This is a genomic window from Microbacterium sp. VKM Ac-2923 (assembly GCF_022815605.1).
Taxonomy (GTDB): domain Bacteria; phylum Actinomycetota; class Actinomycetes; order Actinomycetales; family Microbacteriaceae; genus Microbacterium.
Window position 1 is genome coordinate 486,726 of the sequence record NZ_JALGRP010000002.1, and the last position, 54,836, is coordinate 541,561.

61 protein-coding genes, 1 tRNA gene and 2 pseudogenes (2 of these 64 cut by a window edge) are annotated in these 54,836 nt (G+C 65.1%); 25 read left to right on the plus strand and 39 right to left on the minus strand.

Features of this window, described 5'->3' with window-relative positions; all coding sequences use genetic code 11:
• On the plus strand, nucleotides 1-1,090 hold the 3' portion of the coding sequence (locus tag MT347_RS05445; RefSeq protein ID WP_308194208.1) for an amino acid permease. It extends 401 nt beyond the left edge of the window; the window shows 1,090 of its 1,491 coding nt (coding positions 402-1,491); its start codon lies off the left edge, out of view; the stop codon is at nucleotides 1,088-1,090.
• A 71-nt stretch (nucleotides 1,091-1,161) separates the two neighbouring features.
• Here the strand turns inward: MT347_RS05445 and MT347_RS05450 are convergent, their stop codons facing one another.
• The gene (locus MT347_RS05450) at nucleotides 1,162-1,389 is read right to left on the minus strand and encodes a hypothetical protein (protein WP_243499079.1); all 228 of its coding nucleotides are present in this window, start codon (nucleotides 1,387-1,389) and stop codon (nucleotides 1,162-1,164) included.
• Between the two features lie 56 nt (nucleotides 1,390-1,445).
• Here MT347_RS05450 and MT347_RS05455 point away from each other — a divergent pair.
• Nucleotides 1,446-2,190: pseudogene (locus tag MT347_RS05455) on the plus strand (ABC transporter ATP-binding protein).
• Nucleotides 2,172-3,758, plus strand: coding sequence for a hypothetical protein (locus MT347_RS05460; protein WP_243498832.1), 1,587 nt, complete (start codon nucleotides 2,172-2,174; stop codon nucleotides 3,756-3,758). Before MT347_RS05455 ends, MT347_RS05460 begins: the two are co-directional and overlap by 19 nt.
• Nucleotides 3,759-3,923: 165 nt before the next feature.
• Here MT347_RS05460 and MT347_RS05465 read toward each other — a convergent pair whose 3' ends face one another.
• The 3 genes from MT347_RS05465 to MT347_RS05475 form a co-directional block, all read right to left on the minus strand.
• On the minus strand, nucleotides 3,924-4,643 hold the full coding sequence (locus MT347_RS05465) for a helix-turn-helix domain-containing protein (RefSeq protein ID WP_243498834.1): 720 nt from the start codon (nucleotides 4,641-4,643) through the stop codon (nucleotides 3,924-3,926).
• The gene (locus MT347_RS05470; RefSeq protein WP_243498836.1) at nucleotides 4,643-5,083 is read right to left on the minus strand and encodes a VOC family protein; all 441 of its coding nucleotides are present in this window, start codon (nucleotides 5,081-5,083) and stop codon (nucleotides 4,643-4,645) included. The genes MT347_RS05465 and MT347_RS05470 overlap by 1 nt, the downstream gene beginning before the upstream one ends.
• A 206-nt stretch (nucleotides 5,084-5,289) precedes the next feature.
• Nucleotides 5,290-5,847 (minus strand): hypothetical protein, encoded by a 558-nt coding sequence (locus tag MT347_RS05475; RefSeq protein WP_243498838.1) that lies wholly within the window; start codon nucleotides 5,845-5,847, stop codon nucleotides 5,290-5,292.
• 335 nt (nucleotides 5,848-6,182) lie between these two features.
• On the opposite strand from MT347_RS05475, the gene MT347_RS05480 reads away from it, so the two are divergent.
• Entirely contained in the window at nucleotides 6,183-6,479 is a 297-nt protein-coding gene (locus MT347_RS05480) for a helix-turn-helix domain-containing protein (protein WP_243498840.1), read from the plus strand.
• Between the two features lie 224 nt (nucleotides 6,480-6,703).
• Here MT347_RS05480 and MT347_RS05485 read toward each other — a convergent pair whose 3' ends face one another.
• The 4 genes from MT347_RS05485 to MT347_RS05500 all read right to left on the minus strand — a co-directional run bounded on the left by MT347_RS05485 (nucleotide 6,704) and on the right by MT347_RS05500 (nucleotide 11,374).
• A complete protein-coding gene (locus tag MT347_RS05485; protein WP_243498842.1) occupies nucleotides 6,704-7,576 on the minus strand; it encodes a hypothetical protein in 873 nt (290 codons plus the stop codon).
• A complete protein-coding gene (locus MT347_RS05490) occupies nucleotides 7,573-8,484 on the minus strand; it encodes an S-4TM family putative pore-forming effector (protein ID WP_243498844.1) in 912 nt (303 codons plus the stop codon). Before MT347_RS05490 ends, MT347_RS05485 begins: the two co-directional genes overlap by 4 nt.
• Nucleotides 8,485-8,490: 6 nt before the next feature.
• On the minus strand, nucleotides 8,491-9,078 hold the full coding sequence (locus tag MT347_RS05495) for a hypothetical protein (protein WP_243498846.1): 588 nt from the start codon (nucleotides 9,076-9,078) through the stop codon (nucleotides 8,491-8,493).
• 550 nt (nucleotides 9,079-9,628) lie between these two features.
• The gene (locus MT347_RS05500; RefSeq protein ID WP_243498849.1) at nucleotides 9,629-11,374 is read right to left on the minus strand and encodes a hypothetical protein; all 1,746 of its coding nucleotides are present in this window, start codon (nucleotides 11,372-11,374) and stop codon (nucleotides 9,629-9,631) included.
• Nucleotides 11,375-12,373: 999 nt separating this feature from the next.
• On the opposite strand from MT347_RS05500, the gene MT347_RS18535 reads away from it, so the two are divergent.
• Together MT347_RS18535 and MT347_RS05510 are read left to right on the plus strand one after the other, a co-directional pair.
• Nucleotides 12,374-12,745 carry an N-acetyltransferase family protein gene (locus MT347_RS18535; RefSeq protein WP_374206504.1) on the plus strand — a complete coding sequence of 124 codons (372 nt, stop codon included), beginning with the start codon at nucleotides 12,374-12,376 and terminating at the stop codon, nucleotides 12,743-12,745.
• Between the two features lie 44 nt (nucleotides 12,746-12,789).
• The gene (locus MT347_RS05510; RefSeq protein WP_243498853.1) at nucleotides 12,790-13,755 is read left to right on the plus strand and encodes a hypothetical protein; all 966 of its coding nucleotides are present in this window, start codon (nucleotides 12,790-12,792) and stop codon (nucleotides 13,753-13,755) included.
• 237 nt (nucleotides 13,756-13,992) lie between these two features.
• On the opposite strand, the gene MT347_RS05515 is transcribed toward MT347_RS05510, so the two are convergent.
• From MT347_RS05515 to MT347_RS05585, 15 genes are all read right to left on the minus strand, one after another.
• Nucleotides 13,993-14,334 (minus strand): hypothetical protein, encoded by a 342-nt coding sequence (locus tag MT347_RS05515; RefSeq protein ID WP_243498855.1) that lies wholly within the window; start codon nucleotides 14,332-14,334, stop codon nucleotides 13,993-13,995.
• 213 nt (nucleotides 14,335-14,547) lie between these two features.
• On the minus strand, nucleotides 14,548-14,802 hold the full coding sequence (locus tag MT347_RS05520) for a hypothetical protein (RefSeq protein ID WP_243498857.1): 255 nt from the start codon (nucleotides 14,800-14,802) through the stop codon (nucleotides 14,548-14,550).
• A 127-nt stretch (nucleotides 14,803-14,929) separates the two neighbouring features.
• On the minus strand, nucleotides 14,930-16,270 hold the full coding sequence (locus tag MT347_RS05525; protein ID WP_243498859.1) for a hypothetical protein: 1,341 nt from the start codon (nucleotides 16,268-16,270) through the stop codon (nucleotides 14,930-14,932).
• Between the two features lie 155 nt (nucleotides 16,271-16,425).
• On the minus strand, nucleotides 16,426-17,073 hold the full coding sequence (locus tag MT347_RS05530) for an ATP-binding cassette domain-containing protein (RefSeq protein ID WP_243498861.1): 648 nt from the start codon (nucleotides 17,071-17,073) through the stop codon (nucleotides 16,426-16,428).
• Between the two features lie 30 nt (nucleotides 17,074-17,103).
• Nucleotides 17,104-17,724: a CypD family RiPP peptide-cysteine decarboxylase gene (locus MT347_RS05535; RefSeq protein WP_308194209.1), complete on the minus strand. Its 621-nt coding sequence runs from the start codon at nucleotides 17,722-17,724 to the stop codon at nucleotides 17,104-17,106.
• Entirely contained in the window at nucleotides 17,682-18,245 is a 564-nt protein-coding gene (locus MT347_RS05540) for a DUF5819 family protein (RefSeq protein WP_243498865.1), read from the minus strand. The genes MT347_RS05535 and MT347_RS05540 overlap by 43 nt, the downstream gene beginning before the upstream one ends.
• Before the next feature lies 1 nt (nucleotide 18,246).
• On the minus strand, nucleotides 18,247-19,626 hold the full coding sequence (locus MT347_RS05545) for a hypothetical protein (RefSeq protein WP_243498867.1): 1,380 nt from the start codon (nucleotides 19,624-19,626) through the stop codon (nucleotides 18,247-18,249).
• Between the two features lie 474 nt (nucleotides 19,627-20,100).
• Entirely contained in the window at nucleotides 20,101-20,265 is a 165-nt protein-coding gene (locus tag MT347_RS05550; protein ID WP_243498869.1) for a cypemycin family RiPP, read from the minus strand.
• A 302-nt stretch (nucleotides 20,266-20,567) separates the two neighbouring features.
• Nucleotides 20,568-20,960 (minus strand): DUF393 domain-containing protein, encoded by a 393-nt coding sequence (locus MT347_RS05555; RefSeq protein WP_308194210.1) that lies wholly within the window; start codon nucleotides 20,958-20,960, stop codon nucleotides 20,568-20,570.
• Between the two features lie 225 nt (nucleotides 20,961-21,185).
• A complete protein-coding gene (locus tag MT347_RS05560; protein WP_243498873.1) occupies nucleotides 21,186-21,530 on the minus strand; it encodes an Lsr2 family protein in 345 nt (114 codons plus the stop codon).
• 65 nt (nucleotides 21,531-21,595) lie between these two features.
• Nucleotides 21,596-22,744 carry a hypothetical protein gene (locus tag MT347_RS05565; RefSeq protein WP_243498875.1) on the minus strand — a complete coding sequence of 383 codons (1,149 nt, stop codon included), beginning with the start codon at nucleotides 22,742-22,744 and terminating at the stop codon, nucleotides 21,596-21,598.
• A gap of 262 nt (nucleotides 22,745-23,006) precedes the next feature.
• On the minus strand, nucleotides 23,007-23,618 hold the full coding sequence (locus MT347_RS05570; protein WP_243498877.1) for a hypothetical protein: 612 nt from the start codon (nucleotides 23,616-23,618) through the stop codon (nucleotides 23,007-23,009).
• On the minus strand, nucleotides 23,619-23,789 hold the full coding sequence (locus tag MT347_RS05575; protein WP_243498879.1) for a hypothetical protein: 171 nt from the start codon (nucleotides 23,787-23,789) through the stop codon (nucleotides 23,619-23,621).
• 41 nt (nucleotides 23,790-23,830) lie between these two features.
• Entirely contained in the window at nucleotides 23,831-24,139 is a 309-nt protein-coding gene (locus tag MT347_RS05580) for a hypothetical protein (RefSeq protein WP_243498881.1), read from the minus strand.
• A 47-nt stretch (nucleotides 24,140-24,186) separates the two neighbouring features.
• Nucleotides 24,187-24,612: a hypothetical protein gene (locus tag MT347_RS05585; protein ID WP_243498883.1), complete on the minus strand. Its 426-nt coding sequence runs from the start codon at nucleotides 24,610-24,612 to the stop codon at nucleotides 24,187-24,189.
• 259 nt (nucleotides 24,613-24,871) lie between these two features.
• On the opposite strand from MT347_RS05585, the gene MT347_RS05590 reads away from it, so the two are divergent.
• From MT347_RS05590 to MT347_RS05600, 3 genes are all read left to right on the plus strand, one after another.
• Nucleotides 24,872-25,222, plus strand: a complete 351-nt coding sequence (locus tag MT347_RS05590; RefSeq protein ID WP_243498885.1) for a hypothetical protein — start codon at nucleotides 24,872-24,874, stop codon at nucleotides 25,220-25,222.
• Between the two features lie 62 nt (nucleotides 25,223-25,284).
• Nucleotides 25,285-25,512, plus strand: a complete 228-nt coding sequence (locus MT347_RS05595; RefSeq protein WP_243498887.1) for a helix-turn-helix domain-containing protein — start codon at nucleotides 25,285-25,287, stop codon at nucleotides 25,510-25,512.
• Nucleotides 25,513-25,963: 451 nt separating this feature from the next.
• Nucleotides 25,964-27,754 (plus strand): hypothetical protein, encoded by a 1,791-nt coding sequence (locus MT347_RS05600; RefSeq protein ID WP_374206499.1) that lies wholly within the window; start codon nucleotides 25,964-25,966, stop codon nucleotides 27,752-27,754.
• Between the two features lie 540 nt (nucleotides 27,755-28,294).
• Here the strand turns inward: MT347_RS05600 and MT347_RS05605 are convergent.
• Nucleotides 28,295-28,456, minus strand: a complete 162-nt coding sequence (locus MT347_RS05605) for a hypothetical protein (protein ID WP_243498889.1) — start codon at nucleotides 28,454-28,456, stop codon at nucleotides 28,295-28,297.
• 292 nt (nucleotides 28,457-28,748) lie between these two features.
• Nucleotides 28,749-29,534: a hypothetical protein gene (locus MT347_RS05610; protein ID WP_243498891.1), complete on the minus strand. Its 786-nt coding sequence runs from the start codon at nucleotides 29,532-29,534 to the stop codon at nucleotides 28,749-28,751.
• 106 nt (nucleotides 29,535-29,640) lie between these two features.
• On the opposite strand from MT347_RS05610, the gene MT347_RS05615 reads away from it, so the two are divergent.
• From MT347_RS05615 to MT347_RS18540, 10 genes and pseudogenes are all read left to right on the plus strand, one after another.
• On the plus strand, nucleotides 29,641-29,952 hold the full coding sequence (locus MT347_RS05615; protein ID WP_243498893.1) for a hypothetical protein: 312 nt from the start codon (nucleotides 29,641-29,643) through the stop codon (nucleotides 29,950-29,952).
• Between the two features lies 1 nt (nucleotide 29,953).
• On the plus strand, nucleotides 29,954-30,229 hold the full coding sequence (locus MT347_RS05620) for a hypothetical protein (RefSeq protein ID WP_243498895.1): 276 nt from the start codon (nucleotides 29,954-29,956) through the stop codon (nucleotides 30,227-30,229).
• Between the two features lie 271 nt (nucleotides 30,230-30,500).
• Nucleotides 30,501-31,124: an MT-A70 family methyltransferase gene (locus tag MT347_RS05625; RefSeq protein WP_243498897.1), complete on the plus strand. Its 624-nt coding sequence runs from the start codon at nucleotides 30,501-30,503 to the stop codon at nucleotides 31,122-31,124.
• 38 nt (nucleotides 31,125-31,162) lie between these two features.
• Nucleotides 31,163-31,357, plus strand: a complete 195-nt coding sequence (locus MT347_RS05630) for a hypothetical protein (RefSeq protein ID WP_243498899.1) — start codon at nucleotides 31,163-31,165, stop codon at nucleotides 31,355-31,357.
• Nucleotides 31,358-31,382: 25 nt separating this feature from the next.
• Complete coding sequence (locus MT347_RS05635) at nucleotides 31,383-31,637, plus strand: hypothetical protein (RefSeq protein ID WP_243498902.1); 255 nt, start codon at nucleotides 31,383-31,385, stop codon at nucleotides 31,635-31,637.
• Nucleotides 31,634-33,871, plus strand: a complete 2,238-nt coding sequence (locus tag MT347_RS05640; RefSeq protein WP_243498904.1) for a type IV secretory system conjugative DNA transfer family protein — start codon at nucleotides 31,634-31,636, stop codon at nucleotides 33,869-33,871. The genes MT347_RS05635 and MT347_RS05640 overlap by 4 nt, the downstream gene beginning before the upstream one ends.
• Nucleotides 33,872-34,115: 244 nt before the next feature.
• Nucleotides 34,116-34,967 (plus strand): replication-relaxation family protein, encoded by an 852-nt coding sequence (locus tag MT347_RS05645; protein WP_243498906.1) that lies wholly within the window; start codon nucleotides 34,116-34,118, stop codon nucleotides 34,965-34,967.
• Nucleotides 34,964-35,410: a hypothetical protein gene (locus MT347_RS05650; RefSeq protein ID WP_243498908.1), complete on the plus strand. Its 447-nt coding sequence runs from the start codon at nucleotides 34,964-34,966 to the stop codon at nucleotides 35,408-35,410. Before MT347_RS05645 ends, MT347_RS05650 begins: the two co-directional genes overlap by 4 nt.
• Before the next feature lie 148 nt (nucleotides 35,411-35,558).
• Nucleotides 35,559-35,942, plus strand: a complete 384-nt coding sequence (locus MT347_RS05655; protein WP_243498910.1) for a recombinase family protein — start codon at nucleotides 35,559-35,561, stop codon at nucleotides 35,940-35,942.
• A 232-nt stretch (nucleotides 35,943-36,174) separates the two neighbouring features.
• Nucleotides 36,175-37,245: pseudogene (locus MT347_RS18540) on the plus strand (recombinase family protein); the annotation flags it as partial.
• Between the two features lie 96 nt (nucleotides 37,246-37,341).
• On the opposite strand, the gene MT347_RS05665 reads toward MT347_RS18540, so the two are convergent.
• The 5 genes from MT347_RS05665 to galU all read right to left on the minus strand — a co-directional run bounded on the left by MT347_RS05665 (nucleotide 37,342) and on the right by galU (nucleotide 40,724).
• Nucleotides 37,342-37,758, minus strand: coding sequence for a hypothetical protein (locus tag MT347_RS05665; RefSeq protein WP_243498914.1), 417 nt, complete (start codon nucleotides 37,756-37,758; stop codon nucleotides 37,342-37,344).
• 43 nt (nucleotides 37,759-37,801) lie between these two features.
• Nucleotides 37,802-37,877 (minus strand) — tRNA-Ala (locus MT347_RS05670).
• A 144-nt stretch (nucleotides 37,878-38,021) separates the two neighbouring features.
• Complete coding sequence (locus MT347_RS05675; RefSeq protein WP_243498916.1) at nucleotides 38,022-39,107, minus strand: large exoprotein; 1,086 nt, start codon at nucleotides 39,105-39,107, stop codon at nucleotides 38,022-38,024.
• 87 nt (nucleotides 39,108-39,194) lie between these two features.
• Nucleotides 39,195-39,818 (minus strand): GNAT family N-acetyltransferase, encoded by a 624-nt coding sequence (locus tag MT347_RS05680; RefSeq protein ID WP_243498917.1) that lies wholly within the window; start codon nucleotides 39,816-39,818, stop codon nucleotides 39,195-39,197.
• A gap of 15 nt (nucleotides 39,819-39,833) precedes the next feature.
• Entirely contained in the window at nucleotides 39,834-40,724 is an 891-nt protein-coding gene (galU, locus tag MT347_RS05685) for a UTP--glucose-1-phosphate uridylyltransferase GalU (protein ID WP_243498919.1), read from the minus strand.
• Nucleotides 40,725-40,786: 62 nt separating this feature from the next.
• On the opposite strand from galU, the gene MT347_RS05690 reads away from it, so the two are divergent.
• From MT347_RS05690 to mscL, 3 genes are read left to right on the plus strand one after another with little or no spacing between them, the layout of a single operon-like run.
• Nucleotides 40,787-41,383 carry a 5-formyltetrahydrofolate cyclo-ligase gene (locus MT347_RS05690; protein ID WP_243498921.1) on the plus strand — a complete coding sequence of 199 codons (597 nt, stop codon included), beginning with the start codon at nucleotides 40,787-40,789 and terminating at the stop codon, nucleotides 41,381-41,383.
• Nucleotides 41,384-41,400: 17 nt separating this feature from the next.
• Nucleotides 41,401-41,682, plus strand: coding sequence for an FmdB family zinc ribbon protein (locus MT347_RS05695; RefSeq protein ID WP_243498923.1), 282 nt, complete (start codon nucleotides 41,401-41,403; stop codon nucleotides 41,680-41,682).
• 34 nt (nucleotides 41,683-41,716) lie between these two features.
• On the plus strand, nucleotides 41,717-42,136 hold the full coding sequence (mscL, locus tag MT347_RS05700) for a large conductance mechanosensitive channel protein MscL (RefSeq protein WP_243498925.1): 420 nt from the start codon (nucleotides 41,717-41,719) through the stop codon (nucleotides 42,134-42,136).
• 59 nt (nucleotides 42,137-42,195) lie between these two features.
• Here the strand turns inward: mscL and MT347_RS05705 are convergent, their stop codons facing one another.
• Both MT347_RS05705 and MT347_RS05710 read right to left on the minus strand, forming a co-directional pair.
• Nucleotides 42,196-42,591 (minus strand): hypothetical protein, encoded by a 396-nt coding sequence (locus tag MT347_RS05705; protein WP_243498927.1) that lies wholly within the window; start codon nucleotides 42,589-42,591, stop codon nucleotides 42,196-42,198.
• A 7-nt stretch (nucleotides 42,592-42,598) separates the two neighbouring features.
• Nucleotides 42,599-46,303 carry an AAA family ATPase gene (locus MT347_RS05710; protein ID WP_243498930.1) on the minus strand — a complete coding sequence of 1,235 codons (3,705 nt, stop codon included), beginning with the start codon at nucleotides 46,301-46,303 and terminating at the stop codon, nucleotides 42,599-42,601.
• A 200-nt stretch (nucleotides 46,304-46,503) separates the two neighbouring features.
• Here MT347_RS05710 and MT347_RS05715 point away from each other — a divergent pair, with 200 nt between their 5' ends.
• On the plus strand, nucleotides 46,504-47,037 hold the full coding sequence (locus MT347_RS05715; RefSeq protein WP_243498932.1) for a methylated-DNA--[protein]-cysteine S-methyltransferase: 534 nt from the start codon (nucleotides 46,504-46,506) through the stop codon (nucleotides 47,035-47,037).
• Nucleotides 47,038-47,200: 163 nt separating this feature from the next.
• Here MT347_RS05715 and MT347_RS05720 read toward each other — a convergent pair whose 3' ends face one another.
• Both MT347_RS05720 and MT347_RS05725 read right to left on the minus strand, forming a co-directional pair.
• Nucleotides 47,201-48,817, minus strand: a complete 1,617-nt coding sequence (locus tag MT347_RS05720; protein WP_243498933.1) for a cation acetate symporter — start codon at nucleotides 48,815-48,817, stop codon at nucleotides 47,201-47,203.
• Entirely contained in the window at nucleotides 48,814-49,167 is a 354-nt protein-coding gene (locus MT347_RS05725) for a DUF485 domain-containing protein (RefSeq protein WP_243498935.1), read from the minus strand. The genes MT347_RS05720 and MT347_RS05725 overlap by 4 nt, the downstream gene beginning before the upstream one ends.
• A 138-nt stretch (nucleotides 49,168-49,305) precedes the next feature.
• Here MT347_RS05725 and MT347_RS05730 point away from each other — a divergent pair, with 138 nt between their 5' ends.
• Together MT347_RS05730 and MT347_RS05735 are read left to right on the plus strand one after the other, a co-directional pair.
• Nucleotides 49,306-50,157 carry a response regulator transcription factor gene (locus MT347_RS05730; protein WP_374206500.1) on the plus strand — a complete coding sequence of 284 codons (852 nt, stop codon included), beginning with the start codon at nucleotides 49,306-49,308 and terminating at the stop codon, nucleotides 50,155-50,157.
• A gap of 112 nt (nucleotides 50,158-50,269) precedes the next feature.
• Nucleotides 50,270-50,554 (plus strand): Fe-S cluster assembly protein HesB, encoded by a 285-nt coding sequence (locus tag MT347_RS05735; protein WP_243498939.1) that lies wholly within the window; start codon nucleotides 50,270-50,272, stop codon nucleotides 50,552-50,554.
• 93 nt (nucleotides 50,555-50,647) lie between these two features.
• On the opposite strand, the gene MT347_RS05740 is transcribed toward MT347_RS05735, so the two are convergent.
• From MT347_RS05740 to paaC, 5 genes are all read right to left on the minus strand, one after another.
• Complete coding sequence (locus MT347_RS05740) at nucleotides 50,648-51,388, minus strand: hypothetical protein (protein WP_243498942.1); 741 nt, start codon at nucleotides 51,386-51,388, stop codon at nucleotides 50,648-50,650.
• Between the two features lie 228 nt (nucleotides 51,389-51,616).
• A complete protein-coding gene (locus MT347_RS05745) occupies nucleotides 51,617-52,387 on the minus strand; it encodes an enoyl-CoA hydratase/isomerase family protein (protein ID WP_243498944.1) in 771 nt (256 codons plus the stop codon).
• A gap of 8 nt (nucleotides 52,388-52,395) precedes the next feature.
• Entirely contained in the window at nucleotides 52,396-53,535 is a 1,140-nt protein-coding gene (paaE, locus tag MT347_RS05750; protein WP_243498946.1) for a 1,2-phenylacetyl-CoA epoxidase subunit PaaE, read from the minus strand.
• Nucleotides 53,535-54,020: a 1,2-phenylacetyl-CoA epoxidase subunit PaaD gene (paaD, locus tag MT347_RS05755; protein ID WP_243498948.1), complete on the minus strand. Its 486-nt coding sequence runs from the start codon at nucleotides 54,018-54,020 to the stop codon at nucleotides 53,535-53,537. Before paaD ends, paaE begins: the two co-directional genes overlap by 1 nt.
• A protein-coding gene (gene paaC, locus MT347_RS05760; protein WP_243498950.1) for a 1,2-phenylacetyl-CoA epoxidase subunit PaaC crosses the window boundary here: on the minus strand, nucleotides 54,014-54,836 show its 3' portion. 29 nt of this gene lie beyond the right edge of the window; the window shows 823 of its 852 coding nt (coding positions 30-852); the start codon falls outside the window, past its right edge; it ends in the stop codon at nucleotides 54,014-54,016. The genes paaD and paaC overlap by 7 nt, the downstream gene beginning before the upstream one ends.

Sequence of the window (54,836 nt, forward strand, 5' to 3'; positions counted from 1 at the left end):
CCTGCAGCAGCTCGGCATCGTGCTCCCGGAGGCGATCTCCTACGGCGGCGTCGTCGACCTGCCCGCGATCCTGCTGGTTCTCGTGCTCGGTGCCCTGATGACCCTGGGCATCAAGGAGTCGCTGCGGGTGAACCTCGTGCTCGTGGCGGTGAAGCTGTTCATCGTCCTGTTCGTCATCGTCGCCGGCATCCTGTTCATCAACCCGGCCAACTACAGCCCGTTCGTGCCGGAGTCCGTGCCCACCGAGTCGGCGTCCGGACTCACCCAGCCGCTGCTGCAGTTCCTCTCGGGCCTGGAGCCCGCCACCTTCGGCGTCGGCGGCATCCTCGCGGGTGCGGCGCTGGTGTTCTTCGCCTACATCGGCTTCGATGTCGTGGCGACCACCGCCGAAGAGACGAAGAACCCACAGCGCGACCTGCCGATCGGCATCATCGCCTCGCTCGTGATCTGCACGATCCTCTACTGCGCCGTTGCCATCGTCGTCACCGGCATGGTGCCCTACAGCGAGCTGAACCCCTCGGCCGCCCTCGCCAACGCCTTCGCCTTCCACGGGCAGACGTGGATGGCCACGGTGATCGCCGCCGGCGCCGTCGCGGGCCTCACGACGGTCGTGCTCACCCTCATGATCGGCGCGACCCGCATCATCTTCGCGATGTCGCGCGACCGGCTCCTGCCGGGCTCGCTCGCCAAGGTGCACCCGCGCTTCCGCACCCCGTGGGTCATCTCGATCGTCGTCACCGCGATCGTGGCGATCGTCGCCGGCTTCACGCCCATCGGCGTCCTCGAAGAGATGGTCAACATCGGCACCCTGTCGGCCTTCGTGCTGGTCTCGGTGGGCGTGCTCGTGCTGCGGCGCAAGCGGCCCGACCTCAAGCGCGGCTTCCGCGTGCCGTGGAGCCCCGTGCTGCCAATCCTCTCCGCCCTGATCTGCACCTACCTCATGCTCAACCTGTCGGTCGAGACATGGCTGCGTTTCCTCATCTGGCTGGCCCTCGGCTTCGCCATCTACTTCGCCTACTCGCGCCGCCACTCGCGCGTCGGCACGGGCGAGTTCATCGCCCCGCGCGTGGTCGCTCCCCCGAAGGAGTAACAACGGACACCGGATGCCACGACCCCACCGCCACTTCCGGCCGGGGCCGTGGCATCCGTCGTTCCGCGCTCTCACCGCCCGCTCCCCGCCGCGGCGCGCCGGGTCTTCTTCGCCGTGACGATGGAGAGGGTCGTCGCCACGGTCGTGGCGGGCGGGGTGATCCGCTCCTGACGTCCCCGCCCGGCCATCAGATCGTGGAGGTCGCGGAGCCACCGGCCCGTAGACGACACCGCCACTGCGGTGACGACCCTCCCGCCGATAGGTTCGAGGGGTGACCGATACCCCGCGCGACGTGCCACCGCCCGCCCTCCCTGATGCGGTGATCCCGCCCGCGGCATCCGACACGCAGCCCGCGATGCAGGTGAGCGGACTGGCGAAGACGTTCGGGGGGGAAGATCGCCGTCGCCGGTCTCGACCTGACGGTTCCGACGGGGTCCTTCTACGGCCTGGTGGGCCCCAACGGCGCGGGCAAGACCACGACGCTGTCGATGGCCACGGGTCTGCTGAGGCCCGATGCCGGCACCGCGCGTATCCACGGGGTCGACGTGTGGGCGCGTCCCGTCGAGGCCAAGCGCCTCATCGGCAACCTCGCTGACGGCGTGCGCCTGTTCGATCGGCTCACCGGCGAGCAACTCGTGACGTACACCGGCCAGATGTTCGGGCTCGCGCGCGATGAGATCGCCTCCAGGACGGCGGACTTGCTGCGCATCATGGACCTCGGCGAGTCCGCCGGCATCCCCGTCGTCGACTATTCCGCCGGCATGACCAAGAAGATCGCCCTCGCCTGCGCGCTCGTGCACGCGCCCCGCCTGCTCGTGCTCGACGAGCCGTTCGAGTCGGTCGACCCGGTGTCCGCCGCCAACATCGAGGACATCCTGCGCCAGTACACGGCATCCGGAGGCACCATCATCGTCTCCAGTCACTCGATGGACCTCGTCCAGCGCATGTGCGATCACGTCGCCGTGATCGCGCAGGGCCGACTGCTGGCATCCGGCACCGTTGCCGAGGTCCGCGGCGCACAGACTCTGCAGGACCGCTTCATCGATCTCGTCGGCGGTCGCCACCACGCGGAGGGACCGCAGTGGTTGCGACAGTCCTGAGGATCCGCTTCCGGACGCTCGGCAACACCCTGGCGCGCAGCCCCGGGCAACTGGTCGGCTTCATCTTCGGCATCATCGGCGCGTTGTGGGCGCTCGGCACGATTGGCGTCCTGCTGTTCTTCGCGGGGACACTCGGATTCGACGTCGCCCGCACGGCGGTCGTCGCCGTGGGCGCCCTGGTGACGCTCGGATGGGTCGTCGGGCCGATCTTCGCCGCCGGGATCGACACCACCCTGGATCCGGCGAGACTCGCACCGTTCCCGCTCACGACGAACCAGATGATGATCGCCATCACCGCCGGGGGTCTCACGGGCGTCCCGGGGATTGCCACGACGCTGGGGGCGCTCGTGACCTTCGTCGTGTGGGGGCGCGAGCCGCTCGCCGCCGTCGCCGCAATCGTGTGCGTTCCGCTCGGTGTGCTCATCTGCGTGGTCGCATCGCGCACCGTGGCGACGCGGGCCGCGGGGGCCGGCGGAGGTCGCCGCGGGCGCGAGATCGTCGGTCTCATCGGGTTCACCGTGCTGATCTTCGCCAGTCCCCTCTTCATCGGCCTCACCAGTGCACTCGAGGCGAGCGCCGATCTGGGCGGTCAGCTGCGGCGCATCGTGGCGGCGGTCTCGTGGACGCCGATCGGAGCGGTATGGGCCGTGCCCGGGGACATCGCGACGGACGCCTGGCTTCCCGCCATCCTCAAGCTCGCGATCGCCGCGGCCACCCTCGCCGTCCTGTGGCTCCTGTGGAACCGGAGTCTGTCGGCATCCGTGGTCGCCTCCCCCGCTCGATCCTCCGCGCGCCGTCGGACCGGGTCGCTGGGCTTGTTCGGCGTCGTGCCCTCCACCCCGGTCGGTGCGACGTGGGCGCGCTCGCTCACGTCGTGGACCCGCGACTTCCGGTACCTGCGCCAGCTCATCATCGTGCCGTTCGCGCCGATCCTCGTGGTCGTCTCCTCGCGGGGCGAGTTCGACGGACCGTTCTTCGCCGCCTCGGGCCTTCTCGCCGGCTTCTTCGCCGGAGTGCTCGCCTACGCCGACATCTCGTATGACGGAACGGCCTTCGCCACCGTGATGCAGACCGGCATCCGCGGCCGCGACGACCGCCTCGGGCGGATGCTGGGAGCCGCGAGCGTCAGCGTGCCCCTGGTGCTGATGATCGACATCGCCACCCTGGCCCTCGCGCAGCGGTGGGACCTGCTCCCCGCGGTCGTGGGTGGGTCGCTCGGACTCCTCCTCGTCGGGTACGGCGTCTGCGCCGTCACGTCGGCCATCCTCGTCATCCCCACCCCCGCACCAGGCGACTCGCCCTTCAAGCGCGTACCGGGCTCGACGTTCGTGATGACGCTGGCGTTCTTCCTCTGCTGGCTCGTCGCCACGGTCGGCGCACTGCCCGCCGTCATTCCCGCCCTCATCGCGGTGTTCGGCGGATCGTCAACCGCGGGGTGGATCGCCCTGGTCGTCGGTGTGGTCTGGGGCGCGGCGGTCTTCGCGCTTGGCGTCGTGGTCGGCGGACGTCTCTTCGACCGCGGAGCGCCCGCTCTGCTCGCCCAGCTCAAGACCTTCCAGGGGATGTGAGACGGGCCGCGCCGTCGCCCCCTCGCCAAGCTGGTCTGAGGCGCCCCTTACGCCGAACTGACTGACCCATCGGGCAGTGCATGGAGTCGGACATGGCCGCCCCAGAAGGCTGGGCCCGGGGCGGCTGAGTCGACGCGGCCGGCGGTGGAGTGCAACGCCGACCGGTCAGGCGGGCACCGCGGGGGTGTCGATCTCCGGTGAAGCGGTGATCTCGATGTGGAACGTGCGTGCGAAGAGGTCGAGGAGCGAAGCCTCACCGGCGAGCACGCGGATCACCCCGGACTCCACGGCGGCGGCGGGCGTGAGCGACCCCGCGATCACCTCACGGATGCCGGGGCCTGCAGCGAAGACGAGGTCGGGCTCGCCGTCGGGCAGGTCGCCGCCGACCGGTGGCAGGGCGGGCGCAAGAGGCACCACGTCGAGTCGTCCCTCCGCCACACGGACCCTCAGGGCTACGTCCGCGACGTGGACCTCGTAGTCCATCGGTGGAAGGCGCGCCGCGGCATCCGGTTGGAAGGCTGTTCGAAGCGCCATCGTGAGCGAGTCCGGCGTGATGACGTCGCCCTCGTCGGGCTCTCGCATCGCCGCGAAGCCCCACCGACCGAGGGCCAGCACGACGGGTTCGAGCGCGCGCCCGTAGGGGGTCAGCTCGTAGATCGGGCCGCGCCCCGTGAACGGGGCCCGACGAACGATCCCCGAGTCCTGCATCTCTTTGAGTCGCGCCGCGAGGATGTTGGTCGGAATCCGGGGCAGGCCTCGCTTCAGGTCTGTGTAGCGCCGAGCACCGACGAGGAGGTCGCGGACGATCAGGAGCGCCCAGCGTTCCCCGATCAGCTCGACGGCCGTCGTGACGCCGCAGTACTGCCCGTAGTTGCGGGCCGCCACTACGCCTGTGCTCGCTCCGACGGCGATGCCGACGGGCCCTCTGCCGCCGCGACCGGGTCCATGTAGAGGAAGCCGAGCGAGTTTCCGTCCGGGTCGTCGAGGTCACGGGAGTACATGAAGCCGTAGTCCTGCGCCTCGCGCGGCTCGGTGCCCCCGGCGGCGAGACCGAGCTCCAAGATCGCGTCGACGGCCTGCCGGGAATCGCGACTGAACGAGAGCGACACCTGCAGCGTCTCGCGGGGGTCGGCGATCGGCTTGTCGGTGAACGTCGCGAGGAACTCGCGGGTGAGCACCATGAAGTAAATGGTGTCACTCCACACGATGCACGCCGCATTGTCGTCGGTGAAGTTCGGATTGATGTCGCAGCCCAGCGCCGTGTAGAAAGCCTTGGCGCGTTCGAGGTCGGTCGTGGGGATGTTGACGAAGATGCTGGCGTCCATGGGGTGATGCTTGCAAAAGACAAGTTACTCGTCAAGAGCAACAATGAGCTGTCGCAGGCGGATCTGCCGGCAGAAGGTGGAACTCGCTCGTGACGGAGCCCGCCGCCGCGGGGATCCCTGTGACGGTGACGGTCGGGCGCTCACGCTCTCTCGCCAGCGTCAGCGGGCACTCCTGAGCAACGCGCACTTCGAGAAGGAGGGCCTGCTTATCCGGCACTCTCACCGTGCATCATCTGTTCCTGGCCCCAATCCGAGGTCAACCGAATGGATTGAGGTTGCATCGCACGTGAGGTCGACCAAATCTGGATCAGATACGTCTCAGCGGCGGCTGTTTCGTCAAACGATCTCTCGTCCTCCACACGGTTCTTGCCGGACACTCGAACCGTGTGAAGACCCGCGTTCGGCAGATGAAGCTCGAGAGCTTGTCCGAGCCCACCAATCGATGCGGCATACAAACGATTCGTTGAGAGAACGAGCGTTGCCAAGGAAACATCATCCCAGTCGTCTGCGGAGACGGCCGCTGGATCCTCAAGGTGCTCCAGGATGATGCGAACGTAACCTGTGTGGGCGGCGGTGTCCACGAGGTAACCGCTCCCGTTCCCGCCCAGTGTGAGCATGCCAGCCTGCAGGGAGGCTCGCTCATCGTATTCCCAGTCCTCGTCACCGATCCAGAACGAGTGGAAACAACTACCGAGAATCCCAGACACGTTCACCTGTTTCTCCTCACTGAGTCCGGACATCGAACTGGTCGCCAGAATATGCATCGACGGACGCGCTGCGACTCACCTTCCATCCAGCCTTCTCCACATGCATCCTCATCGCGCGCGGTGGAGGCATCGAAGGGCAGCTCGCGGAACCGTTCGCCACGATCATCACGATAGCGAAAACCCACAACGGCGCCTCTCCCGGAGGAGAGACGCCGCATACAGATGGCTTTTAGAAGGTCACTTGTTCTACAGAGACCGATGTGGTGGCCCCAAGCGAAGCGCTCGCGAGTAATTCGCAACCCCTATTGGCCCTGCGAGACGCACTTCGTCGAGGTGTGATTGCTCGCACGCTGCAGCAGCCAGCTCGGCCGACTGCGCCGGGAACGACGCGCATGAAGCAAGTCACTCCCCTAGTTCGAGACCAACTCGTTGCCGACTACCGCGCTGGGCTCGGCATCTATGAGCTGGCACGAAAGCATGGGTTGCACCGCTACACCGTCTCCCAGCACCTGACTGCAGCTGGTGTCGTGATGAGACGGACCATCACGGATGACGAGAAGACGAAAGCGCATGAGCTGTACCTAGCCGGCGCGACGTATGCTGCGATCGCCAGGCAACTGAAACGTGATCCGACGACAGTCAAGAAGATGATCCAGACCCATGATCACCATCTTTCCCTTCGCGTATGAGTTGGGACAGCTCAGAGAAGGCGCGGGCCAACTTGTCGTAGTCCGGCTCAGGGCGCGCGATTGGCGCGACACGGATGACGTAGCCAGTCTTGCGTCTTGAAGATTGCGGCACGATACCAACGGAGACCTGACCCATGACCCGAGCTCGGACGGCTACTCGATGGACGCCACTCCAATCCGAAGGACCGTCAGCGTTCACTTGCGTTTCAGGTACGAGCATGGTGCTACGAGATCGGGAAGGTGTCCCCCAAAATGATCCTCCACAGCCTTTTAGCCTCGGCGTGATCGCCGCGACCTTCGGCTTCGTTAGCCTTCTTCGCGCGATCCGCAGCCGTGTTGAGCGCCTGAATGAGATTCTGGCGACTCATCCAAGAGAGATAGGTGCTGAGGTCGCCGCCCTGGCCACCCGGGTCACTTACGTTCAAGTAGCGTGGTGCCCACTCAAAAAACTTCTGCAAAGCGTCTCGGTAGTTACTCCCGAGGGAGCTGAAGGTCGTGGCCGCAACCGTCTCGAGGTGAAAGGAACGGAAGTGCTTGGAATGGGCACGGTTCCAGGTTTTGATGAGACGAACCACAGGGCCGAGATGGTAACCGAGCGCCTTGTTCTTCTCAGAAAACCAGGCGTTCGCGACTGTCGGCGCCGTGAGCAACCAGCCGCCCGTACCATTCGGAAGATGATAGACATCATTGCCACGATAGAAAACCGGCGCGACGTCGACGTGCCCACCGGTCTTGTAGAATACACGTACAGCTTGTCCCCGAGTGCCCACCTGTTGGATCTTTGTGCCCGCATAAGCTTCGCGAATTCGATAGATGAAGCTCTTCGAGTCATAGGCATACTTGCTCCAAGCGCCGTTCTTGTTCGAGAACACTGCGAGAACGTCGATGTCGTCAAGGGGACGAATGATGGTGCCCTTCGAAGCAGACCCCATAAGAATACCCTCAAAATAGGGCATATCTGATGTGGAGGGGAATGCTTTTCCCATGTCTTCGTCGACGGACGCTTTGCGGTTTGGTATGAAAGTTGACTTCTGGTTGTCGGTCGCAGTGATGTCCTCGAGGAACTTACTGAACGCTTGGGTGGTTGTGAGCGTCACTTCTTCTTGCTCCTCAGTCGGGCGGCGGCGGCATGCATTGCGGTCTCGTTCGTATTGCGCCTGAGCTTATAAAGCCAGTCTGGAACTTGGGGGGTCGTGCGGCGCAGGTCGTACATCTGAACCTGCCAGGCGATCAACTCTTGCCCTGAGATCGGTTGGTCATCTTCGATACGGCTCTGGATAGTCTTCGCGAGATCTCCGCGGTCCTGCGCCGCGCGCCAGGTGCTCCGCAAGTACTCGGCAACATCGAGCACGGCAGGAAGAACAGGGAACATTACACCGAGCAGGATGAGTCCGAAAGCGAGACCGCTCAGTGCGCTCCAAACGATGAGGCCAGTGAGCCAGATTGCCGTAACAGCTGCCCACACGCGCACTGCGCTTCGGATGAGACTGTCTGTGTAGGACGCGTTGGCTCGTTGGGCGATTGCGACGGTTTCTGCAGCAGGGTGCGATGGGTCGACGTCATACCAGTTGATCAGCTCCTCTCGAATCGCCGCCTCGCGCAGGCTGACGTCGCTACGAACGAGTAGCTCGATTTCTTCGAGCGTTGGCAACGAGGTGCGCTCGATTGTCTTCGGCATGTCGAAGATGTAGAGATCGAGTTCCTCTTGAATCGCCGCAGCACGCGTCATCGTGCGCGCCTCGGCTGATGCGAGCCACGTTCGCCCGACGAAGAGCCACAGCCCTGTCACTGCACCAACAGCTACCGCCAACAAAGGCAAAAGTATAGAGATGAACGGCGCAGCGACGCCGAGAACAATTAAGCCAATCCATCGCACGCCCTGCCAACGCTTCGCCTTCGTATAGAGGCGACGCTGCGCGAGCAGTAATCGTAGTGCCTCATCATCATTCTGTCGCTTGGCGATGGAAGCGCTTGTCGGTGGGGTGTACTCATTTAGGTCTGCCATGTGTACCTACCGGTCGAAGAGCAGCTTCAACTGCTCGATTGCGTTGTCGTCATCATTAGCCAGGTAGTAGTCCTTCGCTTTCCGGGCACGGGACACGGCCGCACCCAGTTTCGACAGGGCGTCCTGCTTCTTGGAATCCGAGGAGCAGGAACCAAAGCGAGATCCGAGCCCGGTTGGGTCGTTCATTGCCGCAAGCTGCACAGTCTGTAGGTGACTCAATATGTAGTACAGATCTAGGATTGGGAAGTATGCGTCGTCGTCGCTGAGATACTTCGCGGCTCGCATCTCCAAGTAGCACGACGACACAGGGACGCCCCGCTTGTACTTCCAGATCTTGAGGTGACGAGCAAGCATCTTCGCGCCACCGTTGTGCTTGGTGTTTACCTCGTTGACGTACTTGTTGTGATCTTCGGGATAACTCTTCATCCATCCGCCGGCCGGGTTAGCAATCATGTAGCCACCGCCAGTCGCGATGTAGCCCGGCACCACCTCGACGACACCATCGGAAAATTGACAGACGACTGCCGGCTGACGGATAGTGATCGTCGTCGAGGTGAAGCGCGCTTGAAGCGCCTCCTTAACCTTCGTGAGCATCGTCCACGGCGACTCAGGTGGATGCCCTTAAGCGATACGAGATAGTCCGCATCGCTGTACAGCCAGACGCCGGTTCCATGGCGCAATGAGCCGATCTCGAACATTCGATAGACACCGAGGACCGCGTCGAGTCGACTCTCGATCGCATTCTTGTGGCTCCTCGCACCGTCGAACTGCGTCGCCGACGGAGTGAAATAGCTGGTCAGTTATGCCAGCCAGGAGCTTGCGGTCGTCATGCCTATCGTCCTCTCCGTGAGACGTGGACACTCAGAATAGTCGCCAGGTGCTGGCGCTCCGCGATCCCACAGCGTGATCGACCGACGTTATCCATGTCGCCTAGTATACCACCCAAATCGAACATTTATTCGATCTTCACGGCAGTGTCGTTGCGAGTCCTGGTGCGGAAGATGCGCAACAGCCCGAAGCGACACCATCATCTGGCGCAAGCCATCCAGCGCAACTTCCCGCAGATTGGGGCAGAACAGGGCACCTCGGTGCCCAGATCACGATGACTATTTGGCAACTACCGAACGGCGATTCCCGGTTCCAGTCATTTGGCCGGAGCGGCATAGTCAGCGGGGCCGAAGTCATGGCCGCGGAACGTTGCCGCGCGCTCCAGCCATCTCAATAGCTCGGCCTCGGTCTCCGCCTCAGTTTCAGTCAGGATGTGGGCTCGAAACACATCGCCCAACGAAGAGTCCTGAAGGTCGAGCGTGGCGGACACTTCATGAGCCAGCATCATCGCGACCCTCGACAGCGCATTGGCGCGAGCAGTTAGCTCCGCAGTCTCCTGCGGCGCGTCTAGTTGTATGAGAGTCAGGAGGGCTCGCGACCCGGCGTGACGCGAACGCTCCATCATGTGTGCAAACTCTCCGAGCGACCGACCAAAGGGGGCGAGCCTCCCCAACCCGGCGGCGTCCAACCATCGATGGGGCGTCGTGGCCCTTCCCCGAGCAAAGAGTTTGACGGCCCGTGTCGGCTTCATCCGGAACGTTCGTGCACGCGCCACGCATTCGAGCACCGCACGAACGCAGGTCAACGACTCATCGACATCTTGTAGCCACAGTATCCACGCCGACTCCATGGCGGCTGCGGCGGTGCGTAAGGAAGCAGAATGTCCATCGTGCTCGAGCTGATCCGCGAGGAGGTCCGCCATTTCCGTGACCGCTTGGAACCATATGAGTCGGGTCTCGAGGACCTCGGGAGCGAAGTCGTCGCGTAAAAGCTGAGCCTCATCGTCGAACGCCAACTGAGCTTGTTCGACGGCTCGCACCCAACGTTCTTCAATAGGCATCCAGGATTGGTGCGGCGCCAAGCGGAATTTTTTGCCCAGACCTCTTCTGACGAGAGTGCGATACGTCTCGCCCCACGAAAGAAGGGTCTTTGCACCCGCGGAGCTCACGAAGTCGTGGCTCAAAGGCTCGTGGAAAATAGAGAGGAATGCCTCGGGGTCGAGATCGGGTGGCGGCGGCACGATCGGAAAGACCGTGTTCGCGGCTAGAAGTATTGCTGGAGCTATACAGGGGTCAATCTCTTCGGCTTGAGCCACGAGGCTAGTGGATGCTCGAATTTGGAGCAGAGGGGCCTCGCAAACTTCAGCAAGGTAGGCATGGAGCACCTCCCGGTGGTTCTGGGCCAGCGTGAGTTGCAAACTGATTTGCTCACCTTGGATGTTCGCTACCCGTCCATGGAGAAGCTCCGAAAGCGCCGCCCAATCTTCCCCAGTTGATCGGCCTTCGAGCCTCGCCTCGTACTGGGACCAGACCCGGTCGATGAAATCTTGATCGTCCTCACCCGCATCTTGGCTCAGGTCCCAAGAGAAGGCGACGTTGTACGTCCATCGTTCCAGGAATTGGCGAGTTAGCGCGACAGCAGCGGTGCTGTGCCCAAACCGCATGCACCAGGCGATACGGGCGTAACTGTCCAGCCCCTCACGTAGTTGCCACGCCCAGAGCTCGTTTTCGCGGTCCCCGACCTCGAAAATACGCCACGGTGTGCTGAGCTGCTCAAGAACATGATCGGCAGCAGCAACCGCATAGCTGGCCTGCCACACCCGTGTGGGCATGAAATGTGCGCTGGTCGACTGGATACTCCGTCGCGCGAGTGATCGCGTGTGAAGCGCCGGCAGGATCAGATCGTCAGCTACCGCGGTAATCCTTGAGACGTCGGTGAGGTCGGTCGGCACTGGGAAGCCGAACCGTTCGAAATCCGGGCCGTGGGTTTTGGCGTCCGCGAACTCCTCGTGACGAGCACCGGTTTGTCGACGCCGTTGCCTAGCCCGCTTCCCCGAGACCATCCTGCCATATTACGTGTCAACCAATGTCGCAGGCTGGCATGTCAATGAATACACCTCCATGCGGACCACCGCCGTAAGTCTTCGTGCGAGTTTGGAGTGGTGCGGATCGGGTGCTGGCACTGGACGGTGTCAGGCTTCGCCCGTGGCCCAGGTTAGCTTTCACCGGTAGTTGATCGTGGCGAACTCAAGTTGGTCATGGGAGTTCAAGTACATTGATTCTCCTCGCCGGCTGCGGCGAGTGATACGGGGTGGCACATCCAGATATATTGCGGCCTCACCGACCTCATCGAATGTCCCCGGTTCGAGTCCCAATTTCGGAGGCTACTCGTACTCTGTGGATAACGGGTCCGCAGCGGTTCGCCGTAGACCGGTGTTTCGTCATCTTGGAGGTGTCAGAGTGTTTCGTGTCCAGTGTCTAATGTGTCACAGGCTCGCGTCCGCAACCGCAACGGGCGTCATCTGTGCGCATGATGGTCCGTCTGGCACCCGTTGTGGCGGTACCGGGTATCGAACCGACGAATCGCAGCCCGAATCATCGTCCAGGGTGTCTTCGATGCCGGGTGTCGCGCTGGATGACACTCGGCGCCGAACAACTTCCGCGCCCAGCGAGAGGGCGCTTGAGGCGGATGCCACTCGGCGTGAGGTACTTCGGGCTGACGCCCGCGCCCGGCTCCGAGATGACCTGTCAACCAGATACAAGCTGCCGTCAGAGGCGTGGGAGCAGTCTGGACCGAGCGTGCGTGCAGTGGGGGGCGGCCTGCCGGGCCTGGGTAGGCGCTCGTGAGCCTGCCAGGCACAGACCCGTGGCGCAGAGAACCCGTTTTTCAGGACTGGAAGAAGCGGCTTGCATCATTGCCCGACTCACGAGTCGAAGTCCGCGCCGCTTTGCCTAATGTTGAAGACGGGAAACGGATGTGCTGGATACAGGCAACGTGCGAGTCGCTGTTCATCCACAATGTTGGGTTCAACGTCTCCAAGGTCGAGAAGCAGATCGTGCTTATGGCGGACATCTCGGGTGATCCAATCGGCTTCTGTGTTGCGCTCGCTGGTCGTACGGAGATTGCGCCTGTGTTTGTTCAGCTGGTGGCGGTAGTTCCGCAGGCTCGACAACGTGGTGCCGGTCTCGCGCTCGTGCGCGCCGTGGCGCGTGCTGAGCCGCATCGGGACATCGTGTTGGCGATCCAAGATGAGAACACTGCATCAAGGGCACTGAGTCAGCGTGTCGCAGTGTCTCTGAATTCGAAGATTCGGCGGGTACCGATTCGGAGCTACCGTCGGAGCGAGCTGGGCATTGCCGAAGGAGAGGTACACCGCGCTTGGCTTATCACCCGCTCTGAGAGCGCACCCCCTCTGGATGCAGATGGGGGTTGAACCATCAGGCTGGATTCTCGGGTTCTACATGAAGGATCGAACACATGGGTATTGAGTCGTTCCGGCGATCGGGAACTCAAAGGAGCAGCGAGCCTGAATTTGAGTGGTTCGGAGACCAGCTCGAGCCGACGCTGCTTCTTCGTCAGCGACTGAGCTATCGCCTTGAGATGATTGCTTCCCTGCGGAGGCACCTTGGGGAGGGAGTCCCCAGCCTCGCCGCAGTCAACTCGGACCTACGCGCGGATGACGATGCCCTGAATCCGTTCCATGTGTCCCACCTCGTGGGGCATTCCATTGGGATGGCACTCGACGCGCTTGGCGCTCTTGAACTGGTACTGCGGGACCCGTCAGGGAGCCTTCGCCTCCCTCTGTTTGGGGTGTACCCGGTTGCCCGGCAGGCGCTCGAGGCGTCGGCGGTCGGCCTGTGGGTTATCGGTCCGGCGAATCCCGCCGTGCGGCGCACCCGAGCCCTCCGGGTGCAGGTCCAGGAGGCCCGCGAGGAGGCGAGCCTGATCGCCGAGTTCTTGAAGGATCGCCCGAAGGATAGGCCAGAGCAACGCAAGTACAAGGCCCGACAGCGGCAGGCACACGCGACCAGGAATGAACGGATTGACCGCCTGCTTCATGTGGCGAAGGAGTCCCATCTCAACGTCAAGGAAGTGACCAGCGGCGTTCAGAGGATGCGCGCTGTCCTCGACGAGGTTGACGAGCTGCACCCGACGCCCGAGGCATCACTTCGAGCCGTCTGGCAGTACTTATCTGGGCTGGCCCACCCGTCTCAGCTGCGGGCAATCCAAGCATCTGACCTCGAGTTGTCCGAGACGTCGGAACCAGGCATCTCCCATGCGCGGATGACGGCCAAGGAGGAGATGGTCCTCCTATCGCTCGACGTCGCGCTGACTCTGATTGGCAACCTGCTCGATGTCTCTGCAGCGCGGGCGCTCAATCCCTCGATCAGGTGGCCCCGTGCCGACCTTGGCCTACCGCCCGGGTGGCGAGTGAAGGAGTAGCAGACGTCGCGGCGTCACTAAAGAGCAACTCGCCGATCCATTCGACGAACCAGATCGACATGCTCAAGAGGCCGACTCGTTCGTGCGTGCGACCGGGAACCGGCATGGTTCTCGTGGAATCGCAGAGCACGAACGAGGTCTCGCTCTCAGGAGCAACGGAGTTGGGTCGGGGCGGCCGGCGAGCTGCGTCCGTGAACGGACGTGCTCGAGCCGGCCGCCGGGTGGGAGGCGCGTACCTCAGGTGGTCGAGGCCTTCGCGCGCGAGGTCTTCGGTTCGGGGCGAGAGTCAAAGATGGCGGCGATGGCGTCGCGTTTGCCCGCTGCCTCGCGTTCGATCTCGTCGCGGACGTCTTGTGCGCGGCGTTGGATGGTTGGGTCGGCTTTGGTTTTGTCGATCCAGGCTTCGACGGCGAGGCGGACTTCGTCGGTGACGGTCCGGTCGTTGAGCTGAGCGATGATGTCCAGCTGGGTGCGGGTGGACTCGTTGAGTCTGACCGCGAGGGGTTTGATCGGGCCGTAGCCGAGTCCGTTGGCGGACGCAGGCGAGGCGGGCGGGGTGGTGGTGTTGGACTCGCTCATGGGCGGGTCACCTCCTTGACGGGTGCGGCCGAGAACTCGAATGTTCTCTGCGAGACCGCGGGCCAGCAACGAGGGCACGGGCGGGTGCCAGAACTGAACTGCATCACCCGCTGTAGCCAGTGAACGACGAAACGTGCGCCGAGCCAACCGTCCGATCGGTCGACTGAAGTCACCGAGGGGTGGCACCTGGGTTGATCGCACGCATCAGCAGCGTCAAGAATCACGGAGCCAGAACGCTAGACGTCTGAGCAATTCTCGTGCAGGGTTGTTGTCATGCCGATCATTGTTGTGCTCTGGATCGCCGTATTGGTCGCAACTCTCTTCGACGCCGTGGTAGTTCAAAATCGCCAGGACGTCTATGTTCCCGAGTTCTTTTGGGTTTTCGTTCTCATGCAACTGCCATTTTTGGGCTCGATGCTCGTATTCCACATCCGAGGTGACGCCCAGCGACGTCACGAGCGAGAGCAAGTGGCACACGCAATTGCCAGGAGAGATCCGTCTTGAAAAGACTTGCCGCTTCTTCGAAGCCCCATCAACGGTGGGTTATGTCCATTCGACACGCGCGCGCGAGTGCTGGACAGTCATGCACACCTTTTCAATACTCTCTCCGTCGCCATCGGTAAACACCGATCAACACAACTGTCGCTAGAATTGCCATCAGGATTATGGGGGAGACTGACTCGTCGGCCGCAAGGAACCCTGCGGTGGAAACAATTAGAAGACCATCCACCGCCCACGCGACACGGATGATTGCCATCGGATCGCCGAACGGGGTTGGTACCGCGGCAAGATAAGACAGCGGCAGCGGTCCCTTGAGCGCCCCGTTGATCCGCAATACTAGGGCAATGAAGCCGGTGAGATAAACCGAGGCAATGTCAGAGATCGTAAGGGCGACCAAAAGAGGGAATGCAGTTACGACTCCTATAGTGAGCAGGCATAGTGCCATCACGAGAGGCATCGTGACGTGAGCAAGCAGCAACTTGACGTCGTGAATGCCGTAAAGACTGCGTTCAGACACGGTCGCGCAGGCGTGACGGACCCCGTCGGTGAAGGGTCCGAGAGCGGCATAGAGGACAACACCACCAACTCCACCTGATAGGGACGCGAGACCACCACCCGTTGTGACCGCAACCGCCAGAAGGATCCCGCCCACGATTGCGAACAGCGCCCCCGCTAGGACGCGCCCCGGCGTTCGCATCGCGCCTACTAGATCCACTACGAAGAACCTGAGCGGTGTCGACCGGCTCCTCAATACTGCTCGACGATGCCGGCCTCTCGTCGGCTTTGCTTGATACAGTGCTGACACTTCGGCCAGCTGTAAGGCGGCGGCATTACTTATAGTTGCGTCTCTACGAAAACACTGTTCGAGCACGCCTTCGACGGTCAACAGCGTCAGCAGGCGCGGCACGGCTAGAAGAAGTGCGGCCGACACGACCGCGAGAGCCAGTAGAGGCGCCGGACCTCCCTCGCCAAGAGCGACATAGCCCACCCAAGCCGATGGCAGCGCAGACGAGAACGCTGGCGCTACCAGAGAAAGCGCATACTCCGCGACGAGACCAGCGCTCGCGCCGATGGCGACTCGCGTGGACCACTGCCCGGCTAACCACAAGACCGCGGCCACCATGCCGGAGAACAAACCGGCAACCACAAATAGCGATGCACGTAGCGGCGACCATGCTCCAGAGAAAATGAGAGCCGCCCCGCACGCACCAGCCGCGACGACGAACGCAGCGCCAACGAGGGCAAATGCTATTGAAAGAGGACGCCTGAACACCTTGGTGCGGGGTAATTCACTGCCAGCGGTGGCAAACGCCAAAAAGGGTGGATGTACAGCAGGACCTAGGTACACCCCGGCCACGGCCATCGATGCCCAGATGAAGGTGATGAGCCCTGTGATCGTGACTGCGCCTTGGCCGGAAGCAATGTACGTGCTCACAGAGTCCTGACTGAGGCCCAACCAAATGGCGCGCACGATCGGGACTACGACGACTGCGGCGACCAGCACGGCCGCATACACGAGGTACGCCGCTGCGGAGGGGCTGTGGTGTCGTCGCCCACGCCAAATCTGCCATACGCGCTGCAATCGGACGTTCATCCTGTGGCCCGCAACCATACGACCGAGTCTGCCAACTCGCTTGATAGGACGTCACTGTGAGTTGCGATGATGATGGCAGTGCCCGCGTCCCGTACTTGCCGAAGCGCGTCGATCACATAGCCCAGCCGTTGCGGGTCGAGTCGCTGTTCGGGTTCGTCCAAGAGCAGTACCTCTGATGGCCGCACGAGTATGAGGGCGAGACCGAACAGTTGCATCTGTCCAGACGACAACTCATGCGGAAACCGCTTGTCCAGATCACGTAGTCGCAGCAATTCGAGTATTCCGTCGGCGGCGTCGGACACCTCCTCGGCGTCGTCGTACCAGGTGGAAGCGACGAGCTCGACGTGATCCCGCACAGTAAGATCGGGCGCCATCGGCGGCAATCCGATCATCGATGCCGTGCACCGCCTCGATTTTGCATCTCGCAGGCGAGGGTCACGTCCGGCCACTAGAGCGCTCCCCTCAGTTGGCGCGTACGAGCCGTCGAGGACGCGCAGAAGTGTCGACTTGCCGGAACCGTTGTGCCCCCTGATCGCCGTCACCTGCCCTGCGGTCGCTCCAAGATTGGTTCGCGGAAGCAGTTGGATGTCATTGACCACCACGTTGACGTTCGTCATCTCGATCATCAGGCGGGACGTTTTCATGGTGCGTCTTTCTCCAAGTTTGCCTGAATGTCAAGGCCCGGCCGGTGGTTCGTCGAGGAAAGCGTTCAGGATGTCCAAAGCACCGGGCAGATTGAAGCCACTACTCGCAATGGTTCGATCGTCAGCACGCACACCCTCGATCTCCGGAACGAAGAATACGTTGGGACGGAGGGCAAGAATATTCCGCCAGTGACTGATAATCTCATTTTCCGCCGGCGACACCTGAGCTATGACAATAGGAATTTTAGTTATTTGCATCATCATCAACGCTGGCGTGTCCGACCGTCCTTGCGAGAGACGCATCACCGTGTCGAGAGTGGCGGGAAATATGACGATGCCTTCAGAAAGACCCGTGCGACCCGCACGCCAAGCCGTACTCAGGCTCGGGTAATCCCATGCGTCTAACCAGACCTCCCCGTTGGCGAGGTGCTTGAGTGCTTCGACGGAGACGAACCGTTGCGCATTCTCGGATACAGAAACATTGACTATCACGCTCGGACTTGTGTAACGCAACCAATGGATCCACCACGGCACGAGGGAGGCGCTGATGGACCCCGACACGTGTACGTGTAGTTCCGATCCGCGGTATGAGGGCAGAACCTGCTGTGTCAAGATCTGCTCAGTTCCAGAGCCGGGCGGATAGGAATCCACTCAGAGACGAGAACAGGCAGCATCCGCTGATCAGGCGGCGCGGCCGGGTAATAATTCATGAGAAGAAACTGGAACAGATTAGCCTCTTTGTCCCGGATCAGGCCTCTCGTTGCGTCTGCCACCAACCGGTAAGGCAAGCTGGTCACGATCCAATCCATCGCGCTGTGATTGACCTGCATAACCGACAATTGCTGCATGGCATCGAAAAGAGCTTTTGGCCCCCTGCTCCGCGGGTTCAGTAGGACATTCAGGATCCCGTGTTCAGTCGCGGGCGTGACGTCGATCCAATCCCCTGGTTCCTCAGCATCCTTGCTACTACTCGTTCGGACTAGCAAGTGGACGTTGTGCACTCCGGGATTGGGGGCGAAGAACCGCCATCCAGGGATGGTCCAACCCCCGACGTAGCGGCGCAGATCGAGATTGTACGAGTCGGGCGTGTTCTGCAACGACGTCGCCACGAGATGGGCGGTGAGCGCAATTGAGACGAGTCCGGTCAAGCCACGAACAATTTTCGACTGCATGTCAGACCACTTCCCGGATGATGTCCGCAACACGTTGCGCGTACGCACGGTAACCCAAGATGGAGCGGTGCGAGGAATTTTCGATCAAGGTGAATGGCGCATCCAGACTGCTCGCAAGACTAATCTCTTGCTTCTCGTATTCTTTGGAGGCGATGACCCTACGGCGACCAACCGATTTGAGGGCTTGAATTGCGTCGGCGGTAGGTATCGCGAAGTAATCACCCGTCGCCCGCAGAATGTTACCCGGCGAGAAACTGAACTGAATAACCCCCATCTGATCGTCTGGAGCGTAGGCGGATTGACGCGAAATAGCGTTCGGTACGAAATTGTAGACACCGCTCAGCGCAACAAACATGGACCCGAGTTGGGCCTGCAAGAACGCTCCCCGACGCCGACGATCGGCACGGTCCTGCGCTAGTACTTCAGGATCCGTGCCGTCCACGATGACAATTGTTTCGATTCGCCGGCCGCCTAGATCGCTCGCACAATATGTCGCTGCGACAAGGGAACCTATCGAGTGCGAGACCGAGATGAGTTTGCCCGTCGAGTCGACCCGCGCCAGGAGTTCAGAAACGAGCTCACCTGGAGACTTTTTCGATGTCGTGAGACCGTATCCGGAGCGATGGTAAGAAAGCACATGATGCTGCTCTGACAGCATCTCAGCAAGCCAAGAGAATGACGCCAGAGGGCTACCAAGACCCGCCTCGAGGATTATGATCGGAGCTTCGCCGGCGGCAATAGAAGAACCTGTCGGACTCCGAAGATCGTATTCAACGAGTCCGTCGCCGACGTCAAGAACCTTTGTACCCTTCAGGCCTCGCCTGCGCACGATATCAAGTTCACGCTGCGAGGCTGCGTAAGCGACGCTGACGCTGACCGCCACGCCAGCCGTTGTGAGAACGCTGCGTTCCAACTTCCCAAGCGAGTGGTGACCGCGACGACGCTGGTCGACGACATACTGTACCGCGCCATGGGAGCCTGCAAAGCCCCATACGAACCGCGGGAGCTCCATGACAGTGGCCACACCAACGTGAAAACCTTTGACTGCTATCAATGCTATGTGCGCCCACCGACTTGGTAGAGAGTAGACGATTGGGAATCCGACCTCCCATAACGGCGTAACCCACGTGAGTAAGCGCACCACCCGCGGGAATCGACGCAGCACGCTCGCCGCCGGGCCGCGACCGTATGCTTCGGTCTGAAGGATCTCTCCGATCGCGTCGCCCTGAACCCAGCTCGACCCGAAGAGCTTCGAGATCCCCGAGACGAAGTAGCTGAGTCCGGCCTGTATGTTCAGTGCCCGGAGGAACAAATCATCCGAAAGTTCCCGATCGGGAACGAGCGCAGACAGGGTCCTATACTGCGTGATGATACCCGTCATTTGGTCAGCCCCATCGCGACCGTAGGGCGTACGAAATTCATTGACACGGTTGGCAAGGGCGATGACAGCCGCGGCAACAATTTGCGTGCGCCGCCTCCCCCGACTCATCAGCAGAGTGCCCGACGCAACCAATGTGGCCGTTGCAAGAATTCGCGGCGTGTGCGGTGAATCAATGAGTACGCGGACTTTCCCGGCCACACCTTCCGCGGGTCGACCGATAGACGACACTCCCCGCAAGAGACCGTCATCCTCGTACAGCTTCTTAATAGCGAGGGCCTCAATGGATGCAAGAATTTGCCCGATTGCGATAGGTAGAAACGTCTGATCTATCGCCGTTTGTCTCGCCTGCGCCACGGAGGGCGCGGGCTGCGCCCTCAGCTTCCGCCTTCGTAAGATTCCCACTTAGCCCCCCCTATCATGACTTCTGCCGAAGACCCCAAGGTCGGGGTCTCCGGCAGAAGTTGCTACTCAAATTCAGCAGACCAGGCAGATGGTGCTTCCCTGGACGACGAACTGGGCGGCAGTGACGAACGCGGGCGTCGTCATTGCGGGGTTCGTCGCATCACCCTGTGCACCCGGCATTGCGCATCGCATTTCCTGGTTTGCGAATGCCTGAACGTCAAGAATTTCAGCCTGCATAGCAATCTCCTTTATCTTTAGGGCATTGCACAAGCGCGTGCCCCCCACCAAGCAACGTACATTGGCTCGGGCGATTTGGGAAGCCGGGAGGGTGGACGACTGGTTGCGATCACGTTTCGACACCGTTACGCGGTCAGCTTCGCCCTAGTCGATGCTTGGGTCCCCCAATGACCAGGACTGCACCTCGAACCGTTCCGATTGCGGTCCGAACCGGACGGACGAGACAGAAGCGGATCTGAAAAGAATGTTCGACTCGCGGAGGTTGCGACGGCCTGCCACACCACACTTATCGCGAGAGAGTTTCAGTTGGTCGGCGGCCGCATCGCGCAGGTGGGCGTACCTCCGGGGAGTCGATCCCGGTGGCGTGCGACAAGGGAGTATCCGGCGCCGAAGATCCACGAAAACGGTGGGGCGACGACCAAACTTCCCAGGAGCTTCCATCCCATCTGAGGCTGCATGCGTAGCAGCGCAGCAAACGCAGCGTGTCCCCGATGGAGCTGCCCCTTCGCTACGAGCCAAGCCTCACTCATCACATCACCTTCGGTCAGACCTAGCCGATCGAGATTCAGCCACTGCCAGGGCTCTGCGTGAAACCCGCCGAAGGAGTTACTAAGTCGTTGTACCCATGTCGCGCAGAACGCACAGTCGCCGTCGTACACAAGGAGTGGGAGCTGCGGGTTCATGTGGGTGATCATAGACGCGCTATCTCTGACACGCTTGAGACCGCCTCCTCACACGCGCTCGCGCAGACGACGTGATGCAAGCGGCCACGAGACGATTTCGTGGTGAGGCGCGGAACGAAAGCGAGGGAGCCTGGCCCTGCAGTGCACCTGTCATGCACCTGTGGCCGCATGCTCCTGATAATCGTGGGCCGGGTTGCGAAGAGTCCCGACGTCTAGGACTCAGACTTTCGACACTATTCAGGGCGTGGCGGCGAGGTACGCGTCGACAATCATCGACGGTACTCGGCCGCGGTCACTGACGGTGTGCCCATTGGCCCGTGCCCACTCGCGCACTGCGCCAAGGTCGAGGTCGCTCTTCTGGCGGGGAGTCTGACCGACCCGAGTCGCTGCGCCGCTCTTCACGGAGCGGGCGGCGTCGACATACGGCGTGAGCGCCTTGTAGAACTTGTCGGCGTTCGTGGCAGAGAGGTCAATCTCGTAGGCGCGTCCTTCGACGGAGAAGGTGATCCGCTTTCCTTCGCCCTGCTCGAGTACGGTGCCGTCGAGGTCATCGGTGATCTGTGCGATGTGCTTGGTTGCCATGATGAGCAAAACCTTACACCCGAATGTAACGATTTCCCGATACTTCGAAGCAAAGCGTCGAATGCTTATGGTGTCGATGGTGGAGCTGTCTGGACATTGAGAGTTTCGAGGCTCGGATCGGCGCCCGGGTGTCGAGTGAGAATGCGCGTGTCGCCTCCGAACGTTCCCCCGTCGACTGTTGTGATCGTCCAGTCCGGCGTCGCGTATTCGGGAATCCGGTAGACCTCGCCGCCGCCGGAGATGCCGGGAGCGCGGGCGCCGGTTGCGGCAAGAACAACGTCTTTGCCAGCGCTCGTCTCGACCCAGATAAGCCCATTCCACATCGCGAGGATGTCCTGGACGCCCGCGGCTCCTGTCTTCTGAGCATCGAGGGAGAAAACACCAGCGCCCTCCGCGCTGCGAACGAGAAGACCCGGCTTGTCGGCTGGGCTTGAGTCTGAGGCGAACCAGAGAAATGCCGACTCGCCGGTAATGCGATCCACGCCGTAGTTCGTAAACCCGTCAGGGATCGACATGATCGCGCCGGTCGCACCGTCGATGAACTCGACGGGATCAGGGCCACTCCAGGCGGCCGGCGAGGTATAACCAGTCAGAAACGGCGCGACGCCGTGCGCGTAGACGCTCGACATCTGCTCCGATCGCCACTGCGCATTCCCTGTGGCTGGGTCAAAGGCCGCGAGCGCGTCCTGCCAGTCGAGGGCTACCCAGCCGTTTGCGAGCGGGGCGCCGGTTCGCTCTGGTTCTTCCGGTCCGACCGTGCGCCACTTCTCCGTGGTGGAGGCGACGTCGTATCCGAGGACTGCGTAGGTGTCGTCGGCGAGTTCGGTCGTGAAGACGGCGGTGCCGTTCATTACGGTGAGGTAGCGGCTGGGCTTGGCGCCGCCGAGGTCACCGGGTTCGTACGGTGTGCCGGTGATATCGCTGGGGAGGTCGGTGCGGGAGAGTTCGGTGCCCGTGTCGTCGTAGACACGCATCTGGATCCTGTCGGCGGTGGCGTTGAGCCCCGACGCTTCCGTGGTGATGTAGACGAGGGCGACGGCAAGCGGCTCGGCGTCCTGCTCCTGTTCGACCGCCCAGCTCACACCCTCGACCGCTTCATCTGGCTCGACGTCGAGCGCGAGGGTGACAGGGTTCTGCTGGGCCAGGGAGTACAGGGTAGCCATGCCGCGGGTGTCTCCCCGGACGAGCACGATCTGCGCGCCGAACGCTTCCACGACGTCACTATTGAGGACGACATCTGTGAAAGCGATTACCGGTTCCGCTGTGGGCTGCGGGGCCGTGGTCGACGGATCTGCGGCGGCCGGTGGGGCGGGTTGGGCTGGCTCGCCGCTGCTGCTGCTGCAGGAGGGGAGGCTGAGGGCGGCGGCGAGCGCGAGCGCGAGGGCTGTGATAGTCAGAGGCCGTGCGGGTTGCATAGAAGGCTCCGGTAGGGACGGGTGTTGGTCAGATAGGTGGACGAAGGGAGTGTGTGGTGTTTCAGAACGCGCCCCAGAGGTCCCACTTGCCCGCGATTACGGCGAATGCGCCTATCGGGACGCCGACCCGTTCGGCGGTGGGGGCATCGAGGACGTAGGTCTGCGCACCGGACATCTCCGGCTCCGGCCCCCGGAACGACACACCCGATTCGATAACGTCCGGTTCCCACCCCGCCGCGGTGAGGGCGTCCCGCACAGAGGCAACCACGTCGGCCGATGGGTTGAGAACCACGCCCGTGATCTGCGTCGACTCGACGATCGAGCTGTACGCCGAGATGACGCAGTCGACCCGGGTGCCGTCCAGGGTGCCGAGTGGAAGCAGCGTGGCGAAGTCAGCTGTGGTGGCCGCTCGCACGGTGTAGTTGCCGGGGTGCTCCCGTCCCGTCGACGATGACTCCAGCGAGGCGGTGTAGTTCTCGAGCGACGTCGCGCACGCGGCATCCACCATGGCCGGGTTCCCCGGTGCCGACTCGATCGGGGTGTCGCGGCCACCTGCCGGATCCAGCGCTGCGGCGCACCCGGCGAGCGTTACCAGCGACAACGCTGCGGTCACCACAAGCGTGCTGCGCCTCAGCAGGCCAGCACGGCGGCGGGCGGCGGCGCGGACGTCCATCTACTTCTCTTCCTTGGCTCGGCGGTGCATGACATGACACGGGACGGCGATGACGAGGCCGATGATCGCGGCGAGGAGGGCTGGGAGGTGCCCGTTTGGGTAGTAGCCGATGACCACGAGTTTGAAGATTCCGGCGAAGCAGATGGCGAGGCCGAGGATGGTGCCGGCCATCCAGAGGGCTGCGGCGTTCAGGACGTCCGTCTCTTTCGACGTCAGATGGAGGCGAAGATCGCGGGCAGCAGACCGAAGGGGCTCTTAAAGAGGATCGAGAACACCACGCCCCCGATGATCGTGAGAATCGGCATGAATTTCGAGCGGCCCGTCCGTAGCGCGAGTAGCAGCGTGACCACGCCGACCACGAGAGCGCCGATGGGGAGCAGGATGGTGAGGAAGAGCCCGATGTACATCAGGGCCGTGGAGAACAACCCGCTGATGGCGTGCTTCGTGGCTTCGACGGCGAGGGAGGCGGCTTCGGAGGCAATCTCGCGGCCAGCAGAAGGTCGCGGGTTCTCGGAGCTCATAGGTGTGGTCCTTTCGGGTGAGCGGATACGTCGTGCTGGTCTGTGATTCAGGGGCGGGTGTCGCACTTGTCGCGGACGAACGCGTCGACGCGGGAGATGGCGCTCGTGTTGAGCAGCGCGGTGGAGAGGGAGCCGAGCCAGTTGCCGTTGCTGGCGTTGTCTTCCTGCTTCTTCCAGGTCTCCGCGACTGATTCCACGTCCGGCTGGATCTCGGACGGGGCGACCGTGGCGAGCTCGTCCCACATGATCTTCAGGTCCCCCACCGCCCCAACAGCCGTGAACAGCCCACCAAGGCCGCCGCTATCGGCGGTGTTCATCTGCTCGAGGTAGGCGGTCTTGTGCTTGTCCATGGTCGAGCAGAACGCCTCCACGCTTCGGGTGGGGGCGCAGCCCGCAGCCGCTACCGTCACCGCGGCGAGGACGGCGGCGGTACCAACCCGCGGGTAGCGGCGGGCTGTGGGGCGACGATGCATGGCTCCTCCATCCACGAAACCATTGAGGCCCGCTACTTATGAGTAGCACATGGTGCAGGCTTGCTCCACACGCATGACGACTCGAGGTGGGCCGGCTCGGCTCCATCTGTCGATACCGGAGTAAGGACAACTTCGGCGCCCGCCACCTCGACCGCCAACAAATCCACGTCGACAGATGCCTTCCGCCGGGCGGGTGTCGGGCGCTACGGTGCGAAACCGCGCACCCGCATCGAGGTGGACGCGCTGAGAGGGATCGAACGTGACTACATTCGACCGCGACGACACTGACAACGAGGAGCACTGCCCGCCCTGGTGCCTCGCTGACCACGAACACCAGGGCGACGCCGACCAGAGGTGGCACTACAGCGTCTGCATCGAGTTGCCGCTTGTGGAGCTTGCTCCGTCAGACGGCGTTCCGGGGGCGAAGTTGACGGACACGGCATTGTCATTTGACGTCGGACTGGAGCGGCCGTGGGGATCGACGGCCACCTACGTCCTACTCGGCGTCGGAGCGGAGCGAGTCCGCACGTTCTGTTTGACGCTGGAGAGCACGGAGCGGCTGGTCGCGGCCGTAAAGGACGTGGCCCGCATCGCAAGACGCAGCGATTAGCACGCATCTACGCTACTTATCACTCTGTAGATTTATAAGTAGCGCGGCGATGTGCTGAGGGGATGGAAGGCGACCTTCAGCGCACACTCGGGCGCAACCTCCGCGCACACCGACAGGAGCTCGGCCTCAGCCAGGAACAGTTCGCCGAGAAGCTCGGCTACCACCGCACGTACATCGGGGGCATCGAACAGGGGCTGAGAAACCTCAGTCTGCGTTCGATTGAGCGACTCGCCGCCGACTTGGCAATCGACCCGTTGCGGTTATTGAGCGCTGAGTCCGAACGGCCGTGAACAGCTATGTGCACGGCCATACCCAAGGTCGCGCCTGAGCAAAGCATCACGACGGCGATGTCGCGAGCGCATGAGTGGGCTCACGGATTCGGTGGTGACCTTAGGGCTCTGTGCCGGCAAAGACACGAAGTAGCGTTCATTGTGGTCGTTGCGTGCACGCAGTGGTTATGCTCTCCAGAAGGGGGCGACTGTGGCACATATGGAAGATGAACGAGCGGACACATCACACGAGCGTGGCACTCTCATACTGCGCGATCCGGTGCACGACTACTTTGTGCTACCCGCTCAACTCGAGAGTCTCCTTGCGCAATGGCCTCTGCACCGATTGAGGCGCGTTTCTCAAACTTCGATGGCGAGCATCCAGTACCCATCTCTCACGGGCACGAGGTTCGAGCACAGTCTTGGCACGATGCACCTGGCTCGCACGGCCTGGCGCGAGATGTGGAGCCGCGTGGACGACATCGATGGACCCAAAGACTTCATCGCTGCCGTGAGGGAAGATCTGGAAAATTCGAAGCCCTTCGCCGGCGATAAACTCGACGAGTTTACGGCGGAGTGGGTAGCAAACGAGAACGCGTTCTCCAGAGACTTCGTCAGGAACGTTGATCTCGCGCTCGCCGCAGCGGGTCTTCTTCACGACCTTGGGCACCCACCATTCTCGCACGCGCTCGAAAATTTCTTCGAGCGAAATTTGAGCATTTTGGTTCCAGGAGCCCACCGCGAGCAGATGCGTCGAAAAGCGAACCTCAAGGTTGGCGCGCAATTTCACGAAGTTGCGGGCCTTCACCTCGTCAACAGCCTCGACTGGAATTCGGTGACTGGGATCTCACGCGAACTCGTCACGCGCATTCTAATTGGAGGCCCACCCGATTCCTGGGTCGCCGCCCTTCACGAGATTGTCTCGGGTGAGGTTGATGTTGACAGGATGGACTACGTCATTCGCGACGCAAACCGGGCGGGAACTGAGTTCGGAGCAGTTGACGCTACGCGCTTGATGCAATCCATCAAACTTCGTGCACTTGCGACTGACGATATGAATAGAGCGTCAGCTTGGCGGGTCGGATACGAATACCGTGCGCGCAGTGCAATCGAGACCTTCCTAACTAATAGAATTAGATACTACCAGTGGGTTCTTTTTCATTACCGAGTTGTTGCTGCGAATAAGTTTCTGGAGGAGGCGCTGGAAGAACTCTTGGAGATCGAAAGAACCAGCTCCCCGAACGCCAACGACACCAATATATCTGCTCGGTTCGCAGAGTTAAGGCCGAACCTCGCCTATTTTGGCGGTCCCGACAGGCATACCTATCGGCTCAGGCCAGCCATAAAAGGTTCCGGTGTCCAACAAGTTCGTGACTTCGACACGGTGCGGACTGCCTCGGAAGTTGACGACGGCGTGATCAACGTATGGATGAAGGAAGCGGCCAGGCGAGCCAGGGCGATCAGAACGTCGAATACGCAAACCGTCCACCGCGCCCGGCTAGCAAATTTTGAGGCGTTGTACGGAGCCATATTTTTTCGAGAACAGAACTGGGTTTCGCTCTGGGAGGATGAGGCGGATTTTGTCGCAGTCGCGGAGTCTATGAAAGCGTCACTTACCTCCATCCTAGAACTAGCAGCCACTAGCATCAGCGAAATGATAGCCAGCGTTGATGAGAATAGTGATGAGCACGGACTCTTGAGCCTAGAAGCTCTCAATCTCGCCAATATTCAGATTCAGATGGAGGCAGACCCAGGGAGGGGAGTGAATCTACTGGCGAAACGTTTGCTGTACAACGTTCCTAATGTCGAAGCGGATGACGAGAAAAAAAAGGGTACGCAGCTACAGCCGTGGGAAAAGGCGGCTGCACATCCAGCGGCAATTATCCGCAAGGATGCCGAGCGTCGCCTGCAGGCATCCCTCGCGTTCAAGCCGCTGCAGCCCGGGGCTACTTCAGTGAAGTGGATTGTATCGTACCAATCAACTGTCGCCGTGAAAGAAGACTCGGAAGCGGTTGCCATATTCAAGGGCAATAAGATCGGGCGGATTGGCCAGTACAGCGCGCTTGGGAGTGGTTTGAACAACCTCACTTCACGGTATCCATGCATTTTTGCGTTCGTAGTTCTCCCAGCCGACACAGAACGAGACCTTGAAGTGCTGCGGTCAAACGCGCGAAAGCATTTTGTGGAGGAATTCCCCGATTGGGTAAGAACCGAATTTATGGGCGTTCCAACGGCTTCATTTTTTGCTATTGACGGATTGTAAAGGGAGTAGCATAATGACAACAGGAAAAACCGTAAGCAAGGCGCCTAATGGAGTGGAAAAGCCAAATCCAAGTATAAACTCACCGCGCTCCACTCTTGAAGTTTCGATAGTGCATTTCTTAGCTTCCGAGCAGGTGTCGGTCACCTCTGATGAAGTATGTTGGGAACGGATGAGGCTCGAATTTGGGCACGATCTTCCTGCGGACAGGGTGTCACTGGCTCTTGGTTTCATCTCGGCCAGCTCTCTCATAAGTTACTCCGAATCGACCGGGCAAATAATAGTGGACACAGAGCGGATGGAGCGGTTCTTGAGTAAGCGAATCGAGGTCGAGAGCTGAGCGACGCAGCACTTCTTCTGAGTGCGATAGCGGAGATATTTAGCGTTCTTATGTGGCCAGCGATCGCTATCTTTCTCTCCATTCGTTTTTCGAAACAAATCTCGAAGATCCTTCGTGCTGTACGCCGACGTATCCGCAACTCCCAAAATGTCAGTCTCGGGCTCGGGTCCGCCCGCGCCGAGTTGAGCGGGTTCGTCGAGGGATCAGCGAGAGCAACAAGAGACGTGGTGCTTCATGCGTCGCCAATTGCTTCCGCCCAGGCCGTCGAAGAAGCTGCCCAAGCACTCGAGCCAGCCGAGGCTGCCCTTCAGCCCGTAGAGCGGGTTCGCCTTGCCCGTGAGGCCGTCGCCGCTCGGTTGCGACAACTTGTATCTACAAACACGGAAACAAGCTCGACGTTTTCTCTCGATCAGCTCGCTGCCGACGCACGCAGGGAGGGCAAAATATCTCGTGAGATTGAGGCTTCAATTCAAGAATTGGCCTCTCTTGCGAATGTCGTCCGAGTGTCTGGTCCATTAGCGCCAAACCAGCGCGCCGCAGAAGCTTTCTCATCACTGGCTAAAGCGCTCCTGCAGGCCATACCTTCCCCCGACTAGTTCTGCTGCGCAGCGTCTTATTCCTCGCGGCAGCGTCGGCGTGAATCCCATTCGAGTTCGGTCAAATTGGGAAACTCAGGAACGGATCGTCGTAGGGCGTGTCGCCTCCTGGCCACGCGCCCCAGGTGATACTGGCCTCGGTCATGTAGTTTCGCTGCGTCTGCACTTTGGCGACCAGCCGCGGATCAGCGAGTTGCGTTGCGAGCACCCATTGTGGCCAGACGCCCATGCGCCATTCGATGTTGATCTTAAATAGCCAGTCCCGTTCGCGGTCGAGGCGGAAGCTGTCGATGTACTGCTTGGCCTGGACGTAGCCCGTGCGCGGATGCGGTGGCCCGAACTCGAACTCCAGGGTGTCGAGAAGTTCGTCGTGGACCCACACCGCGGGCGGCCGGTATTCGGAATTCGGGTCCATGTTCAGGGTGATGGTGCAGAGCACTCGCTCACCAAACTGATACATCGTCAAGTGCCCCCACGGACGGAAGAACAGCTCTTCGTCTCGGAACAGCGTGGCGAGCTTGTCGGCGCCGCGGTCGCTTCGCCGGAGTGCGGTGCGTTGGTCGACGTGGTGGGTCGCGGCATACGCCTCGAGGCGCTTCTCTAGGGTGGCCCCGTCAAGGCCGACGCCGCAGGTCTCAAGGTATGCCCGGATGTCGCCGTGAGGTTCAGTCGCGTACCGGCTGAGCATCTCGCGGAGAGTGCCGCGCGCCTGTTCAACGCTGCCCATCCCGACGACGCGCACAAGCGCCTCGCAGGTAGCGATCCGGTCCGGAGCGAGCGCGCCTTCTCCTCGGCGCAGCTCGCGGAGCTCTTTTCGTAGCTGCAATCTGAGCGGGTCGTCCTTCATGGCCTCATGGTGTCAGTTTCGTGTCAGTGACAGTCGCCCCATCTAGAACGAGCCTGGATTCAGAACCGGAGGGCGAGCTTCCGGGCATGAAAAGAAGGGCTTCACCATGTTCGAGACGAAGAAGGAGCTGGCGTCGCTGGGGGGTGCATTCACCTCGGCGGGTCTCTCGCAGATGGACGGACGCATGCAGCGTCAGACGGACCGTGAGATGGACCAGGTGCGCTCCCGCGCCGTGGTCGCAGCTACGGTCGAGCAGGGTCGCGGGTTCATTGCGGAGCTGGCGCTGAGCGAGGTGGGCGGCTTGTCGGCGCTGGAGACGCACCTCATTCAGGTGGCTCCGCTCGGGGAGGCGCGCTACAAGCACATCGTCGACGCTTACGCGATGGGCGCCGCCCGCACGATCGCGCGGTTCTCGTGACATGCTCCTCGGGCTGCTGGTGCTGGCGGGCCTGCCGTTGTTGCTGTTCTTCGAGTTCCTCGACAGGGTGCCCGACATGATCGGCTGGATCGGCGACCAGATCGAGCGCCGCCGCGACGCGAAGCGCGCCCGCATCGAGGCCGAGCTGGACCGCACCCAGGCGCAGCTGCGGGCGACCATCCTGCAGCTCGCCGCCGAACTCGGTGCCGACGCGCACGAAGCCCGCAAGGCCATGATCCGCGAGTCCTACCTGCACCGCGGAGAACTCCCCCAGTAGGTGGGCGGGAGGGAAGCTCGGGGCGACGGTGGCAGCCGTCACCGTCGCCCTGGAGTTCTCTTCACAAGAGAGGCCATGTCGCCTGGACGCGGGCGAATTCTTGGATCCGTCTTTACGGAATCCATGTTGGAGCGACCGGACGGTTTACGAATCGCACCGGGTCCGTCATAAGTAAGAGCAGCAGTCCCCGCGGTCCGCCCGAACCCCCTCACCATGAGCGACGTTCGGCGTGCCCGCATTCTTCACTTCGGCTGCCGAAAGGAGGGTTCACATGTCCGAGAACAACGACACCAACACCACCACGGAGGACGCCCCACCTGGTGCGACGGACTGCTTAAACAAGTACGTCACGATCATGAGCGACCCGCCGTGGGGTAACCCGGGGCAGAAGGGAAAGTACGGCGCGATCAATCACTACGACTTGATGTCGATCGACCGCATTCGGAAGATGCCGGTCGGTGACCTTGCCGCCGAGAATGCCCATCTTTACCTCTGGTGCTACCCGGCCGTGCGCCGCATCGCCGAAGAGGTCATGGAGGCATGGGGCTTTCGCTTCGTCGACGAGTTCGTCTGGGGCAAAGATCAGATGGGCCTCGGCCAGTACTTCCGCCATGCGCACGAGACGCTGCTGCTTGGCGTGAAGGGCAAGCTCCCGGTCAACTTCCGTGGGCAGCGATCCTTCGCGATGCTGCCCCGCCAGGCCCACTCCCACAAGCCAGAGGAAGTGCACGTCATGGTGCAGCGCATGAGCCCCGGCCCCTATCTGGAGCTCTTCGCCCGCCGGCCCATGCCCGGCTGGCAGGTCTGGGGCAACGAAGTCGATTCCGACATCGTCATCCCCGGCTACCCGGTACCCAGCGACGCCCGCCATCGCCAGGAGGCGTCCAATGCCTGAGCGCCCACTGCCCATCACTCACCTGGAAGGAAGCTCGCATGTCGTCGTCCGATCGCAGTCCATTGCAAGCCGCCCTCGCGCTGGCGCGGACGGTGCTGCTGATCGCGGCGCTGCTCTACGCCGCGGTGTGGCTGATCTGCCAGATCTGGGTCTGGCTGCTCGTCCTCGCGCTGCTCGCCGGGACGGTCACCGTGCTCGTGTGGTGGCTCCGCGTCCGACGAGACCGCTGGTGACAGCGCGCTGGATCGGAGGTCGCTCATGAGCGCCGCAAGGCGCGGGCGTGGTCGACCGCGCCGCGAGTACCGTATCCGCGTCCGCGCTGAACGCCGGGAGGTACCGGACTACGACAAGCTCGCCCGCGCCCTGCTCGAGCACGCCGCCATGGAACAGGCCAAGAAGATGCCACCCGTCACCGACCGCTCCGTCGACTCCGAGCCGTCGGTCATCGACGAGCCCACGTCGTCGTCGACCGACAACCCCGAGAAGCCCGAGACGGATCGAGGGGGCCAATGACTGAGGCCTGGCGACAGTTGCATTGGCCGCGCCCGTTCGACGCCGCGGCCGCCCTGGGGCTCCTCGAAACGCTCGCTGCCGACGAGTCGCGCGGCCCGGTCGTGTTCGAGGCCCGGAGCGAGGCCGGCACCATCCGGCATCTTCTCGGTGGGCACCGCGTCACCGTCTCGAGCGTCGGCAGCACCTTGCATCGGCTGCTGCCCGGCGTCACCGTCACCAAACTCGGGACCGCGCGTACCTCCGTGGAACGGGCGGGCCGTGTGCGTATCCGTCAGCGTCACATGGGCCTCAGCCTCGACACGTCTGGGGCGGCGCTACGGGCGCTCTACTCAGCGCTGTCGCAGGCGACCGGGAAGGGTGATGTTCTCGTGCTTCAGGTCATCCTGGGTGCGAGCGTTCCGCCGCAGCCGCTGCCGACGTTCACCCCGGACCCGAACCTGACCATCTTCGACCTCGTCACCGCCGGTACTCGCCCCGCCCAGCCAGAGGTGCGAGCTGATCTGCGGGACAAGCTCGCCCAGTACCGCTTCCGCTCGACCATCCGCGTCGGTGTCGCCGCCGCCAGCCCCGTCCGCCGCCGCCTCCTCGTCCACGCCGTACTCGCCGCGCTCCGGCAGTTGCAAACCGGCTCAACCCGCATCGACCTCGTCTCCGAACGACCTGACCTGGTCGATGAGGCGGTGGTCCCGGCGAAGAAGCCGCTGCGCCTGACCGCCGCCGAGGCCCTCCGCCTCGTCGGCTGGCCCACCGGGGACGGCCCGCTGGCTGGGATGCCGCCCATCTACCCGCGCCTTCTCGCCCCACCGACCGGCTACGCACCCAGCACGGAGCGGGCGTTTGCCCGCACCACCGCGCCCGGTCCGAGCCTCCCGGTCGGGATCTCGATCAAGGATGCCGTGCGGCATACCCACATCATGGGGCCGAACGGGGTGGGGAAGTCGACGGTGATGTTGAACCTGATCGCCGCCGACATCGCCGCGGGTAGGAGCGTGGTCGTTATCGACGCTAAACGCGACCTCGCCACCGACACCCTCACCGTCGTCCCCGACCACCGCGCCGGGGACGTCGTCGTGCTCGACCCGATCAGCCCCGACCCCGTCGGATTGAACCCGTTCGCCGGGGCCGGGGACGCGGCGCCCCTCGTCGCCGACAGGTTGCTCGCGGTGTTCCGCAGTCTCTTCCCGTCGGCGTTCGGACCCCGCACCAGCGACGCCGTCCACGCCTCACTGCTGACCCTCGCCGGCATCACTGGCTCCACCCTGGCCGACCTCCCCAAGCTGCTGACCGACGACCCGTTCCGCCGCCGCCACACCGCCCGGCTGACGGACCCGTCGCTAATGGAATTCTGGGCCCAGTACGACGCGCTCAGCGTGGGTGCGCGGGCGAGCATGGTCGGCCCCGTCCTGACCCGGCTGCGGCAGTTCCTGCTGCGCCCCAGCATCCGCGCCGTCCTCGACCAACCCACCCCGCGCTTCGACCTGCGCGACCTGTTCGACAAGCCCCGCATCCTGATTGTCCCGCTCAACCGTGGCCTCCTCGGCCCGGTCGCGGCCGAGCTCGTCGGGTCGCTGCTGGTCTCGCAGCTCTGGCAGCTCACCCTCGCCCGAGCGGGGGTGCCGAAAGACCAGCGCCGCCCGGTATCGATCTATCTCGACGAGGCGCAGATGTTCGTCAAGCAGGAGTCAGACCTGGGCGAGGCGCTGGAGCAGTCGCGGTCGATGAACGTTGCCTGGCACCTCGCGCACCAGCACCGGGCGCAGATGCCCGCGAGCCTGCTCGCCGGCATCGCCGCCAACGCGCGCAACAAGATCCAGTTCCAAGCCGACCCCACCGACGCCGCCGCCGTGACCAAGTACTCGCCCCTCACTCCGGAGGACGTGATGAAGCTCCCGCCGTACCACGTCTACGTCGACCTCGTCGCTGGCGGCGTGCAATCCGGCTGGTTCTCCGCCGCCACCCTGCCACCACCCTCAGCCGTGTCCGACCCGGACTGCGTCCTCGCCGAGAGTCACGCCCGCTACGGAGCACAGCCGCACGACCGCCCTGGCTCGTCACCGATAGCACCGTCCGCCCACCCGACGGAGGGTGACATCGGCATCACCCCACGGGGTGACGAACGGGATGAAAGACGGGGTGATGAAGAGGGTGAGAAGCAGGGTGACGACGAGGGTGACGACAGGAGTGATGAGCACGCCGACGAGCCCATCGGCCGCCGCCCGAGGAGTGCGTCATGACCACCGAACTCGCACCCGATAGAAGAGTTGCGGGGTGTCCGCTCGTGCGTCCGTTCGACCGTCCATTCGCCGGAACTTCGACCCCTGTTTCACCGCGTATTCCTGCGGCTTTCGGCCGGAGTTGGGAGCGGACTACTCCGCCCTTGGCGGAGTTCCTGGCCGCCCGCCAACTCGCCGGGCCCCGAGAGAACGATGCACACCGTGATGACCGTGACAACAACGGAGACCGTGAAGGGGAACGCTCATGACGATGCGCCTTCCCCGCACGGGTGCCGGACCGTCCAAGCTCATCCTGCTGCGGACCGAGTTGTCATCCCGAGACGATGACATCGTCCGCTTTCTCAGTCAGCACAGGTATGCCACCACCACGCAGCTCCGGGACGTGTTCTTCGCCGGGCACGCCACGGACACGGCCGGCACTCGGGCCTGCATCCGCGTCCTGCACCGGCTGCTCCATCACCGGCTCGTCGCCCGTCTCGAACGCCGCGTTGGTGGGACCGCTCGCGGCTCGGCGGCGAGCATCTGGTACCTGGACGCTCCCGGCGAACGCCTTACTCGACCGGAAGGCGCTCGGCGTCGCCGCTTCGCCGCCGCCTCCACCCCGTTCCTGACCCACACCCTCGGCGTCACCGACGTCCACGTCGCCCTCGTGAACCTCGCCCGCATCGGCGCGTTCACGATCGAGCGCGTCACCCTCGAGCCTGACTCCTGGCGACCGTTCCTCACGGCTGCCGGGACGGCCGCCATCCTGAAGCCCGACCTGACCGTCCACCTCGCCACTGCCGACTTCGACGACCACTGGTGCATCGAGGTCGACCTCGGCACCGAAAGCATCCCCGTCCTGCTCACCAAGTGCGCCGCATATGCCGCGTACCGGGCCACCGGCCGCGCCCAGGCGGAGCACGGCGTCTTCCCCCGGGTCCTCTGGCTCGTGCCCACACGGGCCCGCGTAGCCCGCCTCCAGGCGGCCATTCACGTCGACCCACGCCTGGACGACCGGCTCTTCATCTGCACCACGCCCGACCACCTCGCCGCCGTCCTGGACAACCCCGAGAACACCCCGACGTCACCTCACCCCGAAATGAGGACCCCATGAGCCCAGAACTCCCACCACCCGCAGACCGCGACCCGTACCCGCCAAACGGCGACGACCGGTTCGGACCGGAAGCTGCCGAATCTGTCGAACGGTCGCTCGCGCATTTGCAAGACCCCGACGACGCCCTGCGGATCCTGCGCGGTGTGGAAGAGAACGGGGCCGCATTCGCGGCCTACCTGATGCTGAGCGACACCAATCTCGCCGCCGAGAACCTCACGGACACCTTCCACGACAGCTACGTCGACGCCTGGGAGAGCTTCGCCGAGTTCCGCCGCGACGTCCTCGACGGCCTCGGCTGGCTCGACGCCATCAGCCAGGTCATGACCGTGCAGGGGATCCCCGACGACCACCTCGTCTGGAACGACCCGGCGATCGACCAGCGAATCTTTGACACCTACGACACTGTCCGCCTGGACGGCTGGTGGCACGTCTTCTACAAGTAGCTCGCCCCACACACTTCGCCCCGCCGCGGTCCGCGCGGGGCGGCACCGGCTCCACCTCCAGGTGGGGAAACACAACCAAACAGACCGGAGACGCTCCCAGACGGAAGGGGAACGGCTTCGGGTGCTTCAGCCGAAAGGAGGCGCACCAATGCACATCAGATCAATCTACGAAGAGCACTACCTCGGAGAGACCTACCGGACAGGGGTCGCCTACCTGAGGGCCCGCACCGAGAAAGACGACCGGGCACCCCGCCGCGTCGGCGACTACTCGATTACAAGGCAACGAGAGTTCATCGCCAAAGCCGCCAGAGCCGAGCGCGTGATCATCATCGCCGAGTACATCGAGTACGGCGACGAACCGGGCTACCAACCCGCCTTCCTCCAAGCGATGGCCTTCATCACAGAAACCCAGGTCCCCGACCTCTTCGTCGCCAGCGATGAGTACCTGACCTGGCGGTGCCATGAAGTCGACCCGTTCATGGACTACCTCAGAACGAGCCACGTCCAACTCATCACCGCAGTCGCGATCTAGAAGCACACCAACACCGTCACCGTGGGGCCAGACGCGCAGCCAGCCGCCCGGCCCCACGGCCACCCCTGTCAATCCAGCCAAACACGTGCGGGGTGAGTTTTCCCCAGGTCAACGATGCGAAAAGCGCAACAACCCACGTCCTCAAACGTCTCGACATAAGAGGTGAAGAGAGCGTTAATCAGAAGGCTGGGTCCATTCACGAAGACCGGACCCGCCTCAGAAAGGAGTGCCCATGTATGACACCGCTGCCCCGCCCGGGGTTCCTACTGCAACGAAACTCACCGCCGTTTCCTACCTTCGGGTTTCGACAAGTCAACAAGCAGAACGTGACGGCGATCCCGAAGGCTATAGCCTTCCGGCCCAGAGGGAGGCCAATCGGCGTAAGGCCGAGACCCTTGGCGCACAGATCGTGGAGGAATTCGTCGATCGAGGCGAATCCGCACGTTCCGCAGATCGGCCCGATCTGCAGCGGATGCTTCAGTTCATCGCTGAGAACCCAGTCAACTTCGTCATCGTCCACAAGGTTGATCGACTCGCCCGCAGTCGAGCCGACGACGTTGCGATCAACCTCGCCATCCAGCAGGCAAATGCTCGGCTGGTTTCTGTCAGCGAGAACATCGACGAGACGCCGTCTGGGATGCTCCTCCACGGGATCATGAGTTCCATCGCGGAGTTCTACTCGCGCAACCTTGCTAGTGAGGTTGTTAAGGGGATGAGCCAGAAGGCGAAGACTGGCGGGACAACCGGGAAGGCGCCAATTGGCTACAGCAACCGCGCCATCGTCAACGAGGAAGGCCGCGAGGTGCGCACCGTCGTTGTCGACGAGACACGCGCGCCACTCATCCGATGGGCGTTCACCGCCTACGCCTCGGGCGACTTCACAATCACGCAGCTTGTTGCGGAACTGACCGCCCGGGGTCTTACCACTCCCCCAACACCGAAGCGCGCCGCCCACGCGCTCAAGCCCCCGCAGCTCTACAGCATCCTGACTAACCCCTACTACCTCGGAATCGTGAAGTTTAGGGGCATCAGCTACCCGGGCCGCCACACGCCTCTCGTCGACGAGAGCACATGGCAAAAGTGTCAGCAGATGTTCGAATCTCGGTCAACTGGCGAGAAGGCGCGTGTCCACACCCACTATCTGAAGAGTTCAGTGTTCTGCGGGCAGTGCCAGAGTCGGCTGATCATCCATTACTCAACCAACCGGGCCGGTGTGACCTACCCCTACTTTGTCTGCGTCGGTCGGCATCAGAAGCGCACGGACTGCACCATGTCCGCGATCAACATCCACGAGGCCGAGCATCACATCGAGAACCTCTACACGTTGGTCGCGCTGACGCCCGAAATGAGCGCGCGAACGAGGTCACACCTGCGAATGGCCATGGAGGCAGGAGCCCAATCAGCGAAGCGGACACAGAAAGAACTCCTCGGCCAGCAAACGCGGCTCATGGAGCGCAGCAAGAAGCTCCTCGACGGCCACCTCGACGGCACGATCCCGAACGACCTCTACCGGCCGGAACAAGAACGCATTAATCGCGAGATGACCGCGATTGGCGACCGTCTCAACGTATTGCGGACAGAATTCGAAGCGCTTGAGCAGAATCTGGACGACGCAATGGCACTCACCGCAAATTGCTACGACGCCTACGTCCGCGCACCGGACGCTCTGCGACGCACCTTCAACCAAGCCTTCTTCACACGCATTCTCATCACCCGCGACGAGAGTGTCGAGGGAGAGCTCGCGGAACCGTTCGCCACGATCATCACCACCGCAGAAACGAACAGCGGCGCCTCTCCGGAAGGAGAGACGCCGCATACAAAAGGCTTTTACAAGGTCACTTGTTCTAAAGAGACCGATTTGGTGGACCTGAGGGGATTCGAACCCCTGACCTCCTCGATGCGAACGAGGCGCGCTACCAACTGCGCCACAGGCCCGGAAACCTCGTAAACACTATCACGTCACACGCGAGTCACCGGACGCCAGGCGACTTCCGCGACCGACCGCACGCGCCGTATTCCCGAATCCGCATGTGGTGCGGCGGGAGCGCCCGCGCCGCATCGTCGGGGCGGACGTGAGGACTACTGACCCGACGCGCGACGCTCGAGGAGGCGACGCACGTGGTCTTCGATCTCGGTGTCGTCGACGTATCCCATGGCCGAATACGGCGAGGGAGCCGCGGCGGCGGGCCGAACCGACTCGATCGGGGTCGGGGCCTGCTCCGCGGCGATCTCGCGTGCGGCCTCCTCGCGAGCGGCTGCGCGCAGTGCCTCGCGCGCGATCTGCGCCTCCACGACAGCTGCGGCGCGCGAACCGGCCGATGCGACGAGCGGGCGGGGCAGCTCGCGGGGCGTCCACGTCGGACGCGGCGTGGGCGCGAGCGGCACATCCTGCAACTCCGCGGCGACGGCACGGGTCACGGCGACCTCGACGGGACGGGTCGCCCCGCGGGCGGCGACGACGGCGGCCCGTCGGAGGACGGCGAGCGACGCCACGACGGTGACGACTCCCGCGCCGAGCAGCAGCGGCATCCCTCCCCCGATGACCTGCACGAGCCCGGTGGCGATTGACGCGAGCCCGAGGGCGGCGACGGCTCCGACGACCAGGCGGAAGCGACGGCGTGCACGGGCACGTCGCGCCTCAGGACGAGGCGCGACGACCTGGCGCTCCGCGTGAGCGCGCTCGAGAGCGGCGATCTTCTCGGCATGCGTCTTCTCGAGGGCTGCCGCGCGCTCGGCCTGTGCGACCTCCACGGCCGCGGCGCGCTCCGCGCGAGCGATGTCGACGGCGGCGGCGCGTTCGGCGCGCGCCAACTGGACCGCCGCGACACGCTGCTCTTTGACGAGGTCGCGGTCTCGCGCGCTCTCGAGCCGCGCGACCTCGAGACGCGCCTTCGCTGCCGCGAGCTCCGTGCGGGCCTTGTCGGCCTGCACCTGACGGGCGAGCTTCTGCTGCTGATGGGCGGTGCGGGCGGTCAGCTCGAGCTGCACCTCACGCGGGGCCTCGGCCGTCTCGGCGAGCACCCGGAGTGCCTGGTTGAGGCGGACGGCGTTGCGCTCGGCGGAGGTGAAGCGGTGCCGGCTCTGCCACGACGGCAACAGGTAGACCAACCACAACGCGACCGCGACGAAGACGATCACGCCGCCGCTCAGAACCTGCCCACCCATGGGTCAAAGGTAGGTCACCGGGAGATCACAGAGCGGCATCCCTCCGCGTGTCGTCTCGACCATCGGCCCACACTCAGGCAAGAACGTTCAGATGCGGTCGGACGGGGGCACGCGCGCGGCGTCGGGCGGAACCTGACCTCGGTTCCAGCGATCGAGCACACCGTGCGGAACCTCTTCGCGCACGAGGGCGAACGCGTAATGATCGCGCCAGTCGCCGTCGATGTGGATGTACCGCCGGCGGAGCCCCTCGTAGCGGAAGCCGAGTTTCTCGACCACGCGCAGGCTGGCGTGATTCTCGGGACGGATGCAGATCTCGACCCGGTGCAGGTTGAGGGACGTGAAGCAGATGTCCGTCGCCATCGCCACGGCGACCGTGGTGATGCCGCGTCCGGCGTACTCCTCGGCCACCCAGTAGCCGATGGTGGCCGAGGCGAGGGAGCCGCGCGAGACGCCCCACACGTTGAGCTGGCCGGCGACCTCGTCGTCCCACTCCATGACGAAGGGGACGCCGAGGCCGTCACGGTACTGCTGCAGCAGGCGCCGGATGCCCAGGCGCATGTCGAAGGACACCGGGCCGTCCGGACTCGTCGCCTCCCAGCGGCGCAACCACGAGCGATTGTCGATCAGCTGCTGCTGGAGGACGCGCGCGTCGCGATTGCGGATGAGGCGTATCGACACCTCACCGTGCCGCCGGGGGACGGAGAGATCCATGGAAAGCGGGCGGGGTCACAGACCCTGCGCGAATTCCTTGAACCACGGGCGCAGAGCGGGACCCAGGTCGTCGCGGTCGGCCGCGAGCTGCACGATCGCCTTGATGTAGTCGACGCGGTCACCCGTGTCGTACCGACGGCCGCGGAACACCACGCCGTACACGCCGCCGCCGTCGCCGCCGCCGGTCGCGAGTTCTTCGAGAGCATCGGTCAGCTGGATCTCGCCGCCCTTGCCCGGCTCCGTGTGCTCCAGGATGCCGAACACGTCGGGGCCGAGCACGTAGCGACCGATGATCGCCAGGTTGGAGGGGGCCTCTTCGGCCTTGGGCTTCTCGACGAGCTTGGTCACCTTGACCACGCCGTCTTCTCCGGTGGGCTCGACCGCGGCGACACCGTAGAGGTGGATGTGCTCGGGGTCGACCTCCATGAGAGCGATGATGGTGGCGCCGCGCTTGTCGTACTCTTCCATCATCTTGGTGAGCAGCGGGTCGCGCTCGTCGATGAGGTCGTCGCCCAGCAGCACGGCGAACGGGTGGTCGCCGACGTGGCTGCGGGCGCGGAGCACCGCATGGCCGAGTCCGCGCGGCTCGCCCTGACGCACGAGGTGGATGTCGGCGAGGTCGGACGAGTGCTCGACCTTGCGGAGCTTGTCGTCGTCGCCCTTCTCGCGCAGCTTCGCCTCGAGCTCGGGCATGGAGTCGAAGTGGTTGGCGATGTTGTTCTTGTTGCGGCCGATGATGATCAGGACATCATCGATGCCGGCAGCCGTGGCCTCTTCGACGACGTACTGGATCGCGGGCTTGTCGACGACCGGCAGCATCTCTTTGGGCATGGCCTTCGTGGCGGGGAGGAAACGAGTACCGAGACCGGCGGCCGGAATGACGGCCTTGAAGGGCTTATGAGGCATGGGCATACCTTAGCGGGGACCGATGACGCTGCTGTAACACGCGCGTACGTAGACTGGCGGGTATGCCGGATCGCATCGAGCAGGCCAAGCGCGCACTCCGCGCCGACCTGCGCGAACGCCGCCAGACGGTCTCCGCACACGTCCGCGAGACTGCTGAGGCCGGAGTGAAAGCGCAGCTCGACGCTCTCGTCGAACGACTCGGCGCCCGAAGCATCTCGTGCTTCCTGTCGACACCGACCGAGCCGGGCACGCACGCCTTCGTCGCCGGCGCGGTCGCCCGTGGCATCCGGGTCCTGCTACCCATCACGCGCGAAGACGGCCTGCTCGACTGGAGCGTCGCGACGCCCGACGCCGAGATCGCCGAGGGCCTGTTCGGGTTGCCCGAGCCCGTCGGCGACGTGCTCGGACCAATCGCCGTCAACGACGTCGACCTGCTCGTCATCCCCGCCGCCGCCGTCGACCAGCGCGGGATGCGACTGGGCTGGGGCCGCGGCTACTTCGACAAGACCCTCGGCTCGATGGAGAAGTGCCCGCCGGTGTACGCCGTGATCTTCGACTCCGAGCTCGTCGACGACGTGCCGCGCGACGTGCACGACCAGCCGGTCACCGGCGTGGTCACCCCCACGCGCACGGTGTCCATCGTGGACCCCGCCGCCTGAACACCCGAAGGAACGCCATGCCCACCTACTCTTATGCCTGCAAACAGTGCGGTCACCGCTTCGACACCGTGCAGTCCTTCACGGACGCCGCCCTCACCGAGTGCCCCGAGTGCGGCGGCGAGGTGCGCAAGCAGTACGGGTCGATCGGCGTGACGTTCAACGGCTCCGGCTTCTACCGCACCGACTCGCGCGGATCGTCCTCGACCGGCTCGTCGGGCGCAAGCAGTGGCGACTCGTCGTCATCCACGACATCATCGAAGTCGGAAACGAAGGCGTCCGCCCCGTCCTCGGCCTCCTGAGCCCCGGTCGGTGCGGCAGAAGGGGAGCCAGCGCATGATCAAAGGATTCAAAGAGTTCATCCTCCGCGGAAACGTCATCGACCTCGCGGTCGCCGTCGTCATCGGGGCGGCGTTCACGGCGGTGGTCAACGCGATCGTCACGGCGCTCATCAACCCGTTGATCGAGATCTTCTACGTGCCGAACGAGAACGGTGAGTTCGGACCGAGCTTCACCGGCATCTACGGCCAAGAGGTGGTGTTCCCGCTCGGCGGTCTGCTCACCGCCGTCATCAGCTTCCTCGCCGTTGCGGTGGTGGTCTACTTCGTGTTCGTCTACCCGATGAACCACTGGAAGGCCCGGGCCGCTGCACGCGCCGGCGTGGCCGCCGCGGCATCCGACGAGCCCAAACTGCCGACCGAGCAAGAACTGCTCGTGCAGATCCGCGATCTGCTGGAGCGCCAGAACAAGCTCTGATGTCCGGCGGCGCCCGTGGCCGGAGTCTCTCCGGCCCGGGCGCCGTCCGTCGTGGTCGGTCAGTAATGGGGCGGGACGTCGCCGAGCATGCGATCGTCGTTGGGGCCGGACGCCGCGGGCTTCGACCCTCGGCCCCGTTCGCGGTCATCGGCGGGGGCCGGCTCGGCCGTCGTGCCCGGCGCCGGGAGCAACCGGGCGCGCCGAGAACCGCTCACGCGGACGACCGGCTGACGGGGAGGTGAGCTCGCAGCCACCTCGGACGCGGCGGAGGTGCCAGACGCGCCGACGAGCTCAGCCTCCTCCACGGCAGCGAGAGAGCCGGAGGCTTCGACGAGCTCAGCCACCTCGGAGGCGGCGGAGGCCACCTCGGACGCGGCGGAGGTCCCTGAGCCTGTCGAAGGGACCGGGACGACACGTTCGACATCGCCCCCGGTGGCATCCGGAGCATCGGTCATCGCGCGCTCAGCCGGGGAGGTCGAGGGGTTCGGTCGTGGACTCGGGAGCCCCGGCCTCGGGCGTGACGCCGAGCAGCTCGGCGATCCGTGCGGCCACACCCGCGGGGTCGCTGTACAGATCGAACGCGTGCACCCGGACGTAGTGCCAGCCCAAGCGACGCAGGATCTGCGGGCGCAGTCGCAGCGTCTCGCGCAGCGACTCGCCGATGGTCTCGGGGTCGCTCTCGGCCACGACGGCCTTGCCCTTGTACCGCGCCACGAGCGGCAGCAGACCGCGGTAGTCGACGTCGACTTCGACACCGAGACGGCGCAGCTCCCGCGCGAGGGCGCGGGTGAGCGGGTCGGCCAGGTCTTCCAGCCGGCTCTCGCGACCGCGTGAGGCGACGTTGCCGAGGATCCCCATGAGGGTGGCGGCGCCGTGCTCGAGGCGTCCGTCGTCGAATGCGGACGGACGGATCGACGACACGATCACCATCGAGCGGCGGGCACGGGTCATCCCGACCGTGAGCAGACGCTCGCCGTCGGGGGTGGACAGGTCGCCGAAGTCGCTGAGCACGCGGCCGTGACGCGTGAGCCCGAATCCGAGCGAGAACACGACGCGGTCGCGGCTCTCGGCCACCGACTCCTCGAGGGTCAGCACGGCGAAGGGCTCCGCGGCATCCCGCGAGACGAAATCGGCCACGTCGGATCGCCCGGCCAGGGCGGCGACCACGGCCGCGCGCACCCGCTCGGCGTGCCGGCGACTGGCGGTGACGACCATCAACGACTCGGAGGCGCGGTTGACCGCGTGCTCGACGACGAGCGTCACCACGCGCGCGACCTCGGCGTCGGGGCTCTCGACCGCGCCGCTGACGGGGTCGGGGGCGCCGACTCCCCCCTCGACGTAGTCGACGCTCAGGCTGCCACGGCCGAGGTAGGACCCCGCCCACGGCAGCGACACGATCTCGCCGCCGTAGAAGGCGTCGTTGACGAGCTGGGCGAGGTCCTCGCCGCCGGCGCGGTAGCTGCGCGTGAGCGTCTCGACCGGCAGCAGCTCCGCGATCCGCTCGAACACGGAGGTCTCGTCGAACGGGACCTCGTCATCGTCGTCGGGCGATGTCGTGATCGCGGCGCTCACGCGGAACGGCGTCGGCTTCTGCACGACGGGATCGCCGAACAACACCACCTGGCGGGCGCGTCGCAGCGTCGGTGCCGCCTCGGCGAGGCAGAGCGCCGCCGCATCCGCGATCACGACCACGTCGAACGCGAGGTCGGATGGCACGTCGGGCACCTCGTAGGGCGAGGCGAGCCACACCGGCGCGAGCGTGCGCAGCAGCGCGGGCGCGGCATCCGAGATCTCTTGCGCCGTGTGCAGACCGTCTTTCAGCGCACGCTTGAGAGCGGCGGCCTCATCGGGGTGGTCGACGATGCCGATGCGCCACTGCGTCGCCATCTGGGCGGCCAGGAGAGGCCCCGCGGCCGCCGCGTGGGCTTCGTCGACCAGCCGGAAATCACGCTCGAGACGGTCGACGACGCTCGTGTTCGCGCCCAGCAGCGCGCGATCCGTGCGAAGAAGGTGCTCGAGCGCTGACTGCCACCACGCGAACTCCAGCTCGGGGCCCACCCGCTCCTCGGGCACGTGACGCACCGAGAGCTCGACGAGCAGCTGCTCGAGACCGAGGCGGGCCAACTCGGAGCGCAGCTGCGCGCGCTCGACGAGGTTGTCGAAGAATGCGGACTCGGCCGCGAGCCCCGCGAGCGTCCGCACGAGCCGTTGCACCGGCAGGGTCGCCAGTCGCTCGGAACCCTGGCGGCCGAGGATCTGATCGAGCTCGCCGAGCAGGGCATCGGTGCGCTGCCACGCGACGTGGACGTCGGCCAACCCGAGCGGCACCTCGGGGGCGACGCCGGCCTCGACCACGCGCTGCCACTCGGTGCGCTGCTGCTGGATGCGCACGAGCGCCTCGTACATGTCCGGCACGTGCACACCGGGTCGCACGTATTCTTTCGACAGGCGCTTGAGGCGGCGACGGTTCGGCCCGCTCATCGGCGAGGCGTCGCGGCGCGGCGAGTGGGCGTCGATCAGCTCGCCGAGCGGGCGCTCGAAGACGCTGGGGCTGAAGCGGTCGAGCGACTCGCGGATGCCCTGCAGCAGCTTCAGGTAGGCGCCCAGCTCCGACACCGTCTGGAACGGTCGCATCCGCGTCTTCGCGATGAGTTCGTACCCGCGCTCGAGCAGTCGCGGCACCTCGTGGGTGTGGAGCTTGCCCGCCAGGTCGTGCGCGGCGCGCGCGTCTTCGGTGCGCGTGAAGCTGACGCCGTACCAGGGCGAGTCGTCGGGTCCGAAGCGGAACTCGCCCAGACGAGCGGCCATCGCAAGGGCGCGCGCGGCGGCATCCCGTCGACCCGCGAGCTTCTCGAGGGTTGCGAGATCGAACCGAGCCTCGGTCGAGGGGGCGGGAGAAGTGGATGCCAGGGAGGTGAGCGCGCGCAGGACGTCGAGCGCGGATACCCCGAGCGACAGGTGCGGCTCGGTGACCGCGGAGCGGTAGTCGCGCAGCACCGTGCGCAGTCGCACCAGCGCGTCGTCGATCTCGGCGATCTTGGGCTGCTCGGCCTTCTCGTTCCGGCTGATCGCACGGATGAGGTCCCGCCGCACGTGGCCCGGCGAGACGGCGAGACCGGTGAGACCGACCCCGGCGAGACGATGGCGGATGCCGTCGAGCGTCGACCGGCGTGCGCTCACGACCAGCACGCGCTTGTTGTCGCGGACGAGCTGGCCGATCGCGTTGATGACGGTCTGGGTGCCGCCGGTGCCCGGGAGGGTGTGCACCGCGAGCGAGTGACCGGCACCGATGCGGGCGAGAACGCGCTCCTGTTCGGCATCGGCGTCGAGAAGGAGGGTGTCGGCCGCGGGGGTGCGTTCGTCGGGGCTGACGACCACCGGATCGTCGCGGCGCACCGTGACCCGCGCACGATCGTCGTGGTGGCCGGCGAGAGCGTTGAGCAGAGGATCGTCGAGGTAGTGGGTGTCGCGGGCCATTCCGGAGGCGACGTCGGCGAACGACGAGATCACCAGACGGGGGTGCACGACGAAGGTCGGCACGTGCGTCGTCAAACGACGGATGTGGTCGATGACGGGCTGGGGCTTGAAGACGCCCTGGTCGTAGGCGAGCCCGGCGAGGGCGGCGCTGTCGATCTGTATGCCCAGGTGCGTGCGGAAAGCCCGTGCGAGCTCGGAGTTCATCACGAACGTTCCGTGCAGCTTCACCTCGAAATCGCCGTGGTGACGGCGGATGGCGAGCGGGCGCAGCAGCACCGGCGCCGACCACTCCACTCCCCCGATCTTCCAGGCGGAAAGACCCACGGCCAGGTGCACCGGCTCGAGACCTCGAGCGGTGCGCAGCTCGACGTTCTTGGCGGTGATGCGCTCGGCAGCCAGCCGTGCGGTGCGAAGCGCCACCTCGTCGCGGAACAGGTTGGACAGCATGGTCGCTCGGCCCGTGATGAACTGCGGGAGCGAACCGGGATGCGCCTTGGTGATGTCGATGCCCGCGTCGCGTGCATCGTCGAACCGGAGGAGCGTCGATCGGCCCCCCAGAGCGGCGGCCTCGGCGCGGATGCGGTCGCGCTCGGGGTCGGCGACGTGGCGGACCACGATGCCGGGCTCCGACAATCGCAGCTCGCCCGGATCGACGGACGACGCCGTCTCGTCTCCGTCGGTGCCGTTCACGACACCGTCCTCAGCTCGCCACACACCTGCCAGACTAAGCCGGGCGCCTGTGGATCGCTTGCAGCCGGGGCGAGTTTCGCGGTAATCAGCGACACGCCGCGCCACCGGCGCTTCCTCCACAGCGCACCGGTGCGCGGCATCGTCCACCGATCGCCCGTACGGCCCGAGCGTCAGAGTCCGCGTCTCGTGAAGATGGGCCCATGAACAGAGTCACCAGCACCGAGTACGTCAGCCCCGTCGGGCCGGTCCTTCTCACCTTCATCGACGACGCGCTCGTGCGCCTGCACGTCGCCTCCGACGGCGTCGACCTCGCCCGCGCCGAAATCGCGCACCGCCTGGGCGTGGTCCCCGACCCCGACCCCTCCCCCGGCGACGACCTCGCCCGACAGCTCGACGAGTACTTCGACGGTGCGCGTCGGTCATTCGAGGTGTCGCTCGACTGGCGTCTGGTGCGCGGGTTCACTCGCAACGCGCTCGAGGCGTCGCAACAGATCCCGTATGGGGAGGTGGCCTCGTACGGCGAGGTCGCCGCGATGGCCGGGGCACCTCGCGCGGCACGGGCCGTGGGCACCGCGTGCGCGTCGAGTCCGTTCTCGATCGTCGTGCCGGTGCATCGGGTGGTCCGCGCCGACGGGTCGATCGGCGAGTACGGCGGTCATCCCGAGGTGAAGGAGTTCTTGCTCTCGCTCGAAGACGAGGCGGCGCGGGGGGACGGTCTGCGCGCGCGGGCGTGATCGCCGGGTGCGGGCGCTCCGGCTTCCTGTCCATCTCGCTGGGAGAAGATGCGCGACCTCGGCACGGATGCCGCCGCCCCGCGCCGGGGAGGCGGGGCGACACGACGACGCCCGGTCGTCGCGCGCTGCGAGGACCGGGCGTCGTGCGTGCGACCGGGTCGGTCTAGTGGTTCGACGCCTTCTCGGCGCCGAAGCCGGTGAGCGAGCGTACGTCCATCTCCGCGGCCTTGCGTCGGTCCTCAGCGGTGCGGGAGGTGACCGATCCCAGCCAGCCGAGGAAGAACCCGAGGGGGATCGACACGATCCCGGGGTTGTTCAACGGCCAGATGGCCACTCCCGTGTCGGCGAACACGCTCGTCGGCGTCCCCCAGAACACGGGCGACAGGAAGATCAGCACGAGGGCCGAGCCGAGGCCGCCGTACATGCTCCACACCGCACCACGCGTGGTGAACTTGCGCCAGAAGAGCGAGAACAGGATGGTCGGCAGGTTCGCCGACGCGGCAACCGCGAAGGCGAGCGCGACGAGGAACGCCACGTTCTGCCCCTGCACGCCTATGCCGCCGAGGATCGCGAGCACGCCGATGACGATCACCGTGCGGCGGGCGACCTTGACCTCGCCGTCGGGCGGGACGTCACCCTTCTTCACCACGTTGGCGTAGATGTCGTGCGCGAACGACGCCGCGGCCGTGATGGTGAGACCGGCCACCACCGCCAGGATGGTCGCGAACGCCACGGCCGAGATGAAGCCGAGCAGGAGAGGACCGCCCAGGGCGAAGGCGAGCAGCGGAGCGGCGGCGTTGACCCCACCGGGGGCGGCGAGGATCGCCTCCGACCCGACAAGCGCTCCGGCACCGTACCCGAGCACCAGCGTGAGGATGTAGAACAGCCCGATCAGCCAGATCGCCCAGACCACCGAGCGACGCGCCTCTTTGGCGGTCGGCACCGTGTAGAAGCGCATCAGCACGTGCGGGAGCCCCGCGGTGCCCAGCACCAGCGCCAGGGCGAGCGAGATGAAGTCCCAAGGGTTCTTGCCGTACTGCAGTCCCGGCGCGAGGATGGCCTCCCCCTTCGGCGACGCCGCCACCGCGCTTTCGAGCAGCGTGTTGAGGCTGAAGCCGTTGATCGCGAGCACCCACACCGTCATGACGACCGCGCCGCCGATCAGCAGGAACGCCTTGACGATCTGCACCCACGTGGTGCCCTTCATGCCGCCGATCAGCACGTAGACGATCATCAGGATGCCGACGACCGCGACGACGAGCGACTGCCCGACGCGCTCGGTGATGCCCAGCAGCAGCGACACGAGCCCGCCGGCACCGGCCATCTGCGCGAGGAGGTAGAAGAAGCACACCGCGAGGGTCGTGATCGCGGCCGCCATGCGCACCGGTCGCTCCTTGAGGCGGAACGACAGCACGTCGGCCATCGTGAACTTCCCGGTGTTGCGCATGAGCTCGGCCACGAGCAGCAACGCCACCAGCCACGCCACCAGGAACCCGATGGAGTACAGGAAGCCGTCGTAGCCGTTGATCGCGATGGCTCCGACGATGCCGAGGAACGACGCGGCCGAGAGGTAATCGCCGGCGATCGCGAAGCCGTTCTGGGGGCCGGTGAACGAGCGCCCCGCGGCGTAGTAGTCGGCGGCGGTCTTGCTGTTGCGGCTGGCTCGAATGACGATGAACAGCGTCACGGCGACGAACGCACCGAAGATCGAGATGTTCAGCACCGGGTTGTTTTCGACCGTCTGCACGGCCGCGTCGAGCTGGGCGAGGACGACGTTCACGACCGACCCCCCTCAGCTCGCTCGAGCTCGGCGCGCAGGGCCTCGGCCCCGGGGTCGAGACGGCGGTTCGCATAGGCGACGTAGCCCATGGTGATGGCGAACGTGGTCACGAACTGTCCCAGGCCGAACAACAGCCCCACGGTGATCGCGCCCGACACCGGCTGCGCCATGAAACCCGGCGCGAACGACGACAGCAGAACGTAGACGAAATACCAGACGAGGAAAGCCACCGCCAGCGGGAAGACGAAGCTGCGCTGCCGCCGCTTCAACTCCTGGAACGGGGCGGACTCCTCGACCGCGATGTAATCGACGCCGTCCTTATGGGCGTCGTCGATGCGACGATCCGTCATGTGGCCTCCTTGCCTCATGAATCCGGCGCAGCGCTGCGCCGGCGGGGGGTGTGACCGGGCTGTGAGAACGCTCCCGGTGGTAGGGTCGACGCTACGAAACGCGGCGACGAGGCCGTCACCCCCGGAAGTAGGTAGTGCGTGGGAGCACCATCCGCTCTTCGAGACGACGCGCGCCTCATGACGCACGCCGTCGCCGAGCTCGCCCGCCGTACCCACTTCCCCGTCGCCTTCGGCGGCCTCGAGCACGACGGTGCGGTGCACGTCACCTCCATCGTCGGTGCCCGCACCCGCAGCATCGAGGGTCTGGTCGTGCACGCGTCGCGCGGCCTCGGCGGCCGGGCGCTCATCGAGCGGCGCCCTCGGATGACCCTGGACTACCGCACCTCGCGCTCGATCACGCACGACTACGACCGAGCGATCCTCGGCGAGGGCATCGCGACCCTGTTCGCGGTGCCCGTGCTCGTCGACGGGTCGGCGCGCGGCGTGCTGTACTGCGGGACGTGGGCGCAGACGCCGATCGCCGAGGTGCAGGCGCGTCCGGCGTTCGACGTCGCCGGAGAGCTCGGCACCGAACTGCGGGTCCGAGCGGAAGTGGAGCGACGACTGGCCGCCGCCCCGGCGCCCGAGGGCGGTCTCGGCGCCGGAGCACGCGAAGAGATCCGCGAGAGCTACGCCCAGTTGCGCAGCATCGCCGCCACCGTCGGCGATGCCGACGTCCGCCGCCGTCTCGAAGACATCGAGGCACGTCTCGCCGCCCTCACGGGCGACGCACCGGCGGCCGATGTCGACGCCGACCTGCACCTGTCGCGGCGCGAGATCGACGTTCTGGCATGCGCCGCGGTGGGCTCGACGAACGGCGAGATCGCGGCATCCCTCGGGCTTCGTGAGACCACCGTGAAGTCGTACCTCGCCTCGGCGATGTCGAAGCTCGACGCCTCTACACGGCACGCTGCCGTCACCCGCGCGCGGCGCGTCGGCCTGCTGCCCTGAACGGTCCACGCGCGTGGGAAAACCCTGGAAATGGCTGCCAGAGGTTGAGGATGCCGCCGATTCTCGGCATCGTGGCTGACTCCTGTCGTCGATCAGAGAAGGAGAGTCACCCATGCTGACACTCACCGAAGAGGCCACGACCGCTGTCAAGACCATCACCGCGCAGTTCCCGGATACCGCGCACAGCGGCATCCGAATTCAGGGTGCCGGCTCCCCCGAGTCGCAGTTCGCCCTGTCGGTGGTCGACGCCCCCGAGCCCGAGGACGCCGTCGTGGAGAACGCCGGGGCGCGCGTGTTCCTCGACGCCGACGCCGCCGCCGTGCTCGATGACCGCGTCCTCGACGCGCAGATCGATCCTGCGGGATCTGTGCAGTTCGCGGTGACCAGCGCCGTCTGACGCCCGCGTCCGTCGAACGATGCCCCGGCCGAGTGCCGGGGCATCGTCACGTTCCGTGGCCGCGTGCGAGACCGCTCGGTCCACAGCGAAAGGTCAGCCGCGGAACAGCACGACCTCGTTGCTCGGCTGGTCGTAGACGAACTGCAGGGCGGTGTCGGCGGGGAAGTCGGTGTGCTCGAGCTCGGGCGATCCGGGCAGCAGTCGCACGGTGGCGGCAGCGGGGAACGTCCCGGCCGAGCACGCGGGCGAGATGTACTGCCCGGAGTAGCTCCAGCTGCCGGCGCCCTGCGCGGTGACCAGTTCGGGTTGGAAGACGGTCATGCAGTACTCGCCTTCGCCCAGCGCGCCCCCGGGCGGGGTGACGACGACGCGGAACCCGTGCGTCTCCGCGAACCCGATTGCCTGGCCCGCCGGTCCGAGGAAGTAGTCGGGGACTTCGAACGACGGGTCGGGGGCGATCCGCGCCACCTGCTCGGCATCCGGTTGCAGCGGGTGCGTCTGGACGCGTTGTACGAGCGTGAGAGCGACGACCGCCGTCACCGCGACCATCGCGCCGACGACCGTCAGCACGACGGTCGAGCGTTGCGGACGCGGCCACGAGAAGCGCCGCCGCGGCGGCTCGGTCGGGACCGCCTCCTCGTCGGCAGCGGATTCGTCGGCGGCGGACTCATCGGTCGGCGGTCGGTCGGGCTCGAGGTCCGCGGGCGCTCCTTGGGCTACGCGGCGCTCCAGGTGCTGCAGGCGAGCCAGCGCGGCCGGGTCGGACCCGATGTCGGCGTCGGCGGCGTACGCCCTCCGGCGCAGCCGGGCGAGTTCGTCGTCGTCGATCGCCATCCGTCGATTCAATCAGTCGCGCGCCGTGGGCGGACGAGAACCGCCGGACCTCGCGGCGGCCGGAACCGCACGCTTCGCAGACCCACCGGCGTCACCGCCCATCACTCGGCGGACGGGAATCGCCGGGCCCCGCTTCGGGACAGAGCGCTCGGCAGTCCCACCGCTGACCCCGCCACAGAGAACCGCCGCACCGCGGTCAGCACCGAGCACTCTGCAGACACTCCGGCGTCACCGCCCCGTGAACGCCGGCGGCCGCTTGGCCTGGAACGCCGCGAAGCCCTCTCGGTAGTCGTGGGTGCGGGTGAGAGCTGCCTGCGCACGATTCTCGAGCGACATCGCCGCCCACAATCCGAGCCTCTCGTCGCGGATGGCGGTGACGATGCGCTTACTCGCGCGAAACGCCTCGGTGGGTCCGGCCGCCGCGCGACGTGCGGCGAGCGCGGTGGCATCCTGCACCTCGGATGCCGGGACCACCCGCGAGAAGAGTCCGGCGCGCACGGACTCCTCACCCGTCAGCAGACGGCCGGTGTAGATGAGATCGAGCGCGGCGTGCGTGCCGAGGCGCTCCACGAACAGGCTGTGCCCTCCGGAGTCGAGGATCGCCCCCAGGGCGGCGAAGGGCGAACCGATCCGGGCGTCATGGGCGGCGAAGACGACGTCGGTGGCGATGAGCAGGCCCAGGCCGACGCCGAGGCAGGCTCCATGGGCGACGGCGAACGTCGGCGCCGGGAACGACGCCAGGCGGCGGAGCAGAGGGGTGAGCGTGCCGTCGAGGTATCCGGCGACGTCGTCGGTGGCGGGGTCGACGCCCGAGATGTCGCGCCCGGCGCAGAACGACGGCCCCTCGCCGCGCAGCAGCACCGCGCGAGCCTCATCGGCCTCGGCACGGTCGTAGGCGTCGGCGAGCGCGTGGAGGTCGTCAAGGCGGAGGGCGTTGCGTCGCGCGGGTGCGTCGAGGGTGACGGTGGCGAGTCCGTCGGCGAAGGCGTAGTCGATCACGGCATCCCTCAGCCGTCGTAGTCGACGCGGACGGCGTCGGACGTCGGGTGGGACTGGCAGGTCAGGACGTACCCGCGCTCGACCTCCTCGGGTTCGAGGGCGTAGTTCTCGGTCATCGTCACGGAGCCCTCCAGCACGCGTGCGCGGCACGTGCCGCACACGCCTCCGGCGCACGCGAACGGCACGTCGGGGCGGACGCGGAGCGCGGCGGCCAGGATCGTCTCGTTCGCGGCGACCGGGCTGTCCACGTGCGCTGACTGCCCGTCGAGGGTGAAATCGATGGAGCGGACGAGCTCGTCGGCGCACGCCCGCACGGCACGCGCTCCCCCGGTCTGCGCGGGAGCGTCCGCGTCACCGGCGGTGAACAGCTCGAAGCGGACGCGCTCGCCCGGCACCCCGACGTCGGCGAGCGTTTCCCTGCAGAGCTCGACGAGGGCGAAAGGTCCGCAGAGGAACCACTCGTCGACGGATGCCGGATCGATCAGTCGCGAGAGGATCAGGCGGAGGCGCTCCTGGTCGAGGCGACCCGAGAAGACGGGAGCGACGCGCTGCTCGCGCGAGAGCACGTGGTGCAAGGTCACACGCGCGGGATGCCGGTCCTTGAGGTCGGCGAGCTCGTCGACGAACATCACGTCGGTCGAGGAGCGGTTGACGAAGACGATCGTCATCCGGGCTTCGGTGCAGCGCTCGAGCACGCCGGCGGCGAGCGCCATGATCGGGGTGATGCCGGAGCCCGCGGCGATCGCGACGATGTGACCACCGGCCGGAGCCCGTGAGACGAAGGTGCCCCGGGGGCTCATGACCTCGATCTCATCGCCGGACCGGAGACTTTCGTGGACCCACCGGGAGAATTGCCCGTCCGGGTCGCGTTTGATGCCGACGCTGATGGTCCCACGGGTAGGCGGGCGGCACAGCGAGTACGAGCGGCGGAGGTCCTGGCCGTCGACGGTGGCGCGCAGGGCCACGTACTGCCCGGGCGCGTAGGCGAAGACATCCGCGAGGTCGTCGGGGACCGCGAACGTCACCTCGACGGAGGTCGGCGTGAGCGGGCGCACCTCGGCGACGCGCAGGGGGTGGAAGCGCGCGCGGGAGCGCGGCGCGGGGTCGGCCGCCGCGGGACCGGAGGTCGTGGCATCCGTGAGGCTCATCACAGGGCCTTGAAGTGGTCGAAGGGTTCGAGGCAGGCGCGGCATTCCCACAGCGACTTGCAGGAGGTGGAACCGAAGCGCGACAGCTCCCGAGTGTCGAGGGAGCCGCAGCGCGGACACGCGACGCTGAGCGTGAGGCGGATGGGGCCGGCGGGGGCGCGTCCCGTGGGCGGGGCGATGCCGTACGCGGTGAGCTTGCGTCGGCCGGCCTCGCTCATCCAGTCGGTGGTCCACGCCGGGGTCAGCGTCGTGCGCACCACGACGTGGTCGTATCCGGCCGAGGTGAGTGCGAGCAGGATGTCGTCGCGGATGGCCTCGACCGCGGGGCATCCGGAGTAGGTGGGGGTGATGGTGACGGTCACGGTGTCGTCGTCGAGGCGGACCTCGCGCAGCACACCGAGGTCGTCGATGGTGAGCACGGGCACCTCGGGATCGACGACGGCGGCGACGACCGCCCGGGCGTGCTCGAGGGTCGCGGTCACCACGTCGCCCCCGGGTGACGGCGGGCCAGCACCTGCATCTCGGCGAGCAGCGGCCCGAAGGCGGGGTGATGGATGCCGCGGCGACCTCCGGCCGACGAGGCGGCGACGTCGGGTCGGGCGACGTCCTCTTCGGCGAGCACGGCGTCGATCACGGCATCCGCTCGCGCGCGAAGGGCGGACGGGCGCACTGCCACGCCCTCGAGTCGGTCGTGCAGAGCGTCGTCGCGGAACAGTTCGTCGAGGAAGGGCCAGGTGTCGTCGAGGGCGATCAGCAGGCGCCGACGCGACTCCTCCGTGCCCCCGGCGAGACGCAGCATCCACTGCACGGCGTGGTCGCGGTGGTAGTCGACCTCCTTCTCGGCCTTGGCGGCCACGGCCGCCAGGACGGGGTCGGCGGATGCCGTGAGGTCGCGGTAGAGCTCGAGGAGATACGTCGACGCCAGCAGCTGCCGCACGATCGTGTGCGCGAAGTCGCCGTTGGGGAGCTCGAACAGCCAGGCGCTGCGGAACTCCGCTTCGTCGCGCCCGTAGGCGAGATCGTCTTCGGTGCGGCCGTCGTGGCTGCCGGCGTACCGCAACAGGGAACGGGCGTGGCCGAGGAGGTCGAGGGCGATGTTGCCCAGGGCGACGTCTTCTTCGAGCTCGGGGGCGCGGGCGATCCACCCGCACAGGTTCTGCGCGAGGATCAGGGAGTCGTCGCCCAGGCGCAGCGCGTACGCGGCGACGCCGGGGTTGCTCGCCCGCTCCTCGCCGCCCAGCAGTTCGGCGGAGAGTTCGTGCGCCGCGATGGAGACGTCGCCGTGCGGCGCGTCGTGGGAG

What these genes read in the sequence shown, in the direction of transcription:
- MT347_RS05470 (WP_243498836.1), bottom strand. Translation starts at nt 5,083, where the DNA reads ATGGACGCCAGCATCTTCGTCAACATCCCCACGACCGACCTCGAACGC.
- MT347_RS05475 (WP_243498838.1), bottom strand. Translation starts at nt 5,847, where the DNA reads ATGCATATTCTGGCGACCAGTTCGATGTCCGGACTCAGTGAGGAGAAA.
- MT347_RS05480 (WP_243498840.1), top strand. Translation starts at nt 6,183, where the DNA reads ATGAAGCAAGTCACTCCCCTAGTTCGAGACCAACTCGTTGCCGACTAC.
- MT347_RS05490 (WP_243498844.1), bottom strand. Translation starts at nt 8,484, where the DNA reads ATGGCAGACCTAAATGAGTACACCCCACCGACAAGCGCTTCCATCGCC.
- MT347_RS05495 (WP_243498846.1), bottom strand. Translation starts at nt 9,078, where the DNA reads ATGCTCACGAAGGTTAAGGAGGCGCTTCAAGCGCGCTTCACCTCGACG.
- MT347_RS05500 (WP_243498849.1), bottom strand. Translation starts at nt 11,374, where the DNA reads ATGGTCTCGGGGAAGCGGGCTAGGCAACGGCGTCGACAAACCGGTGCT.
- MT347_RS18535 (WP_374206504.1), top strand. Translation starts at nt 12,374, where the DNA reads ATGGCGGACATCTCGGGTGATCCAATCGGCTTCTGTGTTGCGCTCGCT.
- MT347_RS05510 (WP_243498853.1), top strand. Translation starts at nt 12,790, where the DNA reads ATGGGTATTGAGTCGTTCCGGCGATCGGGAACTCAAAGGAGCAGCGAG.
- MT347_RS05515 (WP_243498855.1), bottom strand. Translation starts at nt 14,334, where the DNA reads ATGAGCGAGTCCAACACCACCACCCCGCCCGCCTCGCCTGCGTCCGCC.
- MT347_RS05530 (WP_243498861.1), bottom strand. Translation starts at nt 17,073, where the DNA reads ATGAAAACGTCCCGCCTGATGATCGAGATGACGAACGTCAACGTGGTG.
- MT347_RS05540 (WP_243498865.1), bottom strand. Translation starts at nt 18,245, where the DNA reads ATGCAGTCGAAAATTGTTCGTGGCTTGACCGGACTCGTCTCAATTGCG.
- MT347_RS05545 (WP_243498867.1), bottom strand. Translation starts at nt 19,626, where the DNA reads ATGACGGGTATCATCACGCAGTATAGGACCCTGTCTGCGCTCGTTCCC.
- MT347_RS05550 (WP_243498869.1), bottom strand. Translation starts at nt 20,265, where the DNA reads ATGCAGGCTGAAATTCTTGACGTTCAGGCATTCGCAAACCAGGAAATG.
- MT347_RS05555 (WP_308194210.1), bottom strand. Translation starts at nt 20,960, where the DNA reads ATGATCACCCACATGAACCCGCAGCTCCCACTCCTTGTGTACGACGGC.
- MT347_RS05560 (WP_243498873.1), bottom strand. Translation starts at nt 21,530, where the DNA reads ATGGCAACCAAGCACATCGCACAGATCACCGATGACCTCGACGGCACC.
- MT347_RS05570 (WP_243498877.1), bottom strand. Translation starts at nt 23,618, where the DNA reads ATGGACGTCCGCGCCGCCGCCCGCCGCCGTGCTGGCCTGCTGAGGCGC.
- MT347_RS05575 (WP_243498879.1), bottom strand. Translation starts at nt 23,789, where the DNA reads ATGGCCGGCACCATCCTCGGCCTCGCCATCTGCTTCGCCGGAATCTTC.
- MT347_RS05580 (WP_243498881.1), bottom strand. Translation starts at nt 24,139, where the DNA reads ATGAGCTCCGAGAACCCGCGACCTTCTGCTGGCCGCGAGATTGCCTCC.
- MT347_RS05585 (WP_243498883.1), bottom strand. Translation starts at nt 24,612, where the DNA reads ATGCATCGTCGCCCCACAGCCCGCCGCTACCCGCGGGTTGGTACCGCC.
- MT347_RS05595 (WP_243498887.1), top strand. Translation starts at nt 25,285, where the DNA reads ATGGAAGGCGACCTTCAGCGCACACTCGGGCGCAACCTCCGCGCACAC.
- MT347_RS05610 (WP_243498891.1), bottom strand. Translation starts at nt 29,534, where the DNA reads ATGAAGGACGACCCGCTCAGATTGCAGCTACGAAAAGAGCTCCGCGAG.
- MT347_RS05615 (WP_243498893.1), top strand. Translation starts at nt 29,641, where the DNA reads ATGTTCGAGACGAAGAAGGAGCTGGCGTCGCTGGGGGGTGCATTCACC.
- MT347_RS05620 (WP_243498895.1), top strand. Translation starts at nt 29,954, where the DNA reads ATGCTCCTCGGGCTGCTGGTGCTGGCGGGCCTGCCGTTGTTGCTGTTC.
- MT347_RS05625 (WP_243498897.1), top strand. Translation starts at nt 30,501, where the DNA reads ATGTCCGAGAACAACGACACCAACACCACCACGGAGGACGCCCCACCT.
- MT347_RS05630 (WP_243498899.1), top strand. Translation starts at nt 31,163, where the DNA reads ATGTCGTCGTCCGATCGCAGTCCATTGCAAGCCGCCCTCGCGCTGGCG.
- MT347_RS05635 (WP_243498902.1), top strand. Translation starts at nt 31,383, where the DNA reads ATGAGCGCCGCAAGGCGCGGGCGTGGTCGACCGCGCCGCGAGTACCGT.
- MT347_RS05640 (WP_243498904.1), top strand. Translation starts at nt 31,634, where the DNA reads ATGACTGAGGCCTGGCGACAGTTGCATTGGCCGCGCCCGTTCGACGCC.
- MT347_RS05645 (WP_243498906.1), top strand. Translation starts at nt 34,116, where the DNA reads ATGACGATGCGCCTTCCCCGCACGGGTGCCGGACCGTCCAAGCTCATC.
- MT347_RS05650 (WP_243498908.1), top strand. Translation starts at nt 34,964, where the DNA reads ATGAGCCCAGAACTCCCACCACCCGCAGACCGCGACCCGTACCCGCCA.
- MT347_RS05655 (WP_243498910.1), top strand. Translation starts at nt 35,559, where the DNA reads ATGCACATCAGATCAATCTACGAAGAGCACTACCTCGGAGAGACCTAC.
- MT347_RS05665 (WP_243498914.1), bottom strand. Translation starts at nt 37,758, where the DNA reads ATGCGGCGTCTCTCCTTCCGGAGAGGCGCCGCTGTTCGTTTCTGCGGT.
- MT347_RS05675 (WP_243498916.1), bottom strand. Translation starts at nt 39,107, where the DNA reads ATGGGTGGGCAGGTTCTGAGCGGCGGCGTGATCGTCTTCGTCGCGGTC.
- MT347_RS05680 (WP_243498917.1), bottom strand. Translation starts at nt 39,818, where the DNA reads ATGGATCTCTCCGTCCCCCGGCGGCACGGTGAGGTGTCGATACGCCTC.
- galU (WP_243498919.1), bottom strand. Translation starts at nt 40,724, where the DNA reads ATGCCTCATAAGCCCTTCAAGGCCGTCATTCCGGCCGCCGGTCTCGGT.
- MT347_RS05690 (WP_243498921.1), top strand. Translation starts at nt 40,787, where the DNA reads ATGCCGGATCGCATCGAGCAGGCCAAGCGCGCACTCCGCGCCGACCTG.
- MT347_RS05695 (WP_243498923.1), top strand. Translation starts at nt 41,401, where the DNA reads ATGCCCACCTACTCTTATGCCTGCAAACAGTGCGGTCACCGCTTCGAC.
- mscL (WP_243498925.1), top strand. Translation starts at nt 41,717, where the DNA reads ATGATCAAAGGATTCAAAGAGTTCATCCTCCGCGGAAACGTCATCGAC.
- MT347_RS05705 (WP_243498927.1), bottom strand. Translation starts at nt 42,591, where the DNA reads ATGACCGATGCTCCGGATGCCACCGGGGGCGATGTCGAACGTGTCGTC.
- MT347_RS05715 (WP_243498932.1), top strand. Translation starts at nt 46,504, where the DNA reads ATGAACAGAGTCACCAGCACCGAGTACGTCAGCCCCGTCGGGCCGGTC.
- MT347_RS05725 (WP_243498935.1), bottom strand. Translation starts at nt 49,167, where the DNA reads ATGACGGATCGTCGCATCGACGACGCCCATAAGGACGGCGTCGATTAC.
- MT347_RS05735 (WP_243498939.1), top strand. Translation starts at nt 50,270, where the DNA reads ATGCTGACACTCACCGAAGAGGCCACGACCGCTGTCAAGACCATCACC.
- MT347_RS05740 (WP_243498942.1), bottom strand. Translation starts at nt 51,388, where the DNA reads ATGGCGATCGACGACGACGAACTCGCCCGGCTGCGCCGGAGGGCGTAC.
- paaE (WP_243498946.1), bottom strand. Translation starts at nt 53,535, where the DNA reads ATGAGCCTCACGGATGCCACGACCTCCGGTCCCGCGGCGGCCGACCCC.